The 41,006-nt window shown below is 69.0% G+C and carries 21 protein-coding genes and 2 pseudogenes; 16 read left to right on the top strand and 7 right to left on the bottom strand.

All coding sequences use genetic code 11. The annotated features are described in order from the left end of the window. Window positions 1-41 precede the first annotated feature (41 nt). From GA0115233_RS13820 to GA0115233_RS13780, 9 genes are all read left to right on the top strand, one after another. On the top strand, window positions 42-6,755 hold the full coding sequence (locus GA0115233_RS13820) for a DEAD/DEAH box helicase (protein WP_093720478.1): 6,714 nt from the start codon (window positions 42-44) through the stop codon (window positions 6,753-6,755). After that, window positions 6,752-9,064: a UvrD-helicase domain-containing protein gene (locus tag GA0115233_RS13815; protein WP_093720477.1), complete on the top strand. Its 2,313-nt coding sequence runs from the start codon at window positions 6,752-6,754 to the stop codon at window positions 9,062-9,064. The genes GA0115233_RS13820 and GA0115233_RS13815 overlap by 4 nt, the downstream gene beginning before the upstream one ends. Before the next feature lie 783 nt (window positions 9,065-9,847). Continuing rightward, window positions 9,848-11,908, top strand: a complete 2,061-nt coding sequence (locus tag GA0115233_RS13810; protein WP_141689509.1) for a hypothetical protein — start codon at window positions 9,848-9,850, stop codon at window positions 11,906-11,908. Continuing rightward, entirely contained in the window at window positions 11,905-12,897 is a 993-nt protein-coding gene (locus GA0115233_RS13805) for a hypothetical protein (protein WP_093720475.1), read from the top strand. The genes GA0115233_RS13810 and GA0115233_RS13805 overlap by 4 nt, the downstream gene beginning before the upstream one ends. Then, the gene (locus GA0115233_RS13800; RefSeq protein ID WP_255310174.1) at window positions 12,894-18,359 is read left to right on the top strand and encodes a DEAD/DEAH box helicase; all 5,466 of its coding nucleotides are present in this window, start codon (window positions 12,894-12,896) and stop codon (window positions 18,357-18,359) included. The genes GA0115233_RS13805 and GA0115233_RS13800 overlap by 4 nt, the downstream gene beginning before the upstream one ends. Continuing rightward, the gene (locus GA0115233_RS13795) at window positions 18,359-20,101 is read left to right on the top strand and encodes a hypothetical protein (protein WP_093720474.1); all 1,743 of its coding nucleotides are present in this window, start codon (window positions 18,359-18,361) and stop codon (window positions 20,099-20,101) included. Before GA0115233_RS13800 ends, GA0115233_RS13795 begins: the two co-directional genes overlap by 1 nt. Window positions 20,102-20,187: 86 nt before the next feature. Then, on the top strand, window positions 20,188-21,003 hold the full coding sequence (locus tag GA0115233_RS13790; RefSeq protein ID WP_093720473.1) for a hypothetical protein: 816 nt from the start codon (window positions 20,188-20,190) through the stop codon (window positions 21,001-21,003). Next, complete coding sequence (locus GA0115233_RS13785; RefSeq protein ID WP_093720472.1) at window positions 21,000-22,760, top strand: Hsp70 family protein; 1,761 nt, start codon at window positions 21,000-21,002, stop codon at window positions 22,758-22,760. The genes GA0115233_RS13790 and GA0115233_RS13785 overlap by 4 nt, the downstream gene beginning before the upstream one ends. A gap of 189 nt (window positions 22,761-22,949) precedes the next feature. Next, a complete protein-coding gene (locus tag GA0115233_RS13780) occupies window positions 22,950-23,747 on the top strand; it encodes an 8-oxoguanine DNA glycosylase OGG fold protein (RefSeq protein ID WP_141689508.1) in 798 nt (265 codons plus the stop codon). A gap of 356 nt (window positions 23,748-24,103) precedes the next feature. On the opposite strand, the gene GA0115233_RS13775 is transcribed toward GA0115233_RS13780, so the two are convergent. Continuing rightward, on the bottom strand, window positions 24,104-28,204 hold the full coding sequence (locus GA0115233_RS13775; protein ID WP_255310173.1) for a protein NO VEIN domain-containing protein: 4,101 nt from the start codon (window positions 28,202-28,204) through the stop codon (window positions 24,104-24,106). On the opposite strand from GA0115233_RS13775, the gene GA0115233_RS13770 reads away from it, so the two are divergent. From GA0115233_RS13770 to GA0115233_RS13755, 4 genes and pseudogenes are all read left to right on the top strand, one after another. Further along, window positions 28,198-28,782, top strand: a complete 585-nt coding sequence (locus GA0115233_RS13770; protein WP_176711767.1) for a hypothetical protein — start codon at window positions 28,198-28,200, stop codon at window positions 28,780-28,782. The genes GA0115233_RS13775 and GA0115233_RS13770 overlap by 7 nt on opposite strands. Before the next feature lie 467 nt (window positions 28,783-29,249). Continuing rightward, window positions 29,250-30,089, top strand: coding sequence for an SDR family oxidoreductase (locus tag GA0115233_RS13765; protein ID WP_255310172.1), 840 nt, complete (start codon window positions 29,250-29,252; stop codon window positions 30,087-30,089). Window positions 30,090-30,265: 176 nt separating this feature from the next. Then, a complete protein-coding gene (locus GA0115233_RS13760) occupies window positions 30,266-31,669 on the top strand; it encodes a cytochrome ubiquinol oxidase subunit I (protein WP_093720483.1) in 1,404 nt (467 codons plus the stop codon). Continuing rightward, window positions 31,669-32,574 (top strand): annotated as a pseudogene (locus GA0115233_RS13755) (cytochrome d ubiquinol oxidase subunit II); the annotation flags it as partial. The gene GA0115233_RS13760 and the pseudogene GA0115233_RS13755, both read left to right, overlap by 1 nt. A 151-nt stretch (window positions 32,575-32,725) precedes the next feature. On the opposite strand, the gene GA0115233_RS13750 reads toward GA0115233_RS13755, so the two are convergent. The 6 genes and pseudogenes from GA0115233_RS13750 to GA0115233_RS13725 form a co-directional block, all read right to left on the bottom strand. Further along, complete coding sequence (locus tag GA0115233_RS13750) at window positions 32,726-34,306, bottom strand: GMC oxidoreductase (RefSeq protein WP_093720470.1); 1,581 nt, start codon at window positions 34,304-34,306, stop codon at window positions 32,726-32,728. 117 nt (window positions 34,307-34,423) lie between these two features. Further along, window positions 34,424-35,335 carry a cyclase family protein gene (locus tag GA0115233_RS13745; RefSeq protein ID WP_093720469.1) on the bottom strand — a complete coding sequence of 304 codons (912 nt, stop codon included), beginning with the start codon at window positions 35,333-35,335 and terminating at the stop codon, window positions 34,424-34,426. Window positions 35,336-35,388: 53 nt separating this feature from the next. After that, a pseudogene (locus tag GA0115233_RS13740) lies at window positions 35,389-36,018 on the bottom strand (trehalase-like domain-containing protein); the annotation flags it as partial. Between the two features lie 115 nt (window positions 36,019-36,133). Beyond that, the gene (locus tag GA0115233_RS13735) at window positions 36,134-36,619 is read right to left on the bottom strand and encodes a gluconokinase (protein ID WP_093720482.1); all 486 of its coding nucleotides are present in this window, start codon (window positions 36,617-36,619) and stop codon (window positions 36,134-36,136) included. Between the two features lie 72 nt (window positions 36,620-36,691). Further along, window positions 36,692-37,996, bottom strand: a complete 1,305-nt coding sequence (locus tag GA0115233_RS13730) for a chloride channel protein (RefSeq protein ID WP_093720468.1) — start codon at window positions 37,994-37,996, stop codon at window positions 36,692-36,694. A gap of 257 nt (window positions 37,997-38,253) precedes the next feature. Beyond that, window positions 38,254-39,351, bottom strand: a complete 1,098-nt coding sequence (locus tag GA0115233_RS13725; protein WP_093720467.1) for a PASTA domain-containing protein — start codon at window positions 39,349-39,351, stop codon at window positions 38,254-38,256. 138 nt (window positions 39,352-39,489) lie between these two features. Between GA0115233_RS13725 and GA0115233_RS13720 the strand changes: the two genes are divergently transcribed. From GA0115233_RS13720 to GA0115233_RS13710, 3 genes are all read left to right on the top strand, one after another. Beyond that, entirely contained in the window at window positions 39,490-39,762 is a 273-nt protein-coding gene (locus GA0115233_RS13720; protein ID WP_093720466.1) for a hypothetical protein, read from the top strand. A gap of 221 nt (window positions 39,763-39,983) precedes the next feature. Then, a complete protein-coding gene (locus GA0115233_RS41695) occupies window positions 39,984-40,118 on the top strand; it encodes a hypothetical protein (RefSeq protein ID WP_255310171.1) in 135 nt (44 codons plus the stop codon). Between the two features lie 172 nt (window positions 40,119-40,290). Continuing rightward, entirely contained in the window at window positions 40,291-40,809 is a 519-nt protein-coding gene (locus GA0115233_RS13710; protein ID WP_093720464.1) for a cupin domain-containing protein, read from the top strand. Window positions 40,810-41,006: the final 197 nt, after the last annotated feature.

The raw sequence follows: 41,006 nt of genomic DNA, 5'->3' as shown, positions 1-41,006 counted from the left end.
AAGGGGCTGTGGGACCCGGAGAAGATGGAGGTCCCGACCCAGTGAGGCCGACCCTCGAAGCACAGGGACTCAAGGAGAGCCTGCTCCAGTACCTGTCCACGACGTACGGTCTCGCGGACGAGGGCGCCCGTAAGGCGCTGAACGCCTTCCTCGGGGACGAGACGACGGGTATGTTCCGCGGACCATACCTCCGCCTGCGTACCCCCTTCACCCCGGCCGACGACGGCTGGCAGCAGCACCTGGACTGGGTCCGTACTGACGGCTGGACGCCGTACGCTCACCAGGCCCGCGCCTTCGCCCGGCTCACCTCCAAGGACGGCCACACACCTCAGCCCACGCTCGTCACGACAGGCACAGGTTCCGGCAAGACCGAGTCGTTCCTGTACCCCGTGCTCGATCACTGCGCCCGCGAGCGCGCGGCCGGGAACAACGGGGTCAAGGCGGTCTTCCTGTACCCGATGAACGCCCTGGCCACCGACCAGGCGGTCCGGATCAACGATCTGCTCACCGATTACGATGAGTTGAGCGGTGTCCGCGCTGGCCTCTACATCGGGGAGAAGGCGGCGACGCACTACGACCGGGTTTACACCCGCCGCCAGGACATGCAGCTGTCCCCGCCGGACATCCTGATCACCAACTACAAGATGCTCGACCTGCTGCTCCAGCGTGCCGCCGACGCACCGCTGTGGGACGACAGCGACATCCGCTTCGTGGTCGTCGACGAGTTCCACACCTACGACGGCGCACAGGGCACTGACGTCGCCATGCTGCTGCGCCGCCTCGCTATCGCCGTCGATGCCAACCAGCCTGGTAAGCCGCTCGGCTCGATCACCCCCGTCGCCACCTCCGCGACCCTCGCCTCCGGCACCGATGAGGACGGGGTACAGCAACTCCTGTCCGTGGCCACCAACGTCTTCGGCGCGGAGTTCACCGAGGACGCGATCGTTGGCGAGGACCGGCTGACGGTCGACGAGTTCATCCTGGGCGTGGACGAGTCGATCCCTGACGCGAGATTCCTCCCTGGTCAGGCCACGCCCCCCGAGACGCTGACCGCCCTGCCGGACCCGGCCTCCGGCGCCGAAGCTCTCACGGACCTGGCCGAGGCAGTCACCGGAAGCCGGATCACCGATCCGGTCGCCCTCGGCGCGGCACTGAAGCGCAACCGGCTTACGTACGCGGTCCTGAACGCCTTCGACGGCACTGTGCGCACCTACGACGAGGTCCTCGACGTGATGCGCCGCAGTGGGGCGAAGAGCTGGGACGAGGCGATCACGACACGGCCCCAGCTCGCTGCGCTGGCACTCGCCCGCTTTGTCGCGCTGCTGTCCGTGGCGCGTAACCCTGACACGCCGGCCGCGATCAGCCGTCCCTTCGTCCAGGTCGAGGTGCACCAGTGGGCGCGGTCCGTCACCCGCATGCTGCGTGGCGTACTGCCGTGGCCGAAGGCCGAGTTCGCGTGGGACACGGCAGGGGCGCAGAGCCAGTCGCGTACGACGCCGGACACCACTACCTCCCGCGACACCAAGGTCTTCCTGCCCGCGGTTTACTGCCGCGAGTGCGGGCGTTCTGGATGGTCGGTCCTCGCCCCCGAGTCGGACTTCGAGGAGCTGAACTTCGAGGCCCACAAGATCCGACGGGCCACCGTCACCGCCGAGAAGGCCAAGGTGCGCACCCTGGTGGCGGCCACCGACAACGAGGCCCGTGAGGGCAACGGCCGTACCGCCATGGACCCGGCAGCGCAGAGATCGCTGACCACCGGCGGCGCGGGCGTGCTCATGGTGCTCGATGGTCTGTCCCAACGGCTGCGTCTTCCCGACCCCCAGGGCGACTACGACGACGAGGGCAATCCGGCGCCCGCCGGCCCCGACTCTGCCTTCGTGCTCGTCCAGCTCGGCGACACGGCGGAGCGCGCCGCCAAGGACGACTGGTGCCCAGCTTGCGGCACGCACAACGCGATCCGCTTCGTCGGTACGGGTGCCGCTGCTCTCGCCGCCGCCTCCGTCACCCAGTTGTTCACCGGCGGGGAGATGGACAAGAAGCAGCGTGAGACGAAGACGCTGATGTTCAACGACTCGGTGCAGGACGCCGCGCACCGGGCCGGTTTCGTCGCCTCCCGCTCGTACACCTTCTCCCTGCGGGCCCTGTTCGCCAAGCATCTGAGCGAGCAGCGGCCCAGTGCCCTCAACGACCTTGTCGCCGATGTCGTCGCGGCCACCACCGACCGGGAGACGCTCGCCGCCGTCGTCCCGCCGGACCTGCACGACGACACGGGTGTGGCGCGTCTGCTGTCAGGCAAGGGGCGCGGCGGGGACAAGAAGACCTGGGACCTGATCGGCGAACGGTTCGCATTCGAGGCCGTGATGGAGTTCGGCCACCGCTCCCGCAACGGCCGTACCCTCGAACTGACCCGAACCGCAGCCGCCTGGGTGGACATCCCCGACGAGCAGGCGGCCGTGGCGCTCGTGCGCGCCGCTCATGAGGAGGCCGCCCACCGCGGGTTGACCCTCACCGAACACGACGACGAGCGCTATCTGGCCTTCCTGCGCGGCCTGTTGGAGCGGCTGCGTACGCGAGGTGCGGTCGGGCACCGGTGGCTGGAGAAGTTCCTCGACGAGGCGGGCACCAGCCGCTACTTCATCTGGGGAGGACGCCCGCGCGGTATGAAGGCCTTCCCCAAGGGGGTCTCCGCACCGAGCTTCCTGCTGGCGCGGCCCAAGCCGAGCAGCGAGTTCGACTTCGCGGCCGGACGTCTGTCCTGGTATCAGACCTGGGCCCAGCGCTGCCTCGACATGACCCGTGAGCAGGCCGACGAGTTCTGGGTCCGGCTGCTGCCCCGGCTCACCGACGCAGGGCTGCTCGCGGCGCGCACCCCGAGCGACACGGCCGCCCGCCTGTACGGCCTTCAACCCGGCGCCATCCGGCTGCAGCTGCTGACCAACGCCCAGGTCAACGAGGCATATGTGCGCTGCCCGAAGTGCTTCTGGGAGCAGACCGTCCACCCCTCGCTGCTGGCCCAGTACCACGGGCAACCCTGCCAGGCGTACCGCTGCGCGAAGGGGCGCCTGGTCGCTGGTGATAGATGGCTGGAGACCGTGGACCGGCACGACCGGGACCGCGACTACCGCGACGACTACTACCGCAGCCTGTACCGGCGAGCCGGCACCTACCAGGTCATTACCGCCGAGCACACCGGTCTGCTCTCCCGCGGCAAGCGCGAACGCGTCGAGGACGCCTTCCGTAACGGCGAGGGATTCAACGACCCCAACGTGCTGTCCTGTACGCCCACCCTGGAGATGGGCATCGACATTGGCGACCTGTCCGCCGTCGTCCTCGGTGCCTTGCCGCGCCGTCCGGCCAACTACGCCCAGCAGGCGGGCCGTGCCGGTCGCCGTACCGGCAACGCCTTCCTGCTGACCATCCCCGACCGCAAGCGCCGCGACCTGTACTTCCTCGACCGGCCACGGGACATGATCGACGGGCGGATCGTGCCACCGGGCTCGTATCTGTCGGCCATCGAGATCCTTCGCCGCCAGTACACCGCCCACCTCCTCGATCTCGCTGCGCGGGGACGGCTGCTGCGCGAGGACGGCAGGCCGCTGGCCGCGCTGTCACGCCGGGTCGACGAGCTCTTCGGCCCCTCCGGCTACCTCGCCGACTTCACCGACGCCGCCCTCGCCCACGGCGAGGAACTGGTCGCCGACTTCCTCGCCCTGTTCCCGACCGGCGTGAGCGACACCGCCAAGGCGGAGCTGGAGAAGTACGCGGTTCGCGGCATCCGGAGCGCGATCGAGAAGGCCGAGCGGGAGTGGGAGCGCGAGAACCAGAAGCTGCGCACCCGTATCCGTACGATCCGTGCCGCGATCGACGAGCTCAAGGACGGCGACGACGAACAGGCGAGCACGAAGGCGGAGTTGGAGGCCGAGCTCGGCGCCATCTCCAACCAGGGTGCTACGCGCCAGCGTCAGCCCTCGCAGACCGTGCTTTGCGACCTCGGCCTGCTGCCCAACTACGCCCTCATCGACGCCACGACCACCCTCGACGCGACCGTCTTCTGGCCCGAGGGCACCACGCCCGAGGGCCGGCCCCGCTACAAGTCGAAGCCGTTCTCCTACGGGCGACCGCGCGGCTTCGCCCTGTCCGAACTCGCCCCTGGCAACACCTTCTACGCCGAGGGCTACAAGCACCGGATCACCGGCATCGACATCGTCACCGGCCGGGACCAGGACTGGCGCCACTGGCGCTTCTGCCCCTCGTGCGGCTACGTCCGCACCGAGAACGCCGAGAACGACATCACGCCCTGCCCGCGCTGCGGGGAGACGGGCATCGCCGACTCCGGCAGCCTGTGGCAGATCATCCAGCCCAGTGTCGTGACGGCCCGTGACAAGCGGGAGGACGCCAGGATCGGCGACGAGAGCGACGACCGCGACCGCCGCTTCTACACCGTCATCGACATGGTCGACATCCATCCCGACCACTTCGTCAAGGGCAAATCCTGGCGGCACACCAAAGAGATCTTCGGCGTCGACTACACCCGCCGGGCCGTCATCCGCCGGATCAACACCGGACCGCTCAGCATCGGCGCCCAAGAGAACGACCAGCTCGCCGGGAAGCCGGTGCGCATCGCCCCCTTCCATGTGTGCACCGCCTGCGGAGCCGCGAGCGCAGACGGACGACCGGTCTTCGACGACGACCGGGACGCCGTCGACAACTCCGCCAACCGCCAGCGCGAACTCAAGCACCACACCCCCTGGTGCCCGCTGCGGCGCGGCAAGAAGGGCGTACCTCAGGAACCGGTCCTGCTCGCCCATGAGCTGGAGACCGAAGCACTGCGCATCCTGCTGCCGGCCGCGACCGTCCTCGTCGAGGAGAAGGTCCACTCCTTCCAGGCGGCCCTGCGCCTGGGCGTGGACGGCGCCTTCGGCGGCGACCCTCAACACCTCGCCACTACCCTCGCCACCATGCCGGACCGCGACACCACGGAGAAGCGGCACTTCCTCGTCCTGTACGACCGTCTCCCGCACGGCACCGGCTACCTCGACCGGCTCACCGACCCTGCCGCTTTCCGTCAGGTGCTGGAGGGCGCGCGCCGGTTGCTCGTGGAGTGCCCCTGCAACGAGGAGGGCGGGCCGGCTTGCCACCGCTGTCTGTACCTCTACGCCGACGAGCAGTACATCGAGCGCGTCTCCCGCCAGGCCGCCCTGGAGATCCTCGACGAACTCCTGGGCACGGACACCGACGCCTGGGACACCAAGAAGGTCGGCAACACCGATCAGATCGGTCTGGACGGCCAGGTCGAATCCGATCTGGAGGCACGCTTCCTCAAGGCCCTGCGCGGGTGGGCCGGACAGCGCGGCGACGCTGTGCTGGAGGAGAGCGGCGACAACAGCGCCTATCTGCGTCTCGACGAAGTCGGCACCGTGCACGGCTGGCGTCTGACCACCCAGCGCAACGAGGGTTACACCCGTACCGACTTCACCTTCGAACGCGTCGACGGTCCCAAGCAGAAGATCACCGTCTACCTCGACGGTCATCGCTTTCACGCCTCCCGTCGGCACAACCGGCTCGCCGGCGATGCCGACAAGCGCAACCGGCTCCGGGCCGAGGGGCGCACCGTCTTCCAGCTCACCTGGGACGACCTCGACGCCTTCGAGCGGCAGACGAACACGGCCGAGTCCGGCGCGGGGCGAGAGGCGGCCGAGCCGGTGTGGCCGCCGTACCCACGAAGTGCCCAGGACCTCGCCAAGCAGCTCTACGCCGACCGTGGCGGCGACGACCTCGCGACCACCGCCTTCACCGACCCGATGACCATGCTCCTCGCCTACCTGCGCAGCTCGGACGACGCGGCCTGGGGCAAGCGGGCATCAGCCATGGTCGGCGGGCTCCTCGGAACCGGCCAGGAGATCCTCGTCGGCAACGGCACGCCCGACCAGACGCGTCAGACGCTCAGCGGGCTCCTCGAGGCTTGGGGCCGCACCGACGGCATCGACCCGGCGCCCGTCCAGGGCACTGGCACACTCAACCTGTTCCAGACCTGCGACCAGTCCGGTCTCCCTGTCGCCTTCCTCGTCGATGCGGCCACCGGCCACTGGTCCGCCCTGGCCTGCCTTGACGACTCCGCACACGACCAGCTCGGCACGCCCGAACACAAGGCGCGCTGGCGCTCCTGGCTCCAGTGGTCCAACATCCTGCAGTTCCTTGCCCACGACGGCGGCGACGGCATTCAACTCACCACAGCCACCGCAGCAGGCTTCGACATCTCGGTCTTCAAGGCCTTCGGCGGCCTCGGTGAACTCGAATCCCTCGTCGTGCGGTATGGCACCGGGACACCTGCACCGCAGCCCGTACCCGCGGAAGTCTCCAACGAGACTCCTCTCGAAGCTGCGGTGCGGGATCTGCTGTGGGACCGGGAGATCCTCGAATACCTCGACGAGGACGACCCCGACTCCCCCCTCACCCGCCTCGCCCACGTCTTGGCCGACGGCGGCAAGAAGGCCCCCGCTTACGGCTACGAGCTCGGCGAACGCGGCTGGCTCGCCGACTTCGTCTGGGACCACGGCACCCCGCGGATCGCCGTCATGGCCGAGCCGTACGACCAGGAGGACGAGGAGAGCAACAAAACCTGGAGCGCCTATCGTGACGCCGGGTTCACCATCCGCTCGGCCGACGACTGGCTCGCCGATCTTGATGCTCTGCTGGGCGTGCTCCCCGACGCCACTGCCCGTCCCGACTCCGAAGAACAGAGTGCCGCACGATGACCGCACGCCTGAGCCTCTACCAGAAGGCCGAGAACGAGCTCTACAAGATGGACTCGTCGGTCAAGACGAAGTTCTACGACTTCTGCCACCAGTTCCGTCTTGACCCCGATCACCCCAGCCTCGACCTCAAGCCTCTCAAGGGCGACGGCCGGATCTTCCGCGCCAAGATCGACCGTTCGTACCGGGCGTTGCTGGCCCGGGCAGGGGTCGGCGCCGATGGCGTCCAGCAATGGCTGATCGTTGCCGTCCGCCACCGCAAGGACGTCTACGAAGAACTCACCGTCGCCATCAACCGGATCACCGGCGAGATCGAGTTCGTCGACCTCGGCGTCGTCGGCCAGAGCGTCCTCCAGCGCGTGGGCCTCCAGCTCACGCCGGCCCAGGAAGAGCACACCGCACCGGCCGAGCCCACGCCCGTCCCCGTCGTGACACAGCAGTCGGCCGTCCCCGCCGAACCGCTCCTCGTCGGCTGCACCCCCGAGGACCTGCGTCGGCTTGGTGTCGCCGACGCCCTCATTGGCCCGGCCCTCGCCGTCACGACCGATGAGGAACTCGACCAGCTCATCGCCGGCGCCCCGCGCCTGACTGCCGAGGTCCTCACCGGCCTCGGCTCCGGCATGTCCGTCGACGAGGTCGAGCGCGAGATCACCCAACCTGCCTCCACCGAGCTCGAACCGGGCTTCGAGGACGACATGGCGGCGGCCCTCACCCGTACCGCGGTCACCACGGTCGACGACGACATCCGCAACGTGCTGGCCGAGGGCGACTTCCGAGCCTGGAAGGTCTACCTCCACCCCACCCAGCGCAAGATCGTCGAACGGAACTACAGCGGCCCCGGCCGGGTCAGCGGCGGCCCCGGCACCGGCAAGACCATTGTTGCCCTGCACCGGGTTGCCCGCCTCGCGGCAGCCCTGCCGCCCGGCCACGGCAAGCCGATCCTGCTGACCACGTACACCAAGAACCTCACTGCCGACCTGCGCTCCCGACTCACCTCGCTCATGGACCCGGCGCTGCTCGGTCGCGTGGACATCAAGCACATCGACCAGCTCGCCCAGAGCGTCCTCAATGAGAACACCGCGCCCGGCGCACAGCGCAGCTTGATCACCGACGACCGGGCGCTGGACGTGCTGCGCGAGGTCCTCTTCGAACACGACGAGCAGCGTTGGGACGCCGAATTCCTTTTCGACGAATGGGAGCAGATCGTCCTGGGACAGTCCCTCGGTACCCGTCAGGAGTACTTCAAGGCCCGTCGTGCCGGTATGGGCCGCGCCCTCAGCCGCCCCGAACGCGCCGTCGTCTGGAAACTGCTCGAGCAGTTCGCCCTGCGCCTCAACGGCATGGGCCGGGAGACCTGGGCTCAGGCTGCCGAGCGTGCGGCGCGGTACGAGATGGAACGCGCCCGCAAGATCCAGACGCGGGCCGAGCGCAAGACGGACATCGGCGGTGGCGACCTGGCCCACCTCGACGACAACAGCTCCGCGATGCGCTACCTGCGTCATCGCTACCGTCACATCGTCGTCGACGAGGCCCAGGACCTCAGCCCCGCCCACTGGAAGATGCTGCGCGCCATGGTCGCCTCCGGCCCTGACGACCTGTTCATCGCCAGCGACACCCACCAGCGGATCTACGACCGGCAAGTCACCCTTTCCACCGTCGGCATCAACATCCGCGGTGGCCGCTCCTCGAAACTGACGCTGAGCTATCGCACCACCCAGGAGATCCTCGACCAGGCCGCCAAGGTTGTCCGCGGGGGCACCTACGACGACCTCGACGACGGCACCGACACCCTCGACGGTTACCACTCCCTGCTGCACGGCCCAGCCCCCGAGTACGTCGCCTGCGCCGACTGGACCGACGAGATCACTCAGCTCGCCGAGGCTCTCAAGCAGTGGCGCGCAGACATCACCCAGCCCGGCAAGGATGGCACCGTACGCGATCCGAGCGGCACCATGGCCGTCTGCGTCGCCGACGGTGACATGGCAGGCCGGGTCGCCGCCGACCTGGAGACGAAGCACGGCATCACCACAGCGACCCTCACCAAGGACGGCCCGCAAGGTGGCGGCGAGGTCCACATCGGAACGATGCACCGTTTCAAGGGACTTGAGTACCAGAAGCTCGCCGTCATCGGCGCGAGCGACGGCATCCTGCCGCGCAGCGCTGTCGTCGAGAAGTACGAGACGACCGACCCCAAGCGGTACGAACGCGAACTCAAGAAGAGCCGCAACCAGCTCTTCGTTGCCACCACCCGAGCCCGCGACGCGTTGCGCATCTCGTGGCACGGCAGGCCCAGCCCATTCCTGCCCTTGTAGACGGGGGCGACTCTGTGTCGCTGCAACCATCGCCACGGAGGCAGGGGACTCCACGGAACTGGGTCAGCCGAGACTCGTAAGACTTGCTACCTACATCAGCGGCTGGGCGCCGGAGGTTCAGCGACGTGGGCGGCAGCCCAGGGTCGTCCATCGCCTTTTCGATGGTGGACTTCATGGGATTGCCCACGAGCAGCGGACTGATCGCGGCCGCTGCGTGGAACAGCGTCGGCCAGCCGCGGTCCGAGAGAGGGGACGGGGGCGTGGGCGGGTCGGTCGAGCCTGGTCCGGCAGCGTGCTGTTGAATGCGAGTAGCCGAAAAAGGCAATGATACGCGCATATAGCGCCCCGTCAGGCATTCCCGATATGGAGGCCCTGTGAAGCTTGTTGGTGGATTCAGCTAACCTGCCTGCGTGTACGACGCAATGGGGGGAAGCGGGCCCTGTCGGCAGGCCGCAATTGGCGAGAAGAAGGCACGTCTGGCCAGGGCGGAGCAGCGGCGAAGATCGCGGGATCGCACGGGAGGCGGCGCTCTCGTGCGCCGTAAGTGGGCGTGGCTCGACGTGGACGACGCCAGGGACGGATACGTCTTTGCGTGTTGCGCGCCGTTAAGTTGCGCCGAGCGGTGACGGTCAAGGCTGCACGGCCGACGGGGACGGCGCCCCGAGGGTGCGTTCGGCAGCAGCCCGTTGTCGGTGGCGGGCTCTAGTGTGACGCGGAGGACCGTTCCATGCCCGGGGAGGGATTTCACGAACAGGGCATCGGAACCTCTCTTTTGGGGACAGAGTGGACCATTCTTATGAGGCGTGGCAGGAAATGCTGGCCGAGGAGTTCTTCGGACGGCAGCACGCCGGCCACCCGACGTTGTTCTACGTTGACGACGACGTGGAGCAGGAGCTCAGGCACGGATACGGCATAGAGGAGCCTCTCGCCCAGTGTGTGGGCAAGTTCCTGCGGTTGGGGACCGCGGAACCGTACAGCGCGATCGAGGGCTACCGCTGGCGCAAGCGACAGCAGGACAAGGAGGGCGTGCCCGCCTTCCTGCCGCTGCTGGCCTGCTCAGTGATGGCCGCGTCCCGGATGGTGAACGACCGGAACCACCGGGCCACTGCCTACCACGCCCGCTTCTCCGAGCTGCTGACCGGCGACGAGAAGCAACTGGGCAGCCAGCACTACGAGCCCATCTCTCGTATGTGGCAGGTGCTGGCCTCCTGGCAGTTCAGCCAGAGGGGCGCACGGGGTCTCTGTACCATTCCCGCCCCTGCTGATTTGCCCTCCAACCGCAGCATGATCGGGTTTGCTCAGTCCCAGGCGCTCCTCAGTGGCGCGGACCGGTCCTTCATGCCGAAGTTCTTCCGGTCGTTGCGGGAGCACGGCACGACCTGGCCGCTGCCGGGGGAGACGCTGCTGGCCCAGATCGAGATCCGGGGCATGGAGCAGCACCTTTCCAAGGGCTTCCGCAACGCTCTGCAGGAGGAGGAATTGCGCCCCTTCCTCGCCAAGCTGATCGGCAACTACGCTGCTTCCTGGGACGGTTCGGACGACCTGGTGCCCACTGGTGTCACCCGGGCCGAACTCCTGGTGCGGCTGGACGCGGGCCGTCTCAGCTGGGTGGCACGCCTGCGGTCCGCGGAGCAGAAGAAGTGCATCGAGCTTGAGGATGGCGTCGTCCTCGAGCAGCTTGGCGACACCGCCTACTATGAGGTGACCGGTCTGCCCGCCCCAAGTGCGGACACCCTCACTAGCGGCATCCGACGCGACGGGGGCAACCTGGTGCTCAGTCGCCCCTCCTCCTCCGTCCTGGTGCTCGCACGGGACGACGTGCTCGGCATCTGGGCCGGCACCGACGGCTTTCACCCAGGAGAGGCACACGTGGTGCTCGCCGCCCCGACCGCGCAGCGGGACGTGCAGCGGCTGCTGGACAAGGCCGCGACTACGGGCCGGAGCGCCGACACCAGCAAGCTGGCCTGGGTGCCGCAGGGCTGGTCCATGCACAAGCCTGTCACCTTCGACAACGCGGTCACCCTGCGACGGGCGCTCCAGGAGGTCCAGGGCGCCGTCGGCCTCCTGCAGCCCCCGGCCCAGTTCAAACTCCGCCTTGAGGGAGGACTGAAGCTCGCACCGTCGCTCGATTCCCACTTGTATCTGCGGGGAGGCGAGCCCCAGGTGGTCCTCCCGGATGCCACGGAGGGCACGGGAACCCTCCTGGTCGACGGAAAGGAACGACCCGAGCTCAGGAAGGCGGTTGCCGCGGGCCGCTCTGTCCCCCTGGCAGTGCTCCGGCTGGAGCCGGGCCGCCACACGGTGAGCTATTCAGGCGTGGAGATCGACTTCGCCACCGCGGACCAAGCCGTCGTCGAGCCGAAGATGACCAAGGTCTGCGGCTTCACCGTCGTGGACGGCAAGGCCTCGGAATCGCCCTCCCTCCTTGTCGAGCAGGCCCTGCCGACCGGTATCACCGGCGCCGACTTCACGGGTGCCACGACCCAGGACGCGGCAGCCGTCATGGAGCTGTGCCGTCGGGACGCGGACGAGGTGTTGTTCGCGGCGGCCGACGGACGGCTGTGGACGTTCGAGGCCCCGGAGCAACCGGGCTGGTGGACGGAGCGTCTCCCCGACACCCCCGCCCCGCTCCGCTTCGAGGCCGACTTCCACGGCATCGGCGGCTGGCTCCTGGAGCGCCGGAGCGGGCGCTGGAAGGGCCGCCCGGTGAACCCCGGAACGCCGAAGCCGAAGAGCGCCGGCAACCCGCGAGCGTGGGCCCGCGCTGTCCTCAACGCCCAGCAAGCGTCCGTCGAGCCCTCGTGGGCCGCGTACGTGCAGGCCGCGAAGGAGCTGGACCGATGACGGGACCGATCGGCACGAACGCGTTCGGTGGGATCCTTCTCCGCTGGCTGAGCGAGAGCCGCAGTGGCAAGGCGTCCGTACTGCGCGACGGGGTCCGCAGTCAGGCCCAGGCATGGGGCCTGGAGCTGAAGGAGTACGCCGACTGGGACTGGATGCGCAAGGCCGCTGCCCTCGGCTTCATCGACGTGGACCTGCGCGCCGACCGCTGGTCGGTGGCCCCGCCGGTGCTGACCAGGCTGCCCCACGCCGACGGCCTCGCGTTGCTGACCGGCGCGCGCACCGCGCGGATCAGCGCGCGCGTCGAGGAGGCGGCGCAGGAGTGGATGGAGCTGATCACCGTCTCTCACCGGCCGGAGGCCGGTGAGGCGCCGCTGCCCGACACCCTCCTGTTCCAGTACGAGGACCTGCGGGCCCTGCAGGAAGCCGCGGAGTTCCTCGGGACCCGTTATGTGCCCTGCGCCGCCCTGCAGTTGACGGAGCTGCTTCCGCAGGCGGCGCTGGGCCCCGAGTCCGCACCGCCAGGTGGGAGCACCGTCAACACGCTTGAGAAGTACGAGCTGCGCCTCCATCAGTTCGTCCCCGTGGAGAGGGACGACGAGGACGGCCTGTACCGGTGGCGCGGAGCCGACTACGCACGCCTGACCCGCGTCCGCCGCAACGGCGTCTTCCATGCAGTGGAACGCGAGACGGGTATCTTCCTGGAGCTCGCCCGACACCGCACTGGCGTGATGCGCTGGCGGCCGGAATCCGGCAAGGGCCGTGCCGGCATCGGCCGACTCTTCGTCGACCGGTACGCGCCCCTGCCCGCCCTGCACGAGCGCGCGGCCGTCCTGTGCAGCGGCTTCCCGCCCTCAGCGGGCAAGCAGACGCAGACCCGCGCGTACGACAACGTGCCGAGGGCGCTCGCCGAGGCGATCGCGGCCTCGCTGCAGCAGAACCTGGAGATCATGCCGCGACTGGTGGCGGCCACCGGCGGGAGGACCAAGTGAGCGTCGAACAGCACACGGCGGCGGTGACGAACACCGATGTCCAGGACGTCATGGGCACATTCGACGACCTGCGCAGCGCGCTCTTCCGCTACTACGACACCCCGTTCGGCGTCGATGATCGTTCCGTCATGGAGGAACGGCGCAATCTCCTGGACCGGGACAACGGGGCCTGGCGTGACCCGCTGATCGAGCTGCGCCCGCAGTACGCCTCCCGGGGCGTCAGCATCGCGGACTCCTTTGCCGAAGCAGGGGCGCACCCCGACGCGGCCGAGTTCGCCCGGTTCACGCTCCCCGACGGTGTGACCAGCCTCTACCAGCATCAGCACGAAGCCCTGGTTACCGCCTGCGCGGGCAAGGACTTCGTGGTCACCGCAGGCACCGGTTCCGGAAAGACGGAGTCCTTCCTGCTGCCGGTCCTCGCCGACCTGGTCGCCGAGTCCGCCCACTGGCAGGGCACCCGTGCGGTGCAGCGGGAATGGTGGCAGGGAGACGGGGCCTACGAGCCCAGCCGACAGAACGAGCACGGGCACCCTGCCGCCATGCGCGTGCTGATCCTCTATCCCACCAACGCCCTCGCCGACGACCAGCTGGTCCGGCTCCGGAAGTCGCTGGACAGTCGCGAGGCCCACGCATGGCTGGACCGGAAGCGTAACGGACACCGCTTCTACTTCGGCCGCTACACCGGAGCCACTCCCGTCTCCGGCAGCCGCGATTCCGAGCCGGCGAACTTTCGCTTGCGGCAGTACCTGCGGGAGGTCCAGGAACGGCAGCGCAAGGCCGACGAGAAGCTCGACGAGGAGCTGCAGCCCTTCATCGCGCGACTCGGCGCAGCGGAGATGCACGCCCGCTGGGACATGCAGGCTGCGCCGCCGGACATCATGGTCACCAACTACTCGATGCTGAACATCATGCTGCTCCGCAAGCAGGAGGAGCACATCTTCAGCGCCACGAGGAAGTGGCTGGAGGAAACACCGAGCGCCCGCTTCACCCTGATCCTCGACGAGCTCCACATGTACCGCGGTACGGCCGGCACCGAGGTGGCCTACCTGCTGCGCAACCTCCGCCACCGGCTCGGCCTCGACGAGAGCCCCGAGAAGCTGCGTGTGCTCGCCGCCTCCGCCTCCTTGGAGGCCGGCCGGGACGACGACTTCCTCGACGGGTTCTTCGCCCTGCCCGGATCCCGGCGCGTGATCATCCCCGGAAAGGCGAAGGAGAAACACGGCGAGGGCAGCCTGACCGCCCACACCGAACGCCTCGCGCAGGCTGCGAAGGCCCCCGTCACCCAGGACGAAGCCATCGCCCTGGCCCGGGAGACCCGCCTCGGCCCGGCGCTCCAGCGCGCACTCACTCCCGGCGGCAGGCCTCGTGCTCTGTCGGCCCCCGAACTGGCGAAGAACCTCTTTCCGGACGTCCCCGAGGAACAGCGCCAGGACGCACTCCACGGGGTGCTGCGCATACTCGGCTCCGCCCAGGACCTCGAACTCCCCCAGCTCCGCGCCCACTTCTTCTTCCGGAACATCGAGGGAATCTGGGCCTGTTCCGACCCGCAGTGCCCCAACATCCCCGTGGAGCACAGCCCCGAACGCCGGGTAGGCCGACTCTTCGCCGAGCCCACGTCCCGCTGCACCTGCGGCGCGCGCGTACTGGAACTTCTCTCCTGCCAGGCCTGCGGCGACCTCATGCTCGGCGGGTACGCCAGCCCCAAGGACACCCAGCGACGTAAGTTCACCGGGGCCCTCCACACCGATTTCCCGGACCTGGACCTGCTCCCCGACGAGGCCAGTGGCGCACCCACCGCGGCGAACTACGTCGTGTACTGGCCGCGCACCAAGGGCCTTGGCCTTGACGACCCCGGCTGGCATGCGGGCCTGTCCGACGGCGGGCCGCAGGTCGAGTTCGAGTTCCGCCGCAGCGCCTACCAGCCCGCCACCGGCCGCCTGGAGAACCGGGACGTCCAGCACACCGGATGGTCGTTCCACATCTCCGTGCCCCTGGACAAGGAGAACAAGAAGCCGGCCTACGACCCGGCCCGGCTCCAGGCCTTCCCCACCCGCTGCCCCGCCTGCGGCGACGACTGGGAGATCAAGTACGACCGGGACGGCCGTTTCATCCCGCTGGAATCGCCTGATCGGCTGCGCAACGCGCCGGTCCGGCGAATGCGCACCGGTTTCTACAAGATCAACCAGGTGCTGGTGACCGAAGCCCTCGGCCACCTCCCCGACGGCCGGCGCAAGGCGATCGCCTTCTCCGACAGCCGTGACGACGCCTCCGAGCTCGCCAGCGGTCTTGCCCTGCGCCACTACCAGGACCTTCTCCGCCTTCTCAGCGCCCAGGCCGTCGAGAACCAGGGGGATCCGTTCGGAGACCTTCAACTGGTGAAGGCACACTACGCCGGGCAGTCCGTCGATCGTGTGGGCGCCCGTGCCGCCATGGGACGGCTGCGGGACCGCAACCCGGCGGACTGGGGGCGCCTGAAGGCGATTCTCGCCGACGACCTCGACGCGGAACCGGAACTCTTGCCCGACCTGGAGCGGAAGTTCGCCGAACTGCCCTCGCTGGACGATCTCGCCTCCAACCTCGAAGGCATGCTGCTGAAGTACGGCACCAACCCCGCCGGTCCCGCGGCCTCGCTCCAGCAGACCTCGGCCGGACAGCCCTGGACCGCGCTCTACAACTGGGAGCGCGACCGGGAAGCGGCGGTGGAGACCCAGGCACAGGAGGAACTGCTCAACCGCGTCCGCTCCCGTCTCCGCCTCGAGACCATCGGCAGCCTCTTCTCCGGCGGCGGCCGTGACTTCGAATCGCTCGGACTCGGCTGGCTCTGCCTGCGTGACGACCGCTCACCTGTGGAGATCGGCCCGGACAGCGATCTGACCGTGGCGCGTGCCAGCCTACGGATTCTTGGCTTGATGCGGCGCTTCACCCGGATACGTGCTTCTCTGCAGGGGCCGCCTGCGCCTCTGAAGCGTTTCTGGAAGCAGGTCGCCGAACGCCATGGCACCGATTTGAAGACGGTTGAGGACCGGGTGCTCGGCGTCTGGAAGGACGCTGTGGTCGACTACGTCATCAAGCCGGAGAAGGTGGCGCTCCGCCCTGGTGACAACAAGACCTGGACGTGCCGTTCCTGCCATCGACCGCACCTTCACCCGGGTGCGGGGCTGTGCACCAAGTGCCTGGCCCCGCTGCCTGCTGTGCCCCAGCAGTACAGCGGAGTCCTCGAAGACGACTACTACGCGTGGAAGGCCGCCCACCGCACCGGTGACTTCCCCCTGCGCGCGGCAGAGCTGACCGGCCAGACGGACCGGCTGGAGGCCCAGCGCCGGCAGAGCCTCTTCCAGGACGTCTTCCTCGGCGACAACGACGTCCCGCAGGCGGACGGCCTGGAACTGCTCTCCGTAACCACCACCATGGAGGCCGGTGTCGACATCGGCCCCCTCAACACCGTGATCATGGCCAACATGCCGCCCACCCGCTTCAACTACCAGCAGCGGGTGGGGCGCGCAGGCCGACGCAACAGCCCGGTTGCCGTGGCCCTCACCGTCTGCCGCGGCCGCAGCCACGACGAGCACTACTTCGCCCGCCCAGAGGCCATCACCAACGACCCGACTCCGCCGCCCTACCTGGTCCTCGGCATGGTCTCCGTCTTCCGGCGGGTCCTGCTGGGAGAGGTTCTGCGCCAGGCCTTCGAGCCCCTGCAGCCGGAGGACCGCCAAAAGGGGCCGGACATGACGACCAACGTCCACGGCCAGTTCGGCCTTGCCGCCGACTGGCCGATGCATCGCGGTCCCGTCCGCCACTGGATCGCCGAACACCCGGACCGCATCCGAGCCGCTGCCGCCGCCTTCCAGGCTGGCACACCGGAGAGCATCGCCGCCATCGATCCGGTGGCCGCTATCGACGAACTCCTCGGCCAAATCGACGAGGTGGCAACCCGGACCGTCGGCCACTCCGACCTCAGCCAGCGTCTGGCAGAGGCGGGTCTCCTGCCCATGTTCGGATTCCCGACCCGCTCCCGTCTCCTCTACCGGAGCATCCCGCAGAAGACTTTCCCCTGGCCGCCGGCCGACTCCGTCAACCGCGACCTGGCCGTCGCCCTCAGCAAGTTCGCACCAGGCAGCGAAACCCCGCAGGACGGCCGTCTGCTCCGCTCCAGCGGAGTGGTCTCCCTCGTCCCGAGCGGACGCGGAGTGCAGGCCGCCGAGGACCCGTTCGGACCGGAACAGTTGGTCGCCATGTGCCGGATCTGTTCCCACGTGGACCCGCAGACCGCCGTCGACCCGGAAACCGGGAGCGCTGGCACCTGCCCCGCCTGCGGCGCGGAGAGCAAGTACTACAAGGCTGTCCCCTTCCGGGAGCCCGCAGGCTTCCGGGCTGCCCGCGAAGCACGGGACTACGACGGCTACCGGGAGCTCGGCTCCAACGCCACCAGCGCGCGGACGGCCACCGACCTGGAAAAGACCGCCCCGCGCATCCACCGTGCCGACGACGACTGGATGGTCGTCCACACTGGCAGCGGTGACCGCTACATCGTCAACACCAACGCCGGAAAGCTCTTCCGGTTTGTCAAGAACACCGGCCCGTGGCGCGGATACCTCGCTCTGGACCACCCCAAGGCAGAAGCCGACCTGGAGATCGCCCTCGGCGCCACCCAGCACACCGACATGCTCTTCATCGGGGCCAAGGGCGCCCTCGACGCGAACCGGGGCCTCCGCTTCGACATCTCGAAGTCCCAGCAGATCGATGGCTTTCCCGAGGCCTACCACGGCCGGCGTGCCGCCTGGTACTCGCTGGCGGCCCTGCTGCGCCGGGCCGCCGCCCCGCACCTGGATGTGCAGCCGGAGGAACTCCTCAGCGGCATCCACGGCTCGGACGCGCCGGTGGCCGCTCCCGTCATGGCCTACCTGGCGGACAGCCTCGACAACGGCGCGGGCTTCAGCACCCACCTGGGTTCGGAGAAACACATCGAGGAGTTCCTCCAGGCGGTCGATCGCTACGTGCACGACCTGGAGGCCGCCCAGCATGCCCGGAACTGCCGCAGCTCCTGCTACGCCTGCCTGCGTGACTACTCCAACATGCGCCTCCACCCGCTGTACGACTGGCGGCTCGCCCGCGACCTGACCGACGCCCTGCGCGGCCGGAAACTGCAGATCGATCCGAACGAGCACGCCCTCTTGCTAAAGGGTTGGGCGGACGAGGAGCCCACCGTCAGCCTCAAGGAGACCCCTGCCGGACCAGTGGCGCTCTTCACTTCGGACTTCACCGGCGAGCCCGTCGCGGTCGCCGTCAAGCATCCGCTGGAGTCCGCCACCGAGGAGTGCGGGAACGAACGGCTCCAGGCCCTACGTAACGAGGTCCGTGCCGGTGGCCTCGCCACCAGGATCGCCTTCGCCGACTCCTACAGCCTGGACCGGACCCCTGCCGCGGTGATCGAGCAGGTGCACATCTTCGCGGAGGAGCTCTGATGACGGCAGGAATCCCACGGGGAGCGGGCCAGAACGAGCAGGTCCGCCTGGAGGAGCTGCGGCAGCGGGAGATCGCCCGCCGCCTCGCCCTCCGCCAGGCCCGCGCCCAAGGCCGGACCGTTGGGGAAGCTCCGCAGTTCGCGGAAGCTGCCAGCAGCCCTGCTCCGGTCCTATCGCCGCAGAAGCAGCCGGAGCCGGAACCGGTCATGCCCCAGCCGGTCCCCGATGGATTCGCCGACCGGGAGGCTTGGGAGCGCGCCCGCCCCTTCGCCGAAATCATGCTGCCCGACGCTCTGAAGGCGGAGACCGGAACGCTCTCCGCGCAGAAGCTGGCGCGGGCCGCGGCCGATGCAGCGACCCGGCAGGACGACCCGGTCAAGGGCGTCTCCCTGCTCCTTATGGCACAGGACCACGGGCTGGACGTCCTCAATGGCCGGCTCAACGACCGCGCCCGCGCCCTGCTGGAGGACAAGCCGCTGCCGCTCCTGGGGGAGCCGGGCAGCATGTGGCAGATCTACCAGGACGACCGTCGCCTGATGGAGACCAACCTGCCGGCCCCCCGCCAGAGGGCGCTCCTGGCGAAGCTCCCCCGGCCGCTCCTCGACGACTACATCGACGAGGAGTGGATCGGCGCGGTCCCCGACCACGACGGCACCTCCCGTGCCGCCTACTTCCGTGCCCGCCTGGACCCGGCGTCCCTCACCGACGAGGAGATGGACCTGCTGGCCTGGCCCCTGGAACGGGAGCGCCGGGAGGCAGGCCCGGGAACGGAACCCGGCCGTGACTGGCCGCAGGACTGGAGCCTGCTGGTGAGACTGCAGGCCAACGACGCCAAGGCCATCGCGGAGGAGTGGACCGACCTCCTTCCACCAACACAGAAGCTCCTCGATGCCCTGCGCGAGGTGCGGCGGACCGGAGAGATTCCGGACGACCTCGTCGCCGACGAGAGGCTGTGGGTCCTCCTGGAGCGGATCAACCCCCGTGTACGCAGCGGGAGCAGCAAAAGGTTCAACGGCTGGATCGGCGTGCGGGCCCTGATCAGGGCCGTGCGGCAGATGCACCGTGCCCTCCTCCGCGGGGACGGCGAGACGGCGGAACAGCGGAGGAAGGCGGCGCTCACCATGGCCGCGAGGCTTCGGCACCACTCACAGCCGGTGCGCTGGGAGGCCCAGAACATCCATGCCTACCTGCGCGCCGGCCAGGAGATGACGGAGTCCCTCAAACTCCTGGAGCAGGATGCCGAAGGCCGTCCCCCAGTGCGGGACCAACTCGGCGGAGGTGCCGTGGCCATGCTGCGGAAGAATCGGAGCTTCCTGGAGGACCGGCCCCTCGGAGAACGCGACCAGCCGCTCAACCCGTATTTGGTGCTCGGCGTGCCCGACGGGGCGGACGACTGGAAGAAGGCCTGGCGCGCCCTGAGGAAGGAGCTCGACGACAGCGGCCGCGTCCGGATCAACGGCGCCAAGGACATGATCGAGAAGGCCGAGCGGGAGCAGCAGGAAGTACCCCGGTTTGCCGTTCCGGTCGCCCCGCACCGCTGGAAGGACCCCACCGGCACGAGCCACCGGCTGGAACTCCCGCCCGAGCCCCTACAGAGGCTCACCGCGCCGCCCACGGACAGCGACCGCGCGTGGTCTCGCACCGAGGCGGCCCGAGAAATAATCACCAGGGCGACAGAACGCCTTTCCCTGGCTGCTGAAGACAACGCAGCCCTTGAAGACCCAGAGAGCAGCACATTGTGAGCAACGGAGTCGGTAAAGGCGACAGTGGTTCTGGCCCCCGTGACGGATCCCAGCGGAACCGGGGACGCGGGCCGAACAGCGGAAGCGTGCGCAATCGTGGGGAGCGCAGGGCGGCCGAGGCAGCTCCCTGGCGGTTCACCGAGAGCCGCCTGCCCGAGTTCACCCCGGGGACCCTGGACGCCCCCGCCATCCTGAAGTCGGTCAACGACACGCTCCTGCCCGTGGTGGAGAAGGAGTTGGAGGAGGCGACGGAGAAACTGGGCGCAGCCTTGGCGGACAAGGAGACCGAGGCCGATCTGGTCTCCGCCTTCCGGACCGAGCTGATGCGCCGAGTGCTTCCCCAGTTCACCGAAGCGGTCCGCAGCGGCGTGCTGGAAAGCATCCGAACGCGCCAGATGCACCTGGCGCAGCTGGCCGTTCTTCACCGGCAGGCGCTGGAGGCGAAGACCTTGAGGGTGGTGCTGACCCGCATCGATGACGAGGCGGCGAAGGCAGGTCTGCAGGTTGTCGGCGACACCGGCGATCAGTCGCTGTTCAACGTCGTGGAGGACCAGCCCGGCGTGATGAAGACAGGCCCGGTCATCTTCGAACTCGTCGCACCGGCCTACGTCGACAAGGAGTCCGGAAAGCTTGTCGAACGCGGCTGGCTGCGGGCCGTTGCCAAGGTTCCACCCGAGGAAATGACGCCCGGGCAGAGGCGTAGAGCAACCCATGGCGAAGGTGGGAGGAAGCAGCCGGAGAAGAAGGAAGCGGCTCCTGTACAGCAGGAGAGGAAAAAGCGCCACCGGGGTCAGGAACCCGAAAAGCAGCAGAACAGAGGCAACGGGCGGCGAAACGGCGGGTCGCGTCCTGGCCCTGAAGGAAACGGGGACCGCCGGACGAAGCGGAGGGGAACGCGATGACTTTCGGTATCGACTTCGGCACCAGCAACTCCGTGGTGGCCCACTGGAACGGGCACACCACCGAAGTGCTGCCGGTCGACGGCGACAACGTGCCCGCCCAGTGGCAGATGTCCGAGTTCGAGCAGCTCTTCCCCTCCGTGCTGTCCGTCCGCGACCTCCAGCGCACACTCTGCTTCGGCTGGGAGGCGAAGACCGGCACGAGCGAGCCGCTCGACGCAGTGAAGCGCATGCTCGGCACGCGCTCCGGTGCCGAGAAGGACGGCGACACCGACGGCCTTGAGGTCACGGCCCAGCTCGAGGAGCACCACGTCTGGGTCGGCTCGGAGAAGTTCCACAGCACGGTCGCGGCCGCCTCCCTGTTCAGCCGCATGAAGGAAGGCGTCTCCGCCCAACTGCTCGACCTCTCCGACGCGGTCGTCACCGTCCCCGCCAACGCCACAGGCGGCGCCCGCTACCGCACCCGTGCCGCGGCAGCGCTCGGCGGAGTGAAGGTCCGGGCCCTGCTCAACGAGCCCACCGCGGCTGCGATCTCGTACGCCCACGACGTCCCGATCCCCGGCCGTTTCCTCGTATTCGACTGGGGCGGCGGCACCATCGACGTCACCGTCCTCGAATACGACGACGGCCTCTTCGAGGAGCAGACCTCCCGCGGTATCACCGCCCTCGGAGGCCTGGAGTTCGACAACGCACTGGCCAAGCTGATCCAGCAGAAGATGGGTCTGACCGCGGACCAACTCACCAAGGCCGAACGACGCCGGTGGCGCCGGTCGGTCGAGCTGACGAAGATCGCCCTGTCCTCCGTGCCGATGGACGGCGCGCTCTTCTTCGACCTCCCGGTCGGCCTCGCCCCCTCGATCTCGAGGCGCGAGGTCAGGATCACCGCGGCCGAGTACACCGAGGCGATCACCCCGCTCATCACCCGAGCCATGGAGCCGGTCCAGCAGGCGCTGGAGGACCTGGCCATCACTGCGGACGACATCGACTCCATCCTGATGATCGGCGGCACCTCGCAGATCCCCCAGGTGCGTCACGCCCTGGGCGAGCTCCTCGGCCACGACCGCATCGTCGACAGCGGCCTATGCCGGCCCATGACCGCCGTCGCCCGAGGTGCAGCCATCTACGCGGCCTCCCTAGACGGCGAACTCGGCGACGACAGCGACTTCTCCCTGGTGACCAGCTACGACCTGGGCACGGCCTTCGGCGCGGGCGGACAGAAGGGCTTTCGCGTCATCATCCGACGCAATGCCACGCTTCCCGCGGAGGGTTCGTCCACCTTCCACCCAGAAACGCCGGGCGCTTCTTCCGTGCGCGTGACGGTGATCGAGGGGGAGGTCGGCTACCCGGCCGACAGCGACCGTTCCTTCCCCCTGGCCAACATCGAGGTGCCTCTCCCGACCCGCGAACGGGACGTCCGCCGGAACATGATCGAGGTCAAGTTCCGTTACAACGAGAGCGGCATCCTACGCTTCACCGCCACCCACGCGGAGACCGGCGTGGTGCTTGAGGAGCGTGAGATCGACTCCTTCGGCCCCGACGGCACCCCACTGCAACAGGGCCTCGACGACGAGCTGACCCGCCTTCTGGCCCACACTGTCCGCCCGTTCGCCGACGGCTCCTCCAGCGTCCGACACCTATCGGCAGCCGAAACGGCCAACGCCCGCCCCGCACCGATCGACATGTCCGTGCGTGTGGTGGAGGCCGACCCTGCCGTAACGGTCAACGGGGAGCCGCAGGGAGTGGTGACGAGGGGACTTTGACCAGCCTCTGGGCTCTGTGGCGGAAATTTCCGGGGTGCGCCAGTAGCTCGCTCCACTGTCTGGGACGGGACTATACGGTCTTCTTCGCTGTAACGCCCGATCAAGCAAGAACAGCTGTCAAAGAAATCAAGGCAGGTACGTCGTGCCACGATGACGCGTCAGATGAGGAAGAGGGGGGCGACGTTAGCCATGCGGTACGACCAGAGCCAGGCGGACAAGCTTGATGAGATGATGCTCGAACTGCTGCTGCCGGAAAGCGCGGTGGACTCACTGGGGCGGTGGCTAGCCGACCCAGAGCGCGGTCAACGGTACGCGAACGGGAGTGGCCCTCACAGCATCCCGTACACGCCATCCAAGTGGATAGTCGTAGCGCCGTGGCCCGGCACCTTCGCCGACCGGGCGGCGGCCGATTCGGCCTCGGTGAGCCGAGCCGAGGTCGTGGCCGCGGTCCGGGCCGCAGAGCAGTCCGAGAGCTGGGCAGAGGCGTTCGTGGCCACGCAGGTGTGGGGCTACGGTGTTACAGGCTACGGCCCGTACCGCACTCGTCAGGTGCTCGCCCAGCCCAGCGCTGAGGCCGTCCTCACCGAGGCGGTGAGCCTGCTCGTCGACGAGGGCGCGGTCGCAGCCTACGAGGTGCTGAACACTCTCGATGGCCTCGGTCCGGCGTTCCTCACCAAATTCCTCTACTTCGCGGGCCAGGCGCTGCCAGACGTGAAGGGCCCGCGTCCCCTGATCCTCGACAGCGTGCTCGCCGGGGTCCTGCGCAGGCACGCCACGAAGGTTGGACGTGCGGTTGGCTACGAGTGGTCCGAGGCGATCGCCAAGTGGATCTGGCGCGACAGCGGCTGGAGTTCCCACCGTTACGACGTCTACCTCCGGTGGATGTACGCCGCCAACGAGCGACTCGCGGCCGCGTCGATCGACTGGCCCGCAGCCCCAGACGTGCTCGAGCTGGCCCTCTTCAGTGCCGTCTGGGGCCCGGAATAGCTGTATCGCCGGGTGTTCACCTTCCGATGCTCGCTTGGTTCAGGTGCTTGCCCAATGGCCGCAGCCAAGTCCCGAGGCCTCGAACGTCAGCAGACGACGACCGTCCACCTTGGAGATGGTCCCGCCAGGTGGTGTAGGGGATCAAGTCCCGGAACCCGCAGATCGGGGGCCCCGTGCTCATGGGGATGGCCCTTCACCATGACCGATGACCGCCCAGCCTATTCGCGTCAGGCGAAGACTGATTGACGCGACCGGTCGTTGCGAGTCGTGGGCTCCAGATCCGGGCCGTGTTGGCCGACGCCGGGAGACGGTGGGCCCAGGCGCGTGGTGGCTGTGGCGGATGGACCGGTTGCACCTCACAAACGATAGGCGAAGCGGAGCGCGCCGCCCTCCTCGCGGTAGAGCCCGCGGCCGCGCTCGCTGAACGGATTCGGCAGCATGCGCACCTGCCGGTGCTCCGCGTCCAGCACCGAGGTGACCACCAGGATCCGCCAGCGGTCGCTGCCGCCGTACTTCTGCGCCGCCCGTACCTCGGTTTCGCCGAGCTCGATCTGCCCGCCCGGCCCCTGGGTGGCCTTGACCTCGTACAACCGCGGACTCCTGCCGGAGCCGACCTTGAAGTCGTAGCCGAGGCTGTCGTCTCCGGCAGGCCCGGGGAAGACGTGGGTCCGGTTGCCGGAGACCCAGCTGGTCTCGTCGGTCGCTCGGTCCTGCTCGCGAAGCCATTGGTACGCGTACCACTCGCCCACGAAGCCGATCGCCGAGCGCTGGGCCGATGACAGCCCGCGTTCCCCGTCGACGCGCACGCCTGGCCGTCCGCCCGAGGAGCTAGCCGCCCTCCGAGGCGGGATCGGCTTCAGCGCTGCCCAGCGCCTTCGGGCACTGCCGCTGAGGGGCGGGCCGGATTCCAGAGCGCGGCGCAGCTCCGAGGCCAGCTCGGTGAAGTCGCCGGATTCGATGTCGAAGTCCCGTTCACCGATGGAGATGATCCGCTGGCGCTTGGCCCGTTCGATGCGGGCCTGCTCCGCGGCGTTCCGTACTCGGTCCAACTCGGCGGGAGTGAGCCCGTGTGCCTGGGGCTCCGCGGAGGCAGCCATGTCCGTCGGCCACTGGCCCAGGGCCGCGAGCCAGCCGACGACATCGTCGGCCGAGAGCTCGCGGAAGTCGAGCGCGCCCGCCTCGTCCAGCAGGTCGGTGATCTCCTCAGCAGCGGCCGCCTTCGCCAGCACCGCAGGCAGCGGCCGTTTCGCCGCCTTCACCAGGGCGACCAGATCGGGTGTCTTCTTGGTGATGACGGCATGGTTGTGGCTGCGCAACCTGTCCATGGCGGCGAGCCGTTCGCCTTTGGCCGGGGCGGACGCCCCCAGACGGGCGGTGAGTGCCTGCTCGACAACGGCCCGCAGCAGGCCGTCGTCGGCGCTGTCGACGGTGAGGGCCCACTCTTCCGGAGCAGTGATCCACTTCAGGGAGCGGGTGGTGGGCCAGTCGGCGATGGGCCTACGGGCATCGAACTCTGCCCGACGGGCCCAGCGCAGCCGGTCGATGAGGGTGCCGCGACCGAGATCCACGTGTCGGCGTACGGCCTCGTCGTGGGCCTCGGCGTGGCTGATCGGCCGGTACCGTGGCGCGAGCCCTGCCAGCGTGCGGTTCAGGTCCGCGAAGTCGACTTCGGCCAGGACCCGGAGGCCGTCGATGTCCCGCGCGACGCGCGCGGCCTCGATGAGCTGCGCGGAGGGCAGGGGAAGGGCGTCCGAGTACGGTTCGAGGCGGGCGAGGAACTCCCGGGCGTCGGCCGGAGCCGGGTCCGTCAGCTTTCTAGCCTGGTCGGCGCCGAGGGCGTGTACGAGGAAGGGGTGGCAGCGCTCCAGCACGCCCGCGAGGGACCCGTCGAGGCGGTGAGCGGTCTCCCTGACCTGGTGGACGGAGAGATCGAGCACCGCCGCGAGCTGGCGATCGGTCGGTTCTTCGAGGGATGCGTGCTCGCGCTCCAGTTCGCGGGCGGCGAGCTTGAGCGGGACGGCGTACTCCGGACGGTCCAGTACTTGGCTGACCGCGTAGCCGATCCGGGCCACGAAGTCCCAGGAAAGGGGCAGGTCTGGGGTGAGGACCAGCGGGTGGGAGGGGTCGGGCAGGGGGAGCATGCCGTCCTGCCGTTCCGGGAGTTCCACGGCAGCCCCGTCGAGGGTGATCTTCAGCGAGACGTAGCGGTGGATGCGGACGCGGCGGACGGCGGCGACGAAATCGGTGAGCTCGGCGTCGGTCGGACGGCCGCCCCGGGGCGGATGGTCGGCCAGGACGCCCACCGCGAGTGGAAGCCACGGCAGCTCGTCGACGAGCGGCGTTCCAAGCCCTTCCGTGGTGCCGGAGGTTCCGACGATTGTGGTGCCGGAGGTGCTGACGATTTCGACCGACAGGTCAGCGTCGTCGGCGTGCCGTATCGCGTCCGGGCAGCGGTGGCGGAGGATGCGGGTGACTTCAGCCGCCGCCCCCGGCACCACGAGCAGCGGAAGCTTGAGCTCCCTGGCCAGGCGTGCCTTCAGATTGTCCCGGTCCCCGGTGACGTACAGCCGTACTGAGCCGTCGAGGAGCGTAGCGAAGTTGACCGCGATGAGCTGCTTGCCCCGCTCTGCGAGCAGGGCCGAGCCGATGAGCGGCTCGATTGACGCCGCTTGTGCGGCCAGGTTCTGCCAGGCACGCTCGTTTGCCCGCTGAAGGGCGGGCCGGTCCCCGTCGTCCACGGCATCCGACTTCACCAGCTCGCCCAGGGTGGCGATGAGCCGGGCGCTGTCCCTGTGGTCGCCCCAGGTCGGCAACCCGGCATCGCGCAGCCGGCGCAGGGCCTGATCGTCGTCCAGCAGGGGGCGGAGCTGCCGCAGGATGGTCGGGGCGAAGGCCGGCTCCTGCTCAAGGATTGCGGGGACATGCCAAGCTTCGTCCGGCCGGACGAAGCGGACGGTGCCGCCACGGCCTCGCACCGGGAGCCAGGGCTGGCCGCGGACGAAGGCGGACAGGGGGGTCGGGACGTGCTGCAGATCCTGGTTGCCCGTCCGGTCCCGGTTCCAGACGCTGGTGAGGTGAGTATTGCTCCACCGGGCCAGGCCGTGCAGGACCAGTCGTGCATAGGCGATGCGGCCCGGTTCGCTCAGCCGCCCGGCGACGTCCTGGCCCGGCAGCCGGAACGCGGGGGTTCCGACGTACGGGGTGTAGGGATGGGCGACACGGCTTCGCGCGCGGTCGATGAACGGCCGCCACTGATCGGCGACCTCGACAGACACCTTTGCCATGCTGATCAGGTTGCTCGTGGTGAGCGCGCTACCCTCGGCTACCTTCTCCGCGCCGGATGACATTACGGGAAGCAGTCCGTCGGTGACGCCGAGATCGCTGAGGAACTCCCGCCACTCCTCCCGGGTTTCGCCCCGTCTTAGGAAGGCCTCGGGTGGCGCCACGAGCTGCTGTGCCATGAAGCGGAGGCCGGCCGAGGACTCCCGTCCCTCGGCCACGACGGAGGCGAGCTCGTCACCGTGGGTCCCCGTCCATCCGGCCCCGAAAGCGGCGCCGGCCGCTTTGATGGCGGGGCCCTCGGCCGAGGGAACGTACAGCCCCAGCGGACGCAGCTGCAGAGATTGTGCGGACTGCCTCGACCGGTAGAGGCGGAACACGAAGCGGAGGGCCTGGTCGCGCAGCCGCGCCGAGTTGCTCTCGGTGAGGGCGCGGCGGACGTGGTCGAGTAGGCCGGCGGCGTCGAAACGCCGGACGAGCCTGAAGCGTTCCAGGAACAACCGGGCTTCCTGGCGTCGTACGTGGCCTTCCTCCTCCACCCAGTTCAGCCCCGGGTGCAGATAGAACATGCGCTTCTTCAAGGCGTCGGGCACGGCCAGGCCCTCGTCGCCCGCTGTTTCGCCACGAGCCGGCTGGAAAAAGGCCTCCCGCCTGGCCGCCCTGCGCCGCGAGCCGTCCTTTGTGTCCGTGGCAGAGCCACCGTTGGCACGCCGGAGCTTCCCATCGTCCGCCAGCAACAGCTTCCTGCCCTGCAGTACTCCGCCCTCGTCCTTGAACAGCAGGGCGAGATCGGCGTAAACGCCGTTCCAGTCGTCGACGGGAGCATCGGGAGCGGGCAGCGGCAGGGTCCCCACGATCCGCTCGGCGTGGTCCGCCCGCTGCTGTGCCGAGGGCTCCAAGGGGCACTTGAGCGCCTCGCACAACCTCGCGAGACGCTTCAGGGGCTTGGCCCCGACGGCCGGATCCGCCACGGCGATGCCGACCGCCCCGGCCGCCTCGGCCGTGAGTACCGACAGCCCGAGCTCGGGCCAGAGCACGGAATCGCGGGGCGTGCCCCAGGAACCGTGCGGGGCCTCCCGGTTCAGGAGTGGTACGACGGGAACGTCCGCGAACTCAGCCCCGTGCACCTGGTTCGCCGCTTCGCGCAGCAGGTTGTGGGAGCGCGGTGCGCGTGGCACTCGACGATTTCTCGGGGGCTTCCTCGGGGGATGAGCCGGAGAACGAACGCCACTGGGAGTTTGGCCATCCCTTCGTGAAGGACGACGACGGTATGGACACTCTGAGCGACGAGACGCGCGAACAGTTCGATCACAGAGAAGCAGGGTTCACGCCTGAGGAGCGGGAGAAGGCTACCGCTGACCTCCGGGTGCTGGTCACGGCACACTCCCTGGGTGGTGGGAGGTGGGCTTCACTGGATGACGCCGGCAGCGGGATCTTTGCGGAGCCGTATGACTCTGACGGTTTCTACATGACGGTCCAAGCACCGGAACCTGGTGATGACGACGCTTCTTGGGAGATCGAGGTCGGGCGCTGGGAGCCGGACGACCCCGACGAAGAGTACGGAGACCACACCAGTGCGACGGGCAGCCCCGTGATCGGCTGTGCTCTTCCGGTTGCACCGAGCGCCGACGAGATCGCCCACTTGTTGAAGTCCGTGGACGGGAAACCACTGCTGCTTGCTGAGTGGGCCGAGGCGCCAGTGGGAGCGGTCCTCGCAGGGACGACGATGGTGGTGACCGAGCGCTACGACTCCTGATCGAGTGCACGGCAAGGGCGTCGTGATGTCAGCGCGGCGGACCAACCATGGCCGACTTCTGCACGCCTCGCCGGTGCTCCAGCCGCCGTGGTCATCCCGGAAGAGGATGCCCACGGCACCAGGCTGGTGCCCGTCGCAATCCCGATAGGCTGGGGTTGTCCTAACGGAGGTTGGCGGACACCAACAAGGACAATCCGCAGCGGCAGGTCCGGCTGAGCTTCCTCGGCTGACCCGGCCGACCACGCAAGGGGCCCTAGCCCGGCCGTGTGACCTGTACGGCTGAACGGGCGCCGGGTGGCGTGCCGGGGGCCCCGGCCACGGGGCGGGGTGCTTTCGTCTGTGCCCGGGCCGGGTACGCGGTCCTGTGCGTCCGATCCGGGGCGGCTCAGGGTCACCCTTCCTCGCCGCCTCCCGGCCGGCGTGCCCGCCGTGGGCGGGCGCTGCGTTCTACGTCGGAAGGAGAGACCGTGGCGACCAGTGTCAACCCGCTTCAGGCGGCCGGGTCCGTGCAGTTGCTCAAGGGGCAGAAGGCGCTGGTGACCGGTGCCAACTCGGGCATCGGGCTGGCGACCGCCGTCGCGCTGGGCCGGGCCGGAGCGGACGTCGTGGTGAACTACGTGGCGGGCGCGGACGAGGCCGAGAAGGTCGTGGCGCAGATCAAGGAGTTCGGGGTCCGCGCCTACGCCCACGAAGCCGATGTGTCGAACGAGGAGCAGGTCGTCGGCATGGTGGCGCGCATGGTCGAGGAGTTCGGCACCATCGACGTGATGGTGGCCAACGCGGGCCTCCAGCGGGACGCCCATGTGACGGAGATGTCGCTCGCCGAGTGGCAGAAGGTCATCGACGTCAATCTGACCGGTCAGTTCCTCTGCGCGCGGGAGGCCGCCAAGGAGTTCATGCGGCGCGGCGTGGTCGAGGAGGTGTCCCGTTCGGCCGGGAAGATCATCTGCATGAGTTCGGTCCACCAGATCATCCCCTGGTCGGGACACGTGAACTACGCCTCCTCCAAGGGCGGCGTCGGCATGCTGATGCAGACCCTCGCCCAGGAGCTGGCGCCCCATCGGATCAGGGTCAACGCGATCGCGCCGGGTGCCATTCGCACCCCGATCAACCGCGACGCCTGGTCCACCCCCGAGGCGGAGGCCGACCTGATCCGGCTGATCCCCTACCGCCGGGTGGGCGACCCGGAGGACATCGCCAACGCCGTCGTCGCCGTGGCCTCCGACCTGCTCGACTACATGGTCGGCACCACGCTCTACGTCGACGGCGGGATGACGCTCTTCCCCGGTTTCGCCACGGGCGGCTGAGCCCTCGTACAGGACCGCGGTGAAGGGTCGCCCGATCCTCCGGGCGCCGCGCGGTCGATCGCACGGCCAGGCCGCCCACCCCGCCCTCCGCGGGACCGAACCACGAGGACACCTTGCTCAGCACAGCGATCCATCTCGCGGACGCCCCGCCTCAACTCCTGCCCGCCCGCGAGCTGATGGCCTTCACTCTCGGTGCGCACATCCTGCTGGTCCCGTTCGGTGTCGCGCTGCCGTTCATCACGCTGCTGATGCATCATCGCGGGCTGCGGCGCAACGACCCCGTCGCCCTCAAACTCGCCCGGCGCTGGTCCGCGGTGATGGCCGTCCAGTTCGCCATCGGTGTCGTCACCGGCACGGTGCTCTCCTTCGAGCTCGGTCTGCTATGGCCCGGCATGATGGGACGCTGGGGCGACGTCTTCGGACTGGGATTCGGCATCGAGGCATGGGCGTTCTTCCTGGAAGCCGTCCTGATCGCCGTCTACCTCTACGGATGGCGCCGTCTGAAGCCGTGGACCCATTTCTGGCTGGGCGCGCCGCTGCCGCTCGCGGCCCTGATGGGGGCGTTCGGCATCATCGCGGCCAACTCCTGGATGAACACCCCGCAAGGCTTCCGCCTCGACGCCCAGGGCAACCCCGTAGACGTCGACGTGCGGCAGTCGATCTTCACCCCGATGTTCGGCCCGGAGTACTGGCACTTCGTGGTCGCGATGTTCATGACTGCCGGATACGTGGTCGCCGGGGTGTATGCCGTGGGCTGGTTGCGCGGCCGACGCGACCGGTACCACTGGCTCGGCTTCACGCTGCCGTTCACCGTGGCCGCGATCCTCACGCCGGTCCAGTTCATGGTCGGCGACTCCGCCGCCCGCGCCGTGTTCCACAAGCAGCCGGTGAAGTTCGCCGCCATGGAACTGGTCTGGGAGACCGACACCCATGTCCCGGAGTACCTGTTCGGACGCCTGAACAGCGACGGCTCGATCTCCGGGGGCATCAAGATTCCCCAACTGGACTCGATCCTCGCGGGGTTCAAGCCGAGTACTCAGGTGACCGGGCTGACATCGGTACCGCAGTCCGACCGGCCCACCGCCGTTCAGGCCACCATCGCCCACTGGGCCTTCGACATCATGGTCATCATCGGCAGCCTGCTGATCCTGCTCGCTCTCTGGTACGCGTGGAGCTGGTGGCGGCACCGGGATCTGCCTCCCAACCGCTGGTTCTTCCGCTGCGCGGCGGTCGCGGGAGTCGCGTGCCTGGTCACCGTGGAGTGCGGCTGGATCACGACGGAAGTGGGCCGCCAACCCTGGATCGTCTACAACCAGATGAGGGTCTCCGAGGCGGTGACCGACACCCGCGCCGGATCGCTGTGGGCGATGCTCGGCATCGTCATGGTCGTGTACGTGCTGATGTTCGGCGCGTTCCTGGCGATCGTGCTGAAGATGCGCACCCGGTGGCGTATCGCCGACGAGGCCACGGCCGCGGTGCCGGGCGGCGCGGAACCGGAGACCGACACCCCCTACGGACCCAGGGCCGCCCAGCCGGGTGCCGCGGCCGGCTCCGAGCGCACGACGGGCGGTGCGTCCTGATGGCGGAACTCATCGCATGGGTGCTGGTCGTCGTCATCGCCGCCTATGCCTGCGCCGGGGGCACCGACTACGGCGCGGGGTTCTGGGACCTGCTGGCCGGAGGCGCGGAGCGGGGCAAGCGGCCCCGCTGGCTCATCGACCACGCGATGGCACCGGTCTGGGAGGTCAACAACGTCTGGCTGATCTTCGTCCTGGTCGTCATGTGGACCGGCTTCCCGACGATGTTCCAGGCCGTCTTCGAGGCGATGTGGCTGCCGCTCGCCCTCGCGGCCGTCGGCCTCGTGCTGCGCGGAGCCGGATTCGCCCTGCGCAAGCCCACCCACCGCCTGGCCCAACGCCGTATCTACGGCGCTGCGTTCGCGGTCTCGTCGCTGCTCACGCCCTTCTTCTTCGGGGCGGTCCTCGGCGGCATCGCAGCCGGCCGGGTCCAGGTCGGCACGACCGCCTCCGTGGACGCGTGGGCCAACCCGACCTCGGTCCTCACCGGCCTGCTCACCGTCACGGCCACCGCGTTCCTCGGGGCGGTGTACCTCTGCTCGGACGCACGCCGGTTCGGCGCGGACGACCTCGTCGACTACTTCCGCCCACGGGCGCTGGCCGCCTTCGCCGCGGTCGTCGTCCTCGCCCTCGTCGCCCTGCCCGTCACGCACGACGACGCCCGGCACGTCTGGGACGGCCTGACCGGAGGCATGGGCCTGCTGCTGGTTGTCCTGGCCGCGGTCTGCGGAGTGGCCACGGTGTACTTCCTGCTGCGCCGCTCCCTGCGCTGGACGCGCTACACCTCGGCGGCGAGCGTGGCGCTCACCGTCCTCGCCTGGGGCTTCGCGCAGCGGCCGTACATGCTGCCCACCACCCTGACGGTGACCGACGCGGCGGGCGATCCCGAGACCCTGAAGTGGCTGACGATCGTCACGGTCATCGCGATCGTGCTGATCGGTCCGCTGCTGGTGCTGCTCTTCCGGCTGGACACCAAGGGGGGAGTTGGAGCCGCTCACCGACGCCGACACGCAGGCGGCCCGAGCACCGGGGGACAACCTGTAACGGGCGTCCCTGCCGTCAGCGCAGCCGCTCGGCGATACGGTCACCCACCCGCAGAGCGTTGGCGATGGCGGTCAGCGACGGGTTCACCGCGCCGATGCTCGGGAAGAAGCTGGTGTCCACGACGTAGAGGTTGTCGAGGTCGTGGGCCTTGCAGTCGACGTCCAGGGCCGAGCTGCGCGGGTCGGTGCCGAACCGGACCGTACCGGCCTGGTGGGCGGTCGCGCCGATGGGCATGCCCTTGTGCAGGTAGATGCTGTGCGGCAGCAAGTGGTGCTCGTGCATGCCCAAGTGGCCGAGCAGCCCTTGGAGTTTGTGCTGGAGGCGCTTGAGCCCGGCGATGTTGTTCTTCTCGTCCAGGGCCAGGTGGACGGCGCCGTCCTGGTCGAGGGTGACCCGGTTCTCGGGCTGCGGCAGGTCCTCCCCGCACAGCCAGAAGTCGACGGCGTGGTGCGCGAGCATCTCGAACGGCATGTCCGGAGTGATCGCGCCCGCCCAGCGCGGAGCCTCGCCGTGGATCTGCTCGGCGTCCGACTTGCCCAGCATCTGGATGCCGCCGAGCGGGAAGTCCCAGTCGTCCGCCCCGAGATACCAGTCGTTGAGCGCCAGCGTCTTCTGGAACCTGGTGGGGTTCGGCTCCTTCGACACCGCCATCAGCGCCAGGTTGTTGTGGCGCATGTAGTAACGCCCCACCACGTCCGAGCTGTTGGCCAGGCCGCCGGGATGCCTGTCGTTCGCCGAACGCAGCAGCAGTGCCGCGGAGTTCACCGCACCGCAAGCCACGACGACGATGTCGGCGCTGAAGCCCTCCGTCGACCCGTCGCCGAGTTCGGCGACGACCCGTGTGACGGTGCGCCCGGTCGGATCGGTCTCCAGGCGCCGGACGTTGGCCTCCGTCACCATCGTGACGTTGTCGTACGTCAGCGCCGGATCGACACAGATCACCTGGGCGTCGGACTTCGCGCCGAGCAGGCACGGGAAGCCGTCCACGCGGTCGCAGCGGATGCACACACTGTCGTGGGTGGCCCTGCCGTCGGGGTCCTGGGTCAGGTTCACGCCGATCGGCAGATGGAAGGGGTGCAGCCCCTTCTTCTCCAGGTCGTCGCTGAGCTGCTGGATACGCGGCTCGTGCTCCACCGGGGGGTGCGGGTACTGGCCGCTGACGGCGCCCTCGGTCGGGTCCTCGCCGTGTCGGCCGTGCACGAGATAGAGCTGCTCCGCCTGGGTGTAGTACGGCTCCAGATCCTCGTAGCGGATCGGCCAGGCGGGTGAGATGCCGTCGTGGTGGCGCAGCTCGCCGAAGTCCTCGGGGCGGAGGCGGAAGAGCGCGGCGCCGTAGAACTTGGTGTTGCCCCCGACGTAGTAGTTGACCTCGGGAGGGAACGAGTTGCCATGCTTGTCGTACCAGAACTCGGGCGCCCGGTAGCGGCCCTTGACGAAGACCGCCGTGGAGTCCCAGTTGTCCCGCTCCCGCGGCAGATAGCCGCCCCGCTCCAGGATCAGGATCCGCTTGCCGGAGGGGGCCAGCCGGTGGGCGAGCGTGCCGCCGCCGGCTCCCGTACCGATGATGATGACGTCGTAGTGCTGATCGCCGGTCATACGGGGTCCTGTTCTGGTGCAACGCGGCAATGGTGCATTCGGTGCGAATTAGAAGCTATCCGGCTATTCCGGCTATGGCGACCCGGGCGTGTGCCCCGCACGCCCTCAGAATCGCCCTCAGAACACGGCGATCGGGTTGACCGGTGAGCCGGTGGCCCCAGGCAGCCTCAGCGGGGCGACCACGCAGAGGAACGACCAGCGCCCCTCGGCCTCGCAGACCTCCACCAGATCCTCGAACCAGAGGAAGTCCAGGAGATGCAGGCCCATCGCGTGGATCGCGAGCACATGGACGGGGAAGGCCACGCCCTCGGTGGAACTCGGGGCCGTGTCGTTGTTCCCGTCACTGCCGAGTACCGCGACCTGTCGCTCCCTCAGGAACTCCAGCGCGTACGGGTGGAGTCCGGCCCGCAGGCCGGACGTGTCCCACGCCCCCAGCTCGGCGCGGCGCCTGCGGTGGCCGACCCTGACGAAGAGGAGGTCGCCGGCGGACACGTGGACCTGCTGCGCGCGTTCGGCCGCGACGAGGTCGTCCGCCGTCACGTGATCGCCCGGTTCGAGCCAGGGCACTCCCCGAAGCCGTGGAATGTCCAGCAGCACACCACGACCGACGATCCCGTCGCGCGCCGTCTCGACGGTGAGCGCCGTGGCGCCGCTCTCCGTGACGCTGTCGGCGTCCGTTCCGCCGTACAGCGTGCCGTCGTAGATCACGTGACACAGGGCATCCAGGTGGCTGTCGGCGTCCCCGTGCACGTTCATCGCGAAGCGGTCCCGGGCGAACTGGAGTCCATGGGCCTCGATGGCGCCCCGCACGGCGCCGGTCATGACGTGCGCACAGGGTTCCGGGTCGTCGGGCCCCGGCTCCGTCTGCACCCGCGCCGCCATCGTCACCGTACGGCCGGACCGCACCTCGGCCGCGGCCCGCAGTACATGAGCGGGCGTGATCAGGGCGAGGGCGCCGCGCTCACCGGCGCCCTCGGAGGTCCCGCGGCGCAGGCGTGCGTGGAGTGCCGCGAACTCGGCCGCGCTCAACCCTGGTGCTCCCGCCCCCGAGGCCCGCGTGTCCAAGGTCAGCGTCCCTGCTCGTCGTCGAGCGCCCTGTCGAGGGCGGTCGCGGCCATGATGAGGGAGAGGTGGGTGAACGCCTGCGGGAAGTTGCCCAGTTGTTCCCCGCTCGGGCCGATCTCCTCGGCGAACAGGCCGACATGGTTGGCGTACATCTGCATCTTCTCGAAGGTGTAGCGGGCCTGCGGCAATCGCCCCACGTCCGGGGCCCGGAACACGGCGCTGTCACCGTCGAGTTCGAGCCGGTGCGCGGCGCGTCCGTAGTCGAACCGGGGGCGGCAGACGAGCGTGAAGTCGGCGGTGCCCCGTACCGCGCGCACCGCGCGGACGAGGGTATGCCGGTCGGTGGGCTTCCGGGTCCGGTCGGGAGGCATGAAGTCGATGACCTCGCCGACGCCGTCCGACGACACGAACCGGGTCACCAGGATGGCCGTGTCGGGGTAGTACAGCTGCTTGCCGCTCGACTCCGGGTGGTGGAGGGCCAGCTGGAAGTACCCGCCGTTGTCGTGGTCGAGCAGCGCGGCGAAGATGCTGGGGGAGTCGAACCGGGGAGCAGCGAACCAGTCGACGACACCTCGCGACGAGATGAGGGCGGCGGTCTGCAGAACGCCCACCAGGCCATGGTCGGCGATGGGCGGGTAGCGGTCCATGATCACTCCGGTGTTCGGCGATCTCCTGCCAGACCACCATCGCTCACGGTGGTACTCCCCGCACGCCGCGATGATCAGGGGCGGGGGGTGTGGGTTTCGGGTGGGTGGTCTGCCACTACCGGGTAAGCCGCTGGAGTGCGCGCAGGGCCGCTTCCACGACCTCCGTCGTGCTGCCGGAGGCGTCCACGGTCGCGCCCGGTTCGTCGGCTCGCAGGGGCTCAAGGGTTTCGAACTGGGAATCGAGCAGTTCCGGTGGCATGAAGTGCCCCTTGCGGTGGGCGATCCGCTCCGCCGCCACCGCACGGTCCAGGGCCAGATGGAGAAACCACACGTCGGCGCCGGTACTCCGGAACTGATCGCGGTACGCGCGCTTGAGGGCCGAGCACGAGGCGACGCCGCCCCCGTTGCTCGCCGCGGCTTCGATCCACTCCGTGAGGGCCGCCAGCCACGGACGCCGGTCGGTGTCGTCGAGGGGATGCCCGGAGGCCATCTCGGCGCGGTTCGCGGCCGGATGGAGGTCGTCGCCCTCCAGGAAGGGCACACCGAGGCGTTCCGCGAGCAGTGCTCCCACGGTGGACTTCCCGGACGTGGATACGCCCATCACGATGACCACGGGCGAGGAGCCGCTGTTACTGGTCACCGCGCCTCCCTACGAGGACGTGGGACGGGTGGATCATGACGGCGACGCCTCCGAACGCCGCGCTCGACGCTTCCCGGTGCTGAACTCGGGGATGGGCGGCCCCGGCGGCATGAGTTCCGCGGTCACGAAGGACACCACGGCGGCCAGCACGACGACAGGGCCCGACCCGGTGTGCCCCAGCAGGAGAGCGACCAGTACGACGGAGCTGACGGGAAGCCGCAGCGCGGCTGCCGCTGCCGCCGCCATCCCCGCGGCCATGGCCGGTACGAGGCCGAAGCCGGGCAGAGGAGCGAGCAGGGCCCCGGCGGCTCCGCCCAGGAACAGCGCGGGGAAGACCGGGCCTCCGCGCAGGCTGCCCAGGCAGAGGGTGTACGCGGCGCCCTTGCACAGCAGTACCGCGACGAGAGCGCCGACCGACCAGGCGTGGGGGTTCGAGGCCAACTGGGACAGGGTGGCCTGACCGGAGAGGGCCACCTCCGAGGGCGAACGCCCCGTGAGGGCGGAGTCCAGCGCCGCGAAGCCGGCCGCTCCGAGTGCGCAGAGCACCGTGTTCCGCATCGGGTGGGCGGCAACGAACACCGCCACGTGCCGTCCGCCCACCAGCACCCAGTGGATGCCGGCGCCGATGGCGACCGCCATCAGTACCGACCACACCACGTCTCCGGTGTCGAGGACCGGAGGCGCGGGCAGTCCGATGTCGAGACTGCCGGTCTGCAGGCCCGTCCAGCGGCCGAACCCGGTGAAGATGATGGAACCGATACCGCTGGAGAGCAGGGCGGGCAGCATCACGGCGAACAACTGCGGGCCGCCCACGCCCGCCACCTCCATCAGCAGGACCGCGGCCACCAGCGGGTTGCCGAAGATCGCGGAGATCGCCGCCGCGGCACCGGACGCACTGAGCAGTTTTGTGCTCGCCTCCGTCGCGGGGGCCCGGACGAGGTCCCGGAAGACCAGGGCCAGACCTCCGCCGAGGGCGATCAGCGGAGCCTCGGGCCCGAGTACGGCACCCAGCGGAAGGCTGGCCAGGGCGGCGAGAACGACCCCGGGGATCGCGCTCTTGCCGGCGCCGCCCGCGTGCAGGCCGCTCGCCGGGATATGACCGCCCCGGCCCGGCAGCCGCAGCACGACCAGGGCCACGCCCACACCGGAGACCAGGGCCGGCGGGAACGGCCACCACCAGGGCGGCTCGTTCCAGCCGAGGTCGTGCGGCCAGGTCACCCAGAGCACGTGCTCCAGCTCGTGGAGTGCGACGAGGAACCAGAACGCGATCAGGGAGACCGGGATGCCGATGATTCCGCAGAACACCAGGGCCCGACGGTACTCGGGCCGCCGCAGCATATCCCGGAGGTGGTCCCCCTCCTGCCGCTGCTCGCCGGAGGCGGTGTGACCGGTCGGTTCGGGCTGTGAGTCGGTAATCGCGCTTCTCCTCGTCCAAGCGGGGGCGGATCACCCACCGCGGGCGCGAGGCTAGCCACTACGGCCCCGATCTCCACGCAGACCCACGCAATACCTACGGAAAGCCCCCGTGTGAACGAACCGGCCGGAGGGGGTGGGTCCGGCAGGTGTGCCGCTGTGCTCGGGCGTGGGGGCGCGGGTCAGGCACTCCGCCAACGGTCGCGGCCGTCGGAACCGGGCCCGCAGACCATCGGCTTTCCGGTCCTGGAAGTGCCGGTCGCTCCGGAGGGGGAACAGAACGCACCGGGGTGGACGGTGCCCGCGCTGCCTCCTTCGGAACCGCCGGAGGACGACGAATCCCCGTCGGTCGACCCACCGCCTCCGATACGACTGCCGCTGTCAGCGTTGGCGCTGCTGTCGCCGTTGTCATCGGCGTAGTCGGGATCGTTGGCCGGGATCTTGTAGGTCGTGTCCTTCTGGGAAGGGCAGCGTTGGACGAGGTCCGCGTCGGTCCACCGGCCCAGGTCGAGATGGACGATGGTGTCGGAGGGGACGCTGGTTCCCTCGTCCGGGGACTGGAAGCAGACCCGCCACTCATGGCCGTTCTCCGCTGCTTCGTCCACGGACGGAGCGTCGACATCGAGGTAGACGTCGTCGAGTGTGACGCTGTCGAGGTCGATGTCGGCCTGTTCCAGTTCCTCGACGGCCGCGTCGTAGGTGGCGCCGACGACGTCCGGCATCTTCGGCCAGGGAAGTGGGGCGCCGTCCTTCGCGGGGCAGGGCTCGCCGGTTCTGACAGCCGCGAAGTCGACGGTCTTCGTGGCTGTGTCGGCCTTCTGGAAGCACACGGTCCACAAGGACCGCATGAAGATCGTGCGCCCGTCTTCGGCAGCGTCGTGGTGGCCCGCGCGGTAGCCGGCAGAACGTGCCCGCTCTTCGGCCTTGTGCAGGGGTTGCCCGGCAAAATCGGCGAGCGGGGACGGGGAGGCCGCGTCGGTGCTTACTCGGCTCGGATCCGCTGACTTGGCATCGGTGGTGGGTGCGGGGTCGTGGTCGAGGCGCGCACCCACCTCTCCGCCGATCGTCAGGAGCACCAGGGCGCCGAGCGTCGCACCGAGCTTCGCGCGCTTGCGCCACGGAGCGACGACCCACACGGCCACGACAGCCGCGATCATCACGAAGAAGCCCAGGGTGTAGCTGAAAGTGCCGAACAGGGCGATCAGGACGAGGAGGCCCAGGACGGCAGGTGTGGTCCTCCACCAAGGGCACGACACGGGCGGGGTGTTGTACGGATTCATGCAGTACTTAACTCCCACGGCGCGGACCGGGGCACGGTGGGAGTCCGCACGCCCTGTGCGGGCTGATTCACTACGTGGTGCCCTGGTCCGTCGGTGACAAGGGTTCAATGGCAGGGACCCACGACCTTGGAGACAGACGTGACCGCCGTATACCCCTCCCTCACCCGAGCCATGGCCGAGGCCTTCGTCGACGTGCTCTGGTTCGTGGAGAGTTGCGAGGACGAGCAGATGCATCCGGACGACGCCGTCAAGGTGCTGGAGGGCATCGCGCACTGGGCGACCCAACTGACCGACGACCAACGCACCGAACTGCTGCACCTGCTCGACACGATGGCGGCGGCGGAACAGAACCCAGCGCGGCGGGAGTTCCTGGAGGGATTCGCGGTGGGCTTCGGGCTCGTCGACGAGTGATAGTGCTCGCCATGACGACTTGAAGAGCACATACCGCTCGGCGGCGATGGACGAAGTCCGGCACCTGGGAGACCGTCCGGGACGGTGACCGCCGGATCTGCGCCGCCTGCGGCACGCCTGTCCGCTCCTACCAGTACCGTTTCCATCCGCCCGACTCCGCGGTGTACGAGCGCTGCGTCGGGCTCGCCTGGTGCTCCGGCTGTCGCGTGTATGCGGCGAACATGGTCCATATACCCCGGGCACAACGGCTCGTCGACGCCCTGGCGACGCTGCCTCCCGAGCACAGGGAACGGCTGCTCCGGTCGGAGACGCAACTGATCGAGCATCTGGACAAGACCCGCGCCTGGGGCGTGTGACGGCGATGACGAGCGTATGAGCGGGGCCAACCGGGACTCCGTCACGACCACCCCGACCTAGGCCGAAGGCCCTCGGCCTCGGGTTCCTCCAAGATCATCCGGACGGCCGATGCCCCTGCCCGGGGAGGGGAGCAGGCTTGCGGTACCGGACGAGCCAGAAGGAGCGCACGCCATGTCGTACCCCGAGGACCTGACCTACCCGGAGCCCCGCTACCACGGTGACAGGGGAGAGGTGAACGCGGTGTTCCGCCCGGCGGACACGCCTCCGGACCTCTCCTCACCCGCGGGAACGACGAGCTATCTCGCCACCCAACTCTCGACCGGCGGCGAATTCGGCCTGTACAAGGTGGACTTGGCCGCCCGCGCCGGAGGCCCCAAGACCCACTTTCACAAGGCGATGTCGGAGTCCTTCTACATCCTCTCCGGCGAGCTGGAGCTCTACAACGGCGACAAGTGGGTCACCGGCCGTACCGGCGACTTCCTCTACGTCCCCGTCGGCGGCCTGCACGCCTTCAGGAACACCTCCGACGCCCCCATGTCCATGCTCATGCTCTTCTCCCCGGGCGCCCCTCGCGAGGAGTACTTCGAGCGCGTCGCCGAAATGGCCCAACGCGGCAGCGAGGAACTGAAGCGGTTCCGCGTACGGCACGACAGCTACTTCGTCGAGGACTTCGACGAGGGGGCGGAGTAGGGGCGCGGAGCGATCAGTGGTCTGTGGGACGACTGCCGTTCCGTGAACGCACCCGCCTCGACACCCACACCGTCAGCCCGATGACGGACAGGAGTACCGGTCCTCCGACGAGGATCGGGACGGAGCCGATGAGGATGGCGCTCAGGACGGCGTCCTGCCATGTGGCGTCCGAGCCCATCGTGCTCCCCCAGTTGTGC

Origin of the sequence: Streptomyces sp. DI166 (genome assembly GCF_900091315.1) — a bacterium.
Lineage (GTDB): Bacteria > Actinomycetota > Actinomycetes > Streptomycetales > Streptomycetaceae > Streptomyces > Streptomyces fuscus.
Note: the sequence above shows the minus strand (reverse complement) of the source record. Positions and strands in the feature narration are given on the sequence as shown.

Coding starts and splice junctions, on each gene's coding strand:
- GA0115233_RS13815 (WP_093720477.1), top strand. CDS start 6,752: ATGACCGCACGCCTGAGCCTCTACCAGAAGGCCGAGAACGAGCTCTAC.
- GA0115233_RS13805 (WP_093720475.1), top strand. CDS start 11,905: ATGACGGGACCGATCGGCACGAACGCGTTCGGTGGGATCCTTCTCCGC.
- GA0115233_RS13795 (WP_093720474.1), top strand. CDS start 18,359: ATGACGGCAGGAATCCCACGGGGAGCGGGCCAGAACGAGCAGGTCCGC.
- GA0115233_RS13785 (WP_093720472.1), top strand. CDS start 21,000: ATGACTTTCGGTATCGACTTCGGCACCAGCAACTCCGTGGTGGCCCAC.
- GA0115233_RS13780 (WP_141689508.1), top strand. CDS start 22,950: ATGCGGTACGACCAGAGCCAGGCGGACAAGCTTGATGAGATGATGCTC.
- GA0115233_RS13760 (WP_093720483.1), top strand. CDS start 30,266: ATGGCCTTCACTCTCGGTGCGCACATCCTGCTGGTCCCGTTCGGTGTC.
- GA0115233_RS13750 (WP_093720470.1), bottom strand. CDS start 34,306: ATGACCGGCGATCAGCACTACGACGTCATCATCATCGGTACGGGAGCC.
- GA0115233_RS13735 (WP_093720482.1), bottom strand. CDS start 36,619: ATGGGCGTATCCACGTCCGGGAAGTCCACCGTGGGAGCACTGCTCGCG.
- GA0115233_RS13730 (WP_093720468.1), bottom strand. CDS start 37,996: ATGCTGCGGCGGCCCGAGTACCGTCGGGCCCTGGTGTTCTGCGGAATC.
- GA0115233_RS13725 (WP_093720467.1), bottom strand. CDS start 39,351: ATGAATCCGTACAACACCCCGCCCGTGTCGTGCCCTTGGTGGAGGACC.
- GA0115233_RS41695 (WP_255310171.1), top strand. CDS start 39,984: ATGGTCCATATACCCCGGGCACAACGGCTCGTCGACGCCCTGGCGACG.
- GA0115233_RS13710 (WP_093720464.1), top strand. CDS start 40,291: ATGTCGTACCCCGAGGACCTGACCTACCCGGAGCCCCGCTACCACGGT.